Raw genomic sequence first — 55,463 nt, 5'->3', positions numbered from 1 at the left:
AACCAGCATCGCCACCACGACCCGCTTACGGGCAAACGCCACACATCTGACCGAGGCTCGCTATCAGGCTCCACGTTAGTGCGGATTTGCCGGGGCCAAGGCCGATGCAGTGCGCAACCAGCATCGCCACCACGACCCGTTTTCGGGCAAACGCCACACATCTGACCGAAGCCCGCTATCAGGCTCCACGCTAACGCGGATTCGCCGGGGCCGGCGCGGTGAATAACTGCCGTAGCCACGCGGCCAGCCGCGTGAAGATGTCGTAAGGCTCTTCGATAAAAATTTCGGGCTTGAGCAGCCGCAGATATTCCATCACCTGCTGCGCTTCCTGCTTCTGGAACAAGCCGTGCGCCACCCCCAGACGTAGCAGGCCGCGCAATTCCCCGAGTTTTTCGCGGGCGGTGCTGCCTACGCTGGTTTCGCATCCCACGCGGGCTTCATACACGCGCTGGCGCAGCGCTTCCGAGAGCCGCCAGGCGGGGGTTTGCATGCTTTCCTCCAGCGCCTGGATGTCTTGTACGGAATGCTTGATCTGGGCCGCCAGCGGTTCGATCAGCGTGGCTTCCGCCTGCGCCTCATTGACAATCGCCGCGGCCCACTCCTGACAGTGCTGGCTGAGCATCTCAGGGGTCCACTCCGAGCGCGCGGCAAAGCCAAAGCCAAACTCGCCTGCCTGGCGCATCAGGATCGTGACGATATCCGGGAATTCTTTGTCGAGCGTCCGCTTGGCCCACGCATAGTGGCCCCCTTGCAGCATGCGCTGCACCGCATGCTCGGTGAGCGGCACCATGTTATCCAGCAGTTTGGCGCGCAGAAAATCTTCGAACGACGGTGTGGCGAATTGCGCATCGAGCTTGAGCGAGACGCGCACAAAAGCCTCGAAGTCCTTGCGGAGCGACGTAATGATTTCGTCTTTGAGTGACAGGGTGATCTGGCCCATGAACTTGTTCCCGGTGGTCGTTGCACGCGGCATGTCTGCCCCGCCCCCTAGTTCGGGCCTTGCGGGCCCGAAGCGCTGACTTCAATGGGATATCGGCCAGATCAGAAAAAACTTGAGCCTGCCAGATGCCAGCCTTGCAGCAGACATCCGGTTATGTCGCAGCTATCAACTGAGTACCGGCAGCACCAGGCCTTGCCACGCGAAAAACACCGCGAGCCCAACTGCAATCGTGACTAACGGACGGCGGGTGAGGGCGCTCACCAGCATCGCGGCCAGCGCACCGACCAGTTGCGGATTGCGCCAGTTCAGCTCAGCTCCCGCACCATGCGGCGACACCACCATCGGCACGATGATCGCTGTCAGCACGGTGACCGGAACAAAGCTGAGCGCCGTGCGCACCAGAGGGGGAAACGCCAGCCGCTCGCCCAGCACGAACACGGCTGCACGAATTAGCCAGGTGATGAGCGCCATGCCAGCAATCAACAGGACGTAATTCATGAGGGGATCTCCGGCGTGACGGGACGAGTAGCGCGTGGCCAGGACAGCACAACGCCGACGATCACACCTGCCAGCACGGCAGCCAGCAGCCCGAGCTTGTACGGCCACGCCTGCCAGAAGAACGCCAGCGCACCTGCCGTGCTGGCGGCAGCGATATAGCGCAAGGCGACGAGTTGCGGCACCACAATGGCGATGAAGGTGGCCACCATGGCAAAATCCAGCCCGAGTGACTGCAGCCCCGGGAACGCTGCCCCGAACAGCAGGCCAGCGAGCGTCCAGATTTGCCAGTTGAGATACATCGAGATGCCCGAGCCCAGGAAATAGTACGGGCTGACCGGGCCAGGCGGATGCCGCCGGTAGTGAGCCCAGGCGACGGCGAATACCTCATCGGTGAGCAGCCCGCCGAGGGCCCAGCGCCAGCGCATCGGCAAATGTGCGACATAAGGCGAGAGCGTTGCGCTGTACAGCACATGGCGCAGGTTAATCACCAGCGTGGTGGCGAGGATCACGGCGAAGCTGGCATGACTGGCGATCAGACCGAGCGCGATGAACTGAGCCGAGCCCGCGAATACCGCGAGCGACATCAACTGCCCTTGCCATAGATGCAGCGGCCCCGAGGCGACGAGGGTGCCGAAGATCATGCCAAACGGTGCGGCACCAACGAGCATCGGGATCGTATCGCGTGCGCCTGCGGTGAATTCGCGCCAGCGATCGGGGGAAGTGGACGGCACGGGGTATTCCTGAACAAAAAATGAGTGAATGCGCTGCGTGAGCGGCGATGCAGGTGCTACGTCAGGCGTGAACGGTGCGCGGTGAACGGTGAGTACTGCGGTGCTCAGCGCTATTTCAGCGGAATGGGCGTTTCAGCAGGAACGGGTACGGCGGTGACACTATTTTTCGCGCTGCCGGTGACGACACGGTCGCTATAAGTCAGATATACGAGCGTATTGCGTTTGGCATCGACGATGCGCACCACATGGAGCGCCTTGAAGATCAACGACATGCGCTCGGAGAACACCACTGCTTGCTGCTTGAGCGGGCTGCTAAAGCGCAGCGTGCCGACCTGGCGGCAGGCAATCGAGGCTTCAGTTGGATCTTCTGCCAGTCCGAGCGTGCCCTTGATGCCACCGGTGCGAGCGCGCGAGACATAACAGGTCACACCTGCGACCAGCGGATCATCGTAAGCCTCGACCACGACGCGGTCTGAGCCGGTGACGCGGAAATTCGTATTGACGCTGGCGATCTCTTCACTGTGTGCGAGCGGCAGCATCAGGGCCGTGACGGCGATGGCCAGCGGTAGTTGCAGCAGGGTGGTTTTCATCGGAGGTCCCGGAGAAAAAGCGCCATCGTATACCAGCGCTGATGTTTTTCAGGATGCATTGCGCGTGCAGCGAAGCGGCGCTGGCACTGCGGCTGAACAAGATCGGCCGATGCAGCAGGGCGGCAAAAATGGCAAAGGCGGTGACAAAAACGGAGACAAAAACAACAAAAGCACAGCGAAAGTGCTCGCGCAAAACAGAAAGGCCCGCATGAAAATGCGGGCCTTCGAATTTTTGGCTCCCCGACCTGGGCTCGAACCAGGGACCTACGGATTAACAGTCCGGCGCTCTACCAACTGAGCTATCGGGGAACAACAATGAAACTGGTGCAGCGGCTCTCTACATAAAAAAGCCCGTTACGTTGAATACGTTTAGCGGGCTATTGCAATTTTGGCTCCCCGACCTGGGCTCGAACCAGGGACCTACGGATTAACAGTCCGGCGCTCTACCAACTGAGCTATCGGGGAACGGAAACAGCAGAGAGACGCGATTGTAGGGGGATGCGATCGGAGCTGTCAAGGCCCCGGGCGCTGCGGCTGCATTTATTGCAACCTGGGGTTTAACGTTCGAGCAGTGCGAGCTTGGCGGTGACGTCCTTGAACTCTTCGGCTTCCGGCAGCGGGGCTTTGGTCTTGGTGATGCTTGGCCAGCCTTTGGCCAGATCGGCGTTTAGCACAATGAAATCCTGCTGGTCGCCTGGCACGTCTTCTTCGGCGTAAATCGCGTTCACCGGGCATTCGGCGACGCACACGGCGCAGTCGATGCATTCGTCGGGGTCGATGGCAAGGAAGTTCGGGCCTTCGCGGAAGCAATCCACCGGGCAAACATCAACGCAGTCGGTATAGCGGCACTTGATGCAGCTTTCGGTCACAACGTGAGTCATTCAGGCAGCTCCTGCATGCGGTGTCGGGGGGAAGGGGCAAAACGTCGAGAGGCGCTATTGTAGCGTAACGCCCAGCCCCCGGCAGCCCCCCGCCCAGACCGGTTTAGATCGTTTTGTGATTAGTTAATGAGAGACATTGCTTCAGTGCGTCTGGTTGCGTTGGGCTGAGTTATGGCTGTGTTTTGGCCATGTTTTGGCTAATAAGGTGGCCATGACGGTAGCTGTGGCCGGCATCGGCATTCGGGTAACATGCGCCAGCATCAGGTGCGCCCGGCATTGCCTGGGCGACGCGCCTTCTCTTCTACGCTGTCAGCTTGCACGTTAATAATGATTACTTCGCTGCTCGATACCGACTTGTACAAGTTCACGATGATGCAAGTTGTCCTGCATCATTTTCCCGCGGCGAATGTTGAATATCGCTTCCGTTGCCGTACTCCCAACGTTGATCTGGTGCCCTATATCGGCGAAATCCGCGACGAAGTGCGCAAGCTATGCCAGTTGCGCTTCAGCGCCGCAGAACTCGATTACCTCAGGGCCATGCGCTTTATCAAAAGCGATTTCATTGATTTTCTGGCCTTGTTTCACCTGAATGAAGCCGCAGTGTCGATTACGCCATCGGCGAAAGGCAATGGCGAAATCGAGATTGATATCAAAGGGCCGTGGCTGCATACGATCCTGTTTGAAATTCCGCTGCTGGCGATCGTCAATGAGGTGTATTTCCGGCATACGCAGCAACAGCCGGATTACAGCGAAGGGCGTGAGCGTCTCGTGGAAAAAATTGCGCTGCTGGGCGCGCGTCCTGAGTTCGCTGACTGCAAGATTGCCGATTACGGCACCCGCCGGCGTTTTTCGCGGCGCTGGCACGATGAAGTGGTTCGCACGCTCAAGGCTGGGCTGGGCGAGCAGTTTGCCGGCACCAGCAATGTTTTTTATGCGATGCAGCATGGCCTTACGCCACTGGGCACGATGGCACACGAATATCTCCAGGCGTGCCAGGCATTAGGCCCCCGGCTGCGCGATTCGCAGATTTTCGGCTTCGAGGTGTGGGCCAAGGAATATCGCGGCGACCTTGGCATCGCGTTATCGGATGTCTACGGTATGCAGGCGTTTTTGCGCGATTTCGACATGTACTTTTGCAAGCTGTTTGATGGCGCGCGGCACGATTCCGGCGATCCTTTCGATTGGGGCGAGCGGCTTTTGAGCCACTACGAAGCGAACCGCTGCGATCCGCGCACCAAAGTGCTGGTGTTTTCTGATGCGCTGGATATTCCGAAGGTGATTCAGCTCTATGAGCGTTTTCGCGGGCGTTGCAAGCTCGCATTCGGCGTGGGCACGAACCTGACGAACGACCTCGGCTATCAGCCGTTGCAGATCGTCATCAAGATGGTGCGCTGCAACGGCCAGCCGGTGGCGAAACTGTCCGATTCGCCGGGCAAAAACATGTGCGATGACCAGGCGTATCTGGCTTATCTGCGCCAGGTTTTTGGCATCACCACGCCAGCGGAGCCCGTCGCATAAAGGCTTGGCAGCGTTCCTCATCCTGCTGCTCGTCAGATGGCGGCGGTAAGTCATTGTGATAGGTATCTTTCGTTTCGCGCCCTCCGGGCAGGTTTTGGCACGATTTGGCACGAGGTTTTGGCTTATGAATTCATCCACCGCGCGGCGCAATATTCTGGCGCGCATTCGCGCCGCCCAGGGGCGTGCGGCGCAACCCTCTGACGCTGAGCGTGAACAGGTTGCCGACTATCTGGCACGCCATCCCGCTGGTCCGCGCCCCACATTGCCGGACGATCTGCTGGAACGTTTTTGCGACGAAGCGCAAAAGATGTCCACTACGATTGCCGCCGTCGATACCCTGGGCGAAGCACCGGCGGCCATCCAGCACTACCTGGTGCAAGCGGGCCTGCCGACGCGGGCCATCGCATGGCAAACCCTGATGGATTTGCCATGGCATGAAGCGGGTCTCAGCGTCGAATTCCGTCCGCCTGAAGATGGCGATCTGGTTGGCATCACCGGGTGCTTCTGCGCGACGGCCGAAACCGGCACGCTAGTGCTACTCTCTGGACCCCAAACTTGGGCTTCGGCGGCCTTGCTGCCAGAAACTCACCTGGCGCTCGTGCCTGCTTCGCGGATTGTCGCGGGGCACGAAGAAGCGTTCAGCCTGATCCGCGCCGAGCAAGGTGATTTGCCGCGTGCTGTCAATTTTGTCTCGGGCCCGTCACGCACGGGCGATATCGAACAGACCATCGTGCTGGGAGCCCATGGGCCTTACCGGGTTCATGTGATTGTGGTGCGCGGCGCGTGAGTGCGGCGCGGCTGTCTGACTGTCTGGCGGGAGACCGCCGAAAAACAACAGGATGTGAAGATGAAACGACCTGACGCGTGGGCGGGCATCGCGCTCGCCGTGGCACTCGTGTGCTGGCCTCAACTGGCGAGCGCTGCGGCGCTTGATGGCGCGATGTTATCGGCATGGTGGGGTGTGCCATTTGCCGGGATTTTGCTCTCGATCGCGGTGTTTCCGCTGATTGCTCCGGCGCTGTGGCATCACCATTACGGCAAGATCGCAGCGGCATGGGGCGTGGCGTTTTTGCTGCCATTCGCGCTGGTGTATGGTGCGGGCCCGGCACTAGGCACGCTGATCCACGCGATGCTCGAAGAGTACCTGCCATTCATCATCTTGCTGACCGCGCTGTATACGGTCGCCGGCGGCATCTGCGTGCGCGGCAATCTGCATGGCACGCCACGCGTCAACACGGCGCTGCTCGCGCTGGGCACGGTGCTCGCCAGCATCATGGGCACGACGGGCGCGGCGATGCTGTTGATCCGCCCGCTGCTGCGCGCCAACGACAACCGCAAACACGTCGTGCACGTGGTGGTGTTCTTTATCTTCCTGGTGGCCAATGTGGGGGGCTCGCTGTCACCGATTGGCGACCCGCCGCTATTCCTCGGGTTTCTGAATGGCATCAGTTTTTTCTGGACCACGGTTCATCTCGCGCTGCCGATGCTGTTCGTCAGCGGTGTGCTGCTGGTGCTGTTTTATGCGCTTGATTCGTATTATTTCCACCGGCGCGAAGAAGAGGGCTCGCGTTTTCTGGACCCGACACCCGATACCCCTGCGCTTGGCATCGACGGCAAGATCAATTTCGTGCTGCTGGGGGCCGCGATCGCGCTGGTGCTGATGAGCGGGTTCTGGAAACCCGGGGTTTCGTTCGAGGTCTACGGCACCTCCGTCGCGCTGCAAAACGTGGTGCGCGATGTGGGGCTGATCGGCGTGACGCTGTTGTCGCTGGTTCTGACGCAGCGTTCCGCGCGTGAGGGCAACGCGTTCACATGGGGCCCGATTGAGGAAGTGGCCAAGCTGTTCGCCGGTATTTTCATCACGATTGCGCCGGTCATCATGATCTTGCGCGCGGGCGAAGCCGGTGCGTTCGCACTCATCACGCGTCTGGTGACGGACCCCTCTGGCAACCCCAGCAATCCTGCGTATTTCTGGGCGACGGGTCTGCTGTCATCGTTTCTCGACAACGCGCCAACCTATCTGGTGTTTTTCCATCTGGCGGGCGGAAACGCGCAAGCGCTGATGACCACGGGGGCTAGCACCCTGGTGGCGATTTCGGCGGGCGCGGTGTTTATGGGCGCGAACACTTATATCGGCAACGCCCCTAATTTCATGGTGAAAGCGATTGCTGAGTCACGTGGCATTCGCATGCCGAGCTTCTTTGGCTATATGGCCTGGTCGGGCGCGGTGTTGATTCCGCTGTTTCTGGCCACACACTGGCTGTTCATTTAAAGCGGTCTAACCTGTTTGAGCGGGGCGCGTGATGCGCCCCGCTGCGTTTTGGGAGCGAAGCGATGCAAAAAGTCCTGATAGCCCGGCCGATCTTTCCTGATGTGGTTGAGCGTCTGCGGCAGTACTTCGAGGTGGACTGGAATACCGGCGAGGTGCTTGGCGCAGAGGCGCTGACCCAGCGTCTGGCAGACAAGGACGGCGCGCTGACCGCTGGCGACACCGTGAGCGCCGCGATGCTGGCTGCCGCACCACGCTTGCGCGTGGTGGCGAATATGGCCGTGGGCTACAACAATTTCGACATGGACGGATTCAATGCCGCTCATGTGCTGGCCACCAATACCCCCGATGTGCTGAACGAATCAACCGCCGATTTTGGCTGGGCGCTGATGATGGCGGCCGCGCGGCGCATGGCCGAAGCCGAACACTGGCTGCGCGGCGGCCACTGGCAAAAATGGGCCTACGACGGTTTTCTGGGCGCGGATATTCATGGCTCGACGCTGGGGGTCATCGGCATGGGCCGGATTGGTCAAGCGCTGGCCCGGCGCGCGCGCGGCTTCAACATGCAGGTGCTGTATCACAACCGCACGCGCGTCGCGCCTGCGATCGAAGCCGAACTGAACGCGCATTACGTGAGCAAGGAAGCGCTGCTGCAGCGCGCCGATCACGTTGTGCTGGTGCTGCCGTATACCCCGCAAAACCATCACGCGATTGGCGCGGCGGAACTGGCGCTGATGAAGCCCAACGCGACTTTGACCAACCTCGCCCGGGGCGGCATTGTCGACGACGCGGCGCTGGCCGACGCGTTGCGCCACAAGCGGATTGCCGCTGCGGGACTGGATGTGTTCGAAGGCGAGCCGCAGCTCAACCCGGCGTTGCTGAGTGTGCCGAATATCGTGCTGACGCCGCATATTGCCAGCGCTACCGAGGCGACCCGGCGCGCGATGGCCAATCTGGCCGCAGACAACCTGATTGCCGCGCTGGGCGAAGGCCCGAACGCCGGACGGCCACCGAACCCGGTGAATCCGCAGGTGAGCGGGAGGGCGCGAGCATGATGATGGGCTTGCTGGTAGTGGTGGCGTTGCTGGCACTGGGCGTGCTGTTCGCCGTGCTGGCATTGTGGCGCGGCGCGCGTCATACGCAGAGCGAGGCGCGTCTGGGCGAACTGGGCGAGCAGCTTGGTGCCACGGCTGAAGCGCAGGCCCGCGCAGGCGAGCGGCTTGAGCGGGAATTACGCCACGAGATCACGGAAACCGCGCGCCTCTCACGCACGGAGCTTAGCGGCAGCGTGGCCCAGTTTCAGCAGACTTTGGCGGCGCAGTTCGGCAGCATGAGTAGCGTCCAGGCGAACAAGATCGACAGCTTTGGCCAGCAACTGGTGCGGTTGACCGAATCCAATGCACAACAGCTTGAAGCGGTGCGCCAGAGTCTGCAGCAGCAGGCCCAGCAAGCGCGCGACGAACAGGGGGCGACACTCAAACGGTTTGGCGACACGCTGACATTGCAGTTCGTGCAACTGGGTGAAGCGAACGACCGGCGTTTTGCCGAAGTGCGCGCCACCATCGAGCAGCGGCTGAAAGACATCGAAGCGAACAATTCATCGAAGCTCGAAGAAATGCGCCGCACGGTCGATGAGAAGCTGCATGCCACGCTTGAGCAGCGCCTGGGCGAGTCGTTCAAGCAAGTGTCGGAGCGGCTGGAGCAGGTGCATCGAGGGTTGGGAGAGATGCAGACGCTGGCGGCTGGCGTGGGTGATCTGAAGAAGGTGCTGAGCAACGTCAAGACCCGTGGAACGTGGGGCGAGGTGCAGCTAGAAGCGTTGCTGGAGCAAGTGCTGACGGTCGAGCAATACGCGAAGAATGTGGCGACCGTGCCAAAGAGTAACGAGCGCGTCGAGTTTGCGATCAAGCTGCCCGGGCGGCATGAGCAAGATGGCGTGGCGCAGCCGGTGTGGCTGCCAATCGACGCGAAGTTTCCACGCGAAGACTACGAGCGGCTGATTGACGCCCAGGAGCGGGCTGATCCTGCGGCGGTTGAAGAGGCATCCCGCGCGCTTGAAACGCGGATTCGCGCGGAGGCACGCACGATTGCGGAAAAGTACATCGCACCGCCGCACACGACCGATTTCGCGCTGCTCTTTTTGCCCACGGAAGGTCTCTACGCGGAGATCCTGCGCCGCCCAGGGTTGACCGACATGCTGCAGCGGGACTATCGCGTGACCATCGCCGGGCCGACTACGCTGACCGCGTTGCTCAATAGTTTGCAAATGGGTTTCCGCACGCTGGCGATCGAACAGCGTTCAAGCGAGGTCTGGCAAGTGCTGGGGGCGGTGAAAACCGAGTTCGGCAAGTTTGGTGATGTGCTGGCGCGGACCCGCTCGCAACTGGAAACCGTGACGCGCTCCATTGAACAAGCCGAGGTGCGAACCCGCGTGATGAACCGCAAGCTGCGGGATGTCGAAGCATTACCAGGGGAGCAGGCGGCAGGCCTGCTAGGCGAAATGCCAGCGGAGGCTGACGAGACCTGAAGTGCTGCGCTGGTGTTGTGCTGGCTCACGGGCAGCGGCTGTATCACAGCTGAAAATCGCGCGGGCGGGAGCAGGAGGCCCTGCGGCTACCCGTGAGCCAGTTGGGCTAGCGCGTCATCACTGATACGCACGACACGCCAGTCAGGCAACACGGTCGCGCCCATTTTTTCGTAGAAGCGAATCGCGGGCTCATTCCAGTCGAGCACAGTCCATTCGAAACGGCTGCATTGACGCTCAAGCGCGAGCGCGGCCAGATGGCGCAACATCTGCGCGCCGAGACCACCGCCGCGATGAGCCGGTTGCACGTAGAGATCTTCCAGATACAGACCGCGCCGGCCTGCGAAGGTCGAGTAATTATGAAAAAACAGCGCGTAGCCGACCACCTCCTGAGCCGTTTGCGCGACCAGCACTTCGGCGGCGGGCCGAGGGCCGAAGAGCGCGTCATGCAGGTCCGATTCGGTTGCAACGAAGAGGTGCAGCAGATTTTCAAATGCGGCCAGTTCGGCCATTAATGAAAAAATCGCGCTGATATCGGCAGGCGTGGCCGGGCGCAGGGTGCTGGTCATCAGGCTTCTCAGGCTTCTCAGGCTTCTTCGGGTACGTCAGACAGATGAATTTCGATGCCGCCTACGCGCGCCGCAACCCAGTTATAGATATGGCAGGCGATCCACAGCAGCACGAAAGCCACAATCGCGTTTAGTAGCAACGCGCTGATCAGCTTGCCGAACGGCACTGAGCCGTATTCGATGAAAATCGCCGCAGCGGCGATCAGGAGCATCGGAACGCTGAAGGTCATGTAGAACACGATGAGTATTTTGGCCGTTTGCCCAGGTGCAATGAACGTGATTTGTTTTTTCATCTCAGTCAAACCTGTCGGTTGAATTAAAGCGGATGGGGTCAAAGGAACAACGTCAGTCAGACGAGACCGTCGAACAGCAGGATTTCGACGGCTTCGTCTGGTTGAATGCTGGTTTGCTCAGGGGCGAGCACGATAAAACAGTTGGCCTCGGTGAGGCTGCCAAGCGCCCCTGAACTTTGTGAACGGGTGGGGGTCACTTGCCACTGGCCATCGCTGTCGCATCTGGCCACGCCACGCAGATATTCGGTGCGGCCAGCGCGCTTGTGCAGTGGTTCACGGCTTTGGGCGCGCAGCCGGTTGAGTGGTTGAGGTTGCGCACCCGCGCGCGCCAGCAGCGCCTCACGCACGAATAAATAGAACGTCACCATCATCGCAGCCGGGTTGCCTGGCAGGCCAAAGAACAGTGCCGCCTGAGCATTGCCGGAGGGCTCCCCCGGCCAGATCCGGCCAAATGTCAGTGGCCGCCCCGGACGGATTGCCACGCCCCAGAACGCCATGTCACCGAGCGTTTGCAGCAGCCGCTGGGTGAAATCGGCTTCGCCCGCCGAAACGCCGCCTGAGCTCAGCACGATATCGGCCTGGCTCGCGGCATTACGCAACGCGGCTTCAAGTGTGGCGGGTTCATCACGCACGATTCCTAGATCGAGTGCGGTGCAATTCAGACGGCGCAGCATCGCCAAAAGCATCGGACGATTGCTGTCGTAGACGCAGCCCGGATCCAGCGGCTCACCAGGCTGGCGCAGTTCGTCGCCGGTCGAAAAAAAAGCGACGCGCAAGCGCCGCCGCACCGTGACTTCGACAAGCCCTAGCGAGGCTAGCAAGCCAACGTCCGCGGCTTGTATGATTCGGCCCGCGCGCAGCGCGACCTGGCCTGCGGCCAGGTCTTCGCCTGCACGGCGGCAATTTGCGCCACGCCGCACGGCGTCGGCGGCAAAACGGATGGTGTGATTAGCCTCTTCAACCCGTTCATGGGGAATCACGGTGTCGCAGTGCTCGGGCAGCCATGCACCGGTGGTAATCCGCACGCATTGGTTCGCGGGAACGGCAGCACGGAACGGATGGCCCGCCAGTGCCTTGCCGGCGATGCCGAGCTCCAGCAGCGTGGCGGTGGCCGTAGCCGTAGCTGGCGTGAGCAGCGCCGCACTGGCGAACGCGAAGCCATCCATCGCCGAATTGTCATGCACCGGGAGATTGAGCGGCGAGATCAGATCGTGGGCGAGGACACGGCCAGGCGCATCGTGCAGGGCCACTGATTCGGTTTCCAGTGCCGCTGGCTGCATCGCCCATTCACGCACGAGTGCTTGCGCGGCGTTGACAGACAGCGCATGCGGGTCGTGCTGGGTAACGCAACGGGGGAGGTCGTTGGGCGTGGTCATCAAGGCAGACAGGTCATGACCGGGCAGGAGCCGGTGGTGGCGGGGCGGTGGCAGACAGCATAAACACGCCAGTGGCCCGTGGCTTAGGAGCGCTCGATCAGCGCGAGATCCTGCAAAGAGTTGGCATTGTAGAACGCTGCCTCATCGGCAAAGACGGCTTGCGCAAGCGTGTGGCGCGCGTACCACGCGCGGACCTGACGCTGATCCGTAGCGAGAAACGCCGCCAGATCATCAGCCAGCGAGGTGCGCACAAGTGCCACGACAGGATGCAGTGAGGCTCTTCCGTCGAGGTCGTGCGTCACGGCAGTAGCGATATCGGCGTGAGCAGTTTCGAGCGCATGGCTTAGATAACTGACGAGCGTGGCGGGCAAAAACGGCGTGTCGCAGGGCGCGCACAGGACAAACGGAGTTGTCGCCGCCCGCATGCCTGCCAGCAGCCCGGCTAACGGGCCAGGAAAACCGGTCAGCGTATCGCTGACGACACTGGCACCGTACGTTGTGCCAAGGGCCTGGTAAAGCTCGAGATGACGGTTGGCGTTGATGATCAGGGCGTGGGCCTGCGGCTTGAGCCGTTGGAGCACGTGGGCCGCGAGCGGCTCGCCATGGAGCTGTTGCAGGCCTTTATCCACTCCTCCCATCCGGGTGCCACGCCCGCCTGCGAGAACGAGCCCGGTGATGGTGCTGATGCTGGGCGTAACGGCATGCGTCACATTAGCCGCCGATGTAGGACATCTCGATACGCCGCTCGCCGGGCGGCGCGCCGTCCACTGCATGCCCCGATGGGCTGCCGCGCAACTGCGAATACTGATCGGCACGGGCCTGCCAGATTTGCGCGATGGCGCTCGTCAGTTCGGCGTCGCTGTCTCGCCGCCGTACCAGGGCGCGCAAGTCGTGCCCTGACGAGGCGAACAGACACAAATACAGCTTGCCTTCGGTTGACAGCCGGGCACGGGTGCAACCGCCGCAAAACGCGCGCGTGACACTTGAGATCACGCCGATCTCGCCCGCCCCATCGGCATAACCCCAGCGTTGGGCTGTTTCAGCGAGGCTATGCGCTTCGAGCGGCACGAGCGGATAGTGCGCTGCAATCTGTGCGAGGACTTCAGCAGAGGGCAGCACCTCCGTCATGTTCCAGCCGTTGGAGCTGCCGACATCCATGTATTCGATAAAACGCAGCACCACTGGGGAATCACGGAAATAGCGGGCCATGGGCAGGATCTGGCTGTCGTTCGTGCCGCGCTTGACGACCATATTGACCTTGAGCGGCCCAAGCCCGGCCGACTGGGCGGCAGCGATGCCTGTGAGCACATCGTCCAGCGCGAAATCAGCGTCGTTCATCTGGCGAAAGAGCGGGTCATCCAGGGCATCGAGGCTGACCGTGATCCGGGTCAAGCCTGCATCTTTCAGGCTGCGTGCCTTGCGTGCCAGTAACGAGCCATTGGTGGTCAGTGTCAGGTCAAGTGGCCGGCCAGTTGGGGTCGTCAGGCGCGCAAGGCGCTCGACCAGGAATTCGAGATTTTTGCGTAATAGCGGCTCGCCGCCTGTCAGGCGGATTTTTTCGACGCCATGGCTGACGAACGCGCGCGCGAGGCGTTCGATTTCTTCGAAACTCAGCAGCGCGCTATGGGGCAGGAAAGGGTAGTTTTTGTCGAATACCGCACGTGGCATGCAGTAGACGCAGCGGAAATTGCAGCGATCGGTGATAGAGATGCGCAGGTCCCGGAGAGGCCGTGCCAAGCTGTCATGCAGCGTGCCGCTAGGGATGTGCGCTGGCCCGGAGATAAGCGGGACAGCGCTGACGTCGGCAACCGGGATGATGCGTCGGGGCATGGTGATTTTTGGAGAAATTAGCTTTGTATTCTAGCGGAAGGGCAGCAGCAACAACGGCCCGTAGCCGCTTGCTGTAGATGGCAAAAGGCAAAAGGCAAAAGGCAAAAGGCAAAAGGCAAAAGGCAAAAGGCAAAAGGCAAAAGGCAAAAGGCAAAAGGCAAAAGGCAAAAGGCAAAAGGCAAAAGGCAAAAGGCAAAAGGCAAAAGGCAAAAGGCAAAAGGCAAAAGGCAAAAGGCAAAAGGCAAAAGGCAAAAGGCAAAAGGCAAAAGGCAAAAGGCAAAAGGCAAAAGGCAAAAGGCAAAAGGCAAAAGGCAAAAGGCAAAAGGCAAAAGGCAAAAGGCCCACCGCAGAGCTGGGTGGGCCTTTCACTAACTGAAACAGAAAACCGGCGGCTGACTAGGAATTCTTGCCGGTTTCGACCTGTTGCATCGGTGCGTTTTCAGCAGGTGCTGCACGCTTGCGCTCACGTGGGGCGCGGCTTGGCCTGACGATTTGCGCGGAGGCTTCCTGAGCTGCACGCAGCTTGCTGGCATCCGTGTTGACCCAGACCAGACCAGCGCTTTCCAGCACGGGTTGCAATGCTTCCGCTGATAAGCCAGCCGGGGCTGATGCGGGTGCGGCGGCCGGAGCTGGAGGGGGCACGGGTGATGCTACCGCTGCGACTGGGACGGGTGCTGGCGCTGGTGCGGTAGTTTGCACTTGCACAGGCGCGACAGGAGCCACGGACGCTGTTTCAACCGCGATCGGTGCCGGTGCGGGCACCGGTGCAGCAACCGTTTCGACCATGACCAATGCCGTAGGCTGAGGTTTGACGACTTCAGTCACTACCGGTTGAGGTATGGGCTGCGGCACTGGCGCTGCGCTTGTTTCGACAACAACAGGCACGACGGGAGCTGGTACGACAGCGGCAGGTACGAAAGGAGCCGGTGCTGGTGCGGTCGAGACTTGCTGCAGTGTTGGCGCTGGTGCAGCTTGCGTCACGCTGGCACGGGCCACTTCAACGGCTGGTTCAGGTGCAGCAGGACTGGCTTTTTCATAGCTTTGCTGCGGTTGCAGTTCCTGGGCGCGCGGGGTGCTGTCTTCGGCGTCGCTGAAATGCGCCGTTTGTTCGCCGCCTTCCTCGTCACGCTCACGACGTCCACCACGACGTCCCCGGCGACGGCGACGACGCTCGTCACCGTCCCGTGCAATCGCTTCCTGATCGGCCAGAATGGCGTTTTCAGCCATTTCAGCGGGCGTTTGCTGCAACGAATTTTCTTCGTTCAGCGCTTCGGTTGTTTCTGGCTGACGGCGGCGATCATTGCGTTCGCCGCGCTCACCACGTTCCCGGCGTTCACCGCGCGGTGCGGTTTCGTTTGCATCGGTACGATCTTGGCCACGTTCGCCGCGATTCTCACGTGGTTCACGGCCAGCGCGTGGCTCGCGGCCCTCGCGTGGTTCACGGCCTTCGCGTGGTTCACGGCCCTCGCGTGGCTCGCGGCCTTCGCGTGGTTCACGGCCTTCGCGTGGTTCACGGCCCTCGCGTGGTTCACGGCCTTCGCGCGTCTCGCGTTCTTCACGGCGCGGTGCAGTTGCCTGGCCCTGGCGTGTGCCTGACGGCGTGCCTTCGGCGCGACCTGCCGCTTCACGTCCCCCAGTGCCACGGCGGTTGCGACCGCGCTCGCCGCCGCGCTCCGTGCGCTCGCGCGCCGGGCGGCTGGGTTTGCCAGTCGTGGCCGGAGTGGCTGGTGCAGGTGCTTCGGATGGAATTCCGAACAGATTCTTGAGCCAGCCGATGAAACCGCCTCCTGCTGGCGTGGTAGCGCGCGCAGCAACCGGTGCCGGGCGAACTGGCGCGCCTGGTGCGGGCTTTTCTGGCGTAATGCCTTTCACGACGGCTTCCTGCTTCGGCTTAACTTCTTCGATGCGCTTGCTGTAGCCGGTTTCGGATTCGAGTTCGCGGGCGGCTTCTTCCGCCATTTTCCAGGAAGCACGCGGGTCGTCGAGGCGGGCGTCATCGTGACGCAGACGCTCGAGTTTGTAATGCGGCGTATCGAGGTGCTTGTTCGGGATCAGAACGACATTGACCTTGAAGCGCGACTCGATCTTGTTGATTTCTGCACGTTTTTCGTTGAGCAGGAACGCGGTGACTTCAACCGGCACCTGGCAATGAATCGCCGCCGTGTTTTCCTTCATTGCTTCTTCTTGAATGATCCGTAGCACTTGCAGCGCGGATGATTCGGTGTCGCGGATGTGGCCCGTGCCGTTGCAACGAGGGCAAGTGACGTGGCTACCTTCAGACAGGGCGGGACGCAGGCGCTGACGTGACAGTTCCATCAGCCCGAAGCGCGAAATCTTGCCCATCTGGACCCGGGCCCGGTCATGCCGGAGGGCGTCTTTCAGGCGTTGCTCGACTTCGCGCTGGCTTTTGGGCGACTCCATGTCGATGAAGTCAATCACGATCAGCCCACCCAGATCGCGCAGGCGCAACTGGCGGGCGACTTCGTCGGCTGCTTCAAGGTTGGTGCGCGCCGCCGTTTCTTCGATGTCGGCACCTTTGGTGGAGCGGGCCGAGTTCACATCGACTGCGACCAGTGCTTCCGTGTGGTCGATCACGATAGCGCCGCCAGACGGCAGGGGCACGGTGCGCGAGTAGGCGGTTTCGATCTGGTGTTCGATCTGGAACCGGGAGAAAAGCGGCACGTCGTCGTGATAGCGCTTCACTTTGCCGACGTTGTCCGGCATGACGATATCCATGAAGGCGCGAGCCTGGTCGTGGATTTCGGTGGTGTCGATCAGGATTTCGCCGATATCCGGCTGGAAATAGTCACGAATCGCTCGGATCACGAGGCTGGATTCGAGATAAATCAGCATCGGCTGGCCGGACTGGCCGCTTTGTGACGCGCCTTCGATCGCACGCCACAATTGCATCAGGTAGTTCAGGTCCCACTGCAGTTCTTCGGCGCTGCGGCCAATGCCCGCGGTGCGCGCGATGATGCTCATGCCTTCGGGCAATTGCAGCTGGCCCATGGTTTCGCGCAATTCCTGGCGGTCGTCGCCCTCGATACGACGTGAAACACCACCACCACGTGGGTTGTTCGGCATCAGGACCAGATAACGGCCAGCGAGCGAAATGAACGTGGTGAGGGCCGCGCCCTTGTTGCCGCGCTCTTCTTTTTCGACCTGAACGATGAGTTCCTGCCCTTCGCGCAATGCGTCCTGAATGCGCGCCGAGCGCATGTCAACGCCATCACGGAAATACTGGCGGGCTACTTCCTTGAAGGGGAGAAAACCATGACGATCTTCGCCGTAGTTGACGAAACAGGCTTCGAGCGAAGGCTCGATGCGCGTCACGATTCCTTTGTAGATATTGCCTTTGCGCTGTTCGCGCCCGGCGGTTTCGATATCAATGTCGATAAGCTTCTGGCCATCAACAATTGCGACGCGCAATTCTTCTTGCTGCGTCGCATTAAACAGCATGCGTTTCATTGAGCGGCTCCAGAGCGGCGCTGCCTGCGTTCAGCCCATGGCTATCAGCCGTGGGGCCATGGCAGTGGCACGCCGCACTTTGATGTTTTCACAAGTACGCTGGAGCGGGAAACATGGCGGGAGAATTGCCTGAGAGGGCCTTGTCCCGATAGAAGGACTGGGGCCGTAGGGCACACGCGAACACGGCTTCAAATAATCGCGGGACACGCCGTAGCGTGAGGCAGCCTGACGTTTTCTGCATTTTTGCCTCTCTCGCCGGTGCGTCAGGGTGACGCGTGACCGGAGGTGCAAAAGCTGCCGTCATGCTGGAGCGGGTTTGCCAGAAAGGCTCGGCTTGCCGCCCGGGGTGTCCTGTTTCATTCTGATGTCGCCTGGAGCCCCGCACTTTCTGCAGGACGCGTTGGGCGCACGCCGTATTTTCGCAACTGCCAAGCCTCATGCTACGGGGGCAAACCGCACCGCACCGGGGCTTGTCAGTGAAATTCTTTTGAACCAGGATTCCGTTACCACTGATCCGACCTTGACCGAACGGGCCTGTGGGCACCATCCCTGCCGGGTACTGGATCGGTTGCGTACAACTTGTTGCATCTCATTTTTCGGGTGAGCAACCAGACCCGGGCACAAGTAACACAAGTAAAATAATCGTTTATTGCTTGCGCCTGAGCAATCCGCCAGACTCCCGGACAATGCGTCGACCGTCGCAGACTGCTGGGCAAATTATATTCAGAATGAAAGAGCTAGGCAAAATATCCCGGAAATCGGTCGCAAGCGACCAGGTATCAATCATCGAAATCGACGAAAGTGCGGCTGGACAGCGCATTGATAATTTTCTTTTACGCGTTTGTAAAGGTGTTCCCAAAAGCCATATTTATCGTATTTTACGCAGCGGCGAAGTGCGCGTGAACAAGGGCCGGATCGACGCGCAGTACCGTTTGTCGCTGGGCGACATGGTGCGCGTTCCGCCGATTCGCATTGCCGCCAGTGACGCCCCGCCGGCTGCGCCTCACGTGCCTGCCGCAGTGTTTACGATTCTGTATGAAGACGACTGCCTGCTGGTGCTGGATAAACCTGCTGGAGTAGCGGTGCACGGTGGCAGCGGCGTCGCGTTTGGTGTCATCGAGCAGATGCGGGCGGCACGGCCCCAGGCCAAGTTTCTCGAGCTGGTGCATCGGCTGGACCGCGAAACCTCCGGCATTCTGATGCTGGCAAAAAAGCGCGTGGCGCTGGTGGGGCTGCATGAGCAGATTCGCGCGAACCAGATGGACAAGCGCTATTACGCGTGTGTCCACGGGGTTTGGGACAGCGGCTGGGGCCGCCGCCGTGCGGTCAAAGAGCCATTGCACAAGTACCTCACCGCTGATGGCGAGCGGCGTGTACGGGTGCAGCCGGATGGCCAGGCGTCGCATACGGTGTTCAATCTGGTGCAGCGCTGGCCTGATTACGCGTTGCTCGAAGCCGAACTGAAAACTGGCCGTACACACCAGATTCGTGTTCACCTTGCCCATTTGGGGTTGCCGATTGCCGGTGACGTCAAATATGGCGATTTCACGCTGAACAAGGCGCTGGTTCGGGCCAATGCCCGTCCGGGCCTGAAACGGATGTTTTTGCATGCGCATCGTTTGAAGCTGACGCATCCGGTTAGCGGGGCAGCATTGCAGTTTGATGCACCGTTGCCGGCAGAATGCCGCCGCTTTCTTGAGCAGCTCAATGAACTGAACCCTCTCGACAACCCACCTGATCCGGAGACGCATACGCATGGCCCGCGAGCAATTTGACCTGATCGTCTTCGACTGGGACGGGACGTTGATGGATTCGACCGCGCATATCACGCGCAGCATTCAGGCAGCATGTCAGGATCTCGGCTTGCCCGTGCCAGCTGACGAGGCAGCCAGTTACGTGATTGGCCTGGGTCTGCGTGAGGCGTTGCAGATTGCCGCACCGACACTTGATCCGGCTGATTACTCGCGGTTAACGGAGCGTTACCGTTTTCATTACCTGCTGAAAGATCAGACCATCGAGTTATTTCCCGGTGTGCGCGAGATGTTGCAGGAATTGCGTGACGACGGTTATTTGCTGGCGATTGCGACGGGCAAAAGCCGGGTGGGCCTGAACCGCGCGCTGGATCAAGTGCACCTGACCAGTCTTTTCGATGGCACCCGCTGTGCCGACGAGACATTTTCCAAGCCACATCCCGCCATGCTCCATGAGCTCACCCGTGAGCTGGGTCAGGATTTGACCCGCACCGTGATGGTTGGTGACACCACGCATGATTTGCAAATGGCGCTCAACGCTGGCGTGGCAGGCATTGGCGTGGCTTATGGTGCACACCCAGCCAGCTCGCTGGATGCACTCCAGCCGCAATTTGTGGCGAGCAGCATCGCCGCGTTATCGGGCTGGCTACGCGAGTACGCATGAGTGACGTGAAATTTGACGCGGTCCGCATTTGTGCTTCCAGCGAACTGACCGATGGTGGCCCGGGTGTGCGTCGTGCAGCTTCTTTTGCCGGTGGTGCGGCCGTGGTGTTTTTTGTTCGCTATGGCGGCCAGGCATACGGCTATCTCAATCGCTGTGCGCATGTGCCCATGGAGCTTGACTGGGTAGAAGGTCAGTTCTTCGAATCGTCTGGTTTATACTTGATGTGCGCTACGCATGGCGCAATTTATGCGCCTGAAACCGGTAAATGTGAGGGCGGCCCGTGTCGGGGCGGCCGGTTGCGCCCGGTCCACGTTGATGAGCGCGACACGCCTGAGGGCCGGGCGGTGTTCTGGCTACCAGACGCTGAGCTGCATCCATCCTCCCCTTGATCTTCCTCCCTTCCTCTTTGTAAGCATGGCTGACAATCACACTCCAGATCCTTTTGCATCATCCGCAGCATCTCCTGCTAGCCGGCCTGCCGATGAGCCAGGCTGGGAGCGCGCGGCGCTTGAACGCATCGCGCTGGCCGCGATCAGCGAACAAAAAGCAGCGCGCCGCTGGAAGATTTTTTTCCGCTTCGTCTTTCTGTTTATTGTGCTGGGCATTATCTGGCGCATCTCTGACGTGTCGAGCGAGAAAGCCGTGTCGACGGGCCGTCATACGGCGTTGGTGACGCTCGACGGCGAAATCTCCGCTGATTCTGGCGCGAATGCCCGGGATATCGGAGCTTCGCTACGCGATGCGTTTAGCGATGCGGGTACGGCGGGCGTTATTTTGCGCGTTGATAGCCCGGGCGGCAGTCCGGTGCAGGCGGGCATTATCAATAACGAGATTCGCCGGTTGCGTGGCAAGTACCCATCCATCCCGCTGTATGTCGTGGTGGGGGAGATGTGCGCGTCGGGGGGCTATTACGTCGCCGCTGCCGCGGACAAGATTTATGTGGATAAAGCCAGCATCGTTGGATCAATTGGCGTGCGCATGGATGGCTTTGGCTTTACCGGATTGATGGACAAGCTAGGTGTCCAGCGCCGGATGCGCACCTCGGGCGAGAACAAGGGGTTTTTCGATCCGTTTTCGCCTGATACGCCGCAAATGGACGCCCATGCCCAGTCCATGCTGGACCAGATCCATCAGCAGTTCATTGATGCCGTGCGTAAGGGGCGTGGCAAACGTCTGCATGAAACGCCGGAGATTTTCTCGGGGCTGTTCTGGACGGGTGAAACTAGCGTTGGGCTTGGTCTGGCCGATGGCTTTGGCGATATTGACTATGTCGCCAGGGACATTATCAAGGCCCCCGATCTGGTTGATTTCACCGTGAAAGAAAGTCTTTCCGATCGCGTGGCCCGTAAATTTGGCGCAGCAGCAGGAAGCGCGGCGATACACGCGCTGGTCTTTGGCGACAAACTTAGCTTGCGTTGAATTCCATCGCCGTCGCCGCTGGGGCGGCGATGTTTGACGTGCGGGGTTAAACCGCGAGTAGCAGAAAAATGGCGGGCCGCTTGTGCAAATCAGGCACCGCCTTTTTTTTCCAGTCTGCCGTGGCGTGGCTCATGATCGTTTCGCTCCCCAGTGTGAGATCCACTGCGACGCAAACCAGCGTTGATGGCGCGCACGTAGCCAGAAGCGTGTCGAATAAGGCGCGATTGCGATACGGCGTTTCGATAAAAATTTGCGTTTGCCGGCCCTTGCGCGATTGTTGTTCCAGATCGCGCAGACGCTTTGCCCGTTCGACGGCATCGACTGGCAAATACCCATGAAACGCGAAGCTCTGGCCATTTAGCCCCGAAGCCATCAGGGCCAGCAAAATCGAACTAGGCCCGACGAAGGGCACTACTTTGACACCTCGTTCGTGCGCGCGCCTGACTAGCAGCGCGCCTGGGTCGGCGACAGCAGGGCAGCCAGCCTCCGAAACCAGCCCGGCATCGGTGCCTGCGAGGATTGGCGCTAGCAGCCGGTCAATTTCGCCCGCTGGCGTATTGACGTTCAATTCCTTGATTTCGATTTCCTGGATGGGCCGTTCGGTGCCGATTTTCTTCAAAAAGACGCGCGTGGTTTTTGCGTTTTCGCCGATGTAATAGCAGAGGCTTGCGGCTTTGGCCTGAACGGAGGCCGGTAGCACAGTGGCAAGCGCGTCGGCATCCCCTTCGCCGAGGGTGTTGGGGATCAAATACAGAACGCCGCTGCTCAAGATGCTTTCTCCAGTTCCAATAATGGGTAAGCCGCGACAAGCAGCATGTGTGTGAGTGCGATCAGTGGCAGGCCGACGAGTGCTGTTGGGTCGTCGGAGTGAATGGCTTCGAGCAGCACGATCCCGAGTCCTTCTGATTTGGCGCTGCCAGCGACATCGTAGGGTTGTTCTGTGTGTAAATAAGCCTCGAGCGCGGCATCGGACAGATTCCTGAAGTGAACCCGGGTGATGACATCTTGCGTTTGCGCCGTGCCAGAGCGGCTGTCAAACAGACATAGCGCGCTATGAAACAGTACTTCCCGGCCGCGCATGGCCTGGAGCTGCGCTAATGCGTTGTCGTGTGTGCCAGGCTTGCCGATTTGACGGTTATCGAAGGTTGCAACCTGGTCTGAGCCAATCACTAGCACGTCGCCATTGCCGCTGAACTGCTCTGCGACTGTCCGCGCTTTGGCTTCAGCTAGCCGCAATGCAGTGGCGGCGGGTGTTTCGCCAGTGAACGGTGTTTCATCGAGCGCCGGAACCGCCACGTCAAAAGGAATACGCAAACGCTCGAGTAGTTGCTGGCGATAGCGTGAGCTTGACGCAAGAATCAGACGGGGAAGGCGAGTCGCAGAGTCGGACATGTTGAACCAGCGGTTAGGAGGAGCGGGCGAGGTAAAAAAGGTGGCGGCGCAACGCGCGCGACGCCAATCTTAATTGTTTGACTCAAAAAGACAAAGTAGTTATGATTTTGGGCTTTTGGGCGTAGCGCAAATATTAAGCGGTGGGTAAGTCTTGGTTCTTGACCAAGCAAGCCTTGGCAAAACGCTGGCTCAGATCTGCCGATTATTTGATGGTTGCGCTAGTCGCTGCAGGTGCTGGGTGTTTTTGCGCTGTGGTGTGTGCCCAGCAACGATATTTTTGCCAAGCATGCTGCGAAAGCCTTTCTGATAAAGGAGCAAGCATGACTCAACATCAGGGGCTGCCGGTTGATCCCCGCGAACTCGATTTGTTCGAATTTGCGCGGAGTGGTTGCCAGGCGGCTGGCGCGGTAAGGGCTTCGCAACTGCCGCGCATGCTAAATGAAATTCCGGCCGAAGCGCCAGACCGTGATACCACGTTCACGTGGCAAGCCGAGGGCGCGACTCAGCCTGAGCTGCAAGATAATGGTGCCGAAGAGCCTCAGCCTTATTTACGGCTTGCGTTGCATGGTGCCGCATGGCTTGAGTGCCAGCGATGTCTCGCTCCCTATCTGCAAACCTTTGCTGCTGATGCGACGTACCGGATTGTCAACACCGAGGCTGAAGCAGAGGCGTTTCCGCTGGATGAAAGCGAAATTGATGTGATTGTTGGTTCGCGCCAGTTTGATCTGTGCGATCTGATCGAAGAAGAGTTGTTGCTTGCGTTACCGCTCGTGCCCAAGCATGAAATTTGTCCGGCGGTGCATGAAAGCCTTGTTTCTGGCATGGGCGCAGCACAAGGCGATATGCCGGACGAGGCGCAGGATGCCATTGAAAGCAAGCCAGAACGGCCAAATCCGTTTGCGGTGCTTGAGGCATTAAAGCGCAAGAAGCATTGAGTGGTTGAGTTGGTCGGTCGGGCAGGCATGCGGTCTGGCTGGCCATTGGGTTAATGGCGGCAGCGTCGCCGGGCTGTGTTAGAATCTGAAAAATTTTTAGGAGTTGTCATGGCAGTTCAGCAAAACAAGAAGTCGCCGTCAAAGCGCGGTATGCACCGCTCGCATGATGGTCTTACCGTTGCGCCTCTGGGTGTTGAACCATCGACAGGTGAAATTCACCGGCGCCACCACATTAGCCCGAATGGCTTTTATCGTGGTCGCAAAGTCGTTAAGACGAAAAACGATTAATCCCTGATTAATCGTTTTTCGTTAGTTGTTTTAACGCACGTGCCGTTAGCGTTTCGCTGAGTGATCGGCTCGCTTGACATTTCCCGGCTCAGCAAAAAGGCGGCATTCAATTGCCGCTTTTTTGTGCCTGAAATTCGTCGCATTCCATGACTGTAAAGCTCACGATAGATTGCATGGGAGGCGACCACGGTCCATCCGTGACCGTTCCCGCTGCGCTTAGCTTTGTCCGCTCGCACCCCGACGCACGCTTGATGCTCGTTGGTATTGAAAGTGCGATTCTTGCCCAGTTAAAAAAATCGAAAGCGCTGAATAATCCAGCGTTAACGGTTGTTGCTGCCTCCGAGATAGTCGCAATGGACGATCCGGTTGAAGTTGCGCTGCGCAAGAAAAAAGATTCCTCAATGCGGGTTGCGCTGAACCTCGTCAAGGAAGGTGCGGCACAAGCTTGTATTTCTGCCGGCAATACCGGGGCGCTGATGGCGGTTTCCCGTTACGTGCTGAAAACGCTGCCGGGCATCGAGCGTCCGGCGATTGCGTTTGCCATGCCCACTCCTACGGGCTACACCATGATGCTGGACTTGGGTGCCAACGTCGATTGCGAACCGCAGCATCTGTTGCAGTTCGCTGAGATGGGGCATGCGCTGGTATCCGCGCTGGAAGGCAAGGAGCATCCCACGATTGGGCTGCTCAATATCGGCGAAGAAGTGATCAAAGGCAACGAAACCATCAAGCGTGCGGGCGAGTTGCTCCGTGCCAGCGCGCTGAATTTTCGCGGCAATGTTGAGGGCGACGATATTTACAAGGGCACGACCGACGTGATTGTTTGCGATGGTTTTGTCGGTAATGTCGCGCTGAAAACCTCGGAAGGTTTGGCGCAGATGCTCTCCAGCATCATCAAGGAAGAGTTTGGCCGTTCGTGGTTGACCCGCATCATGGCTGTGCTTGCGCTGCCAGTGCTGCTGCGCTTCAAAAAGCGGGTAGATCCGCGTCAATACAATGGCGCAGCCTTGCTAGGGCTGCGCGGCCTTGTGATTAAAAGCCATGGTTCGGCGGATGCCTACGCATTTGAGTGGGCGATCAAACGCGGCTATGATGCCGCCAAAAATGGCGTGCTGGAGCGTCTTGCTCGCGCTATGGAGGACGACAATGCGCGTTCCCTGCAGCAGACGGCGCTTGATGCTGGTGGCGTGGCCGGGGTAGATTCCGCAATTGGCCTCCCCGCTGAGCCTTGCGCTGCATCGCTACCCTCGAAGGCATAAATGGTTCAATCGACAACTTATTCTCGTGTGCTCGGCACCGGCAGTTATTTGCCGCCCGGGCGTATCACTAATCAGGAACTTGCTGACCGTCTGGCGCAACAGGGGGTTGAGACCAGCGATGAGTGGATCGTTGCCCGCACGGGCATCCACGCACGCCACTTTGCTGAGCCGGATGTCACAACCAGTGATCTCGCCCTGATCGCTGCACAACGTGCAATCGAAGCCGCCGCTATTGACGCCCAGTCAATCGACTTGATTATTGTCGCCACGTCCACACCAGACTTCGTTTTCCCGAGCACCGCTTGTCTGCTGCAAAACAAGCTGGGTATCCGGAATGGTGGGGCGGCATTTGATATTCAGGCGGTTTGCTCCGGTTTTGCCTATGCAGTGGCGACTGCTGACAGCTTTATTCGCAGTGGCCAGCATCGCACCGCGCTAGTGATTGGTGCTGAAACTTTTTCCCGTATTCTCGATTTCAACGATCGCACTACTTGTGTGTTGTTTGGCGACGGCGCGGGTGCTGTCATCCTGTCGGCATCGGATGAACCTGGCGTGCTAGCCAGCGCATTGCACGCGGATGGCAGCCACGCACATATTCTCTGCACACCCGGTAATGTGAACCGCGGCGTGGTGGCTGGCAGTGCGTTTTTGCATATGGACGGGCAGGCGGTGTTCAAGCTGGCGGTCAATGTGCTCGAAAAAGTCGCGCTCGAAGCCCTTGCAAAGGCGAGTCTGACACCCGGCCAGATCGACTGGCTCATTCCCCATCAGGCCAATATTCGCATTATGCAAAGCACGTGCCGCAAGCTGGGTTTGCCGCAGGAGCGGATGGTTGTCACGGTGGGCGAACATGGCAATACCTCAGCCGCCTCTATTCCGCTGGCCTTCGACGTTGCCGTGCGCGATGGCCGGATTCAGCGTGGCCAGAATGTATTGATCGAAGGCGTCGGCGGTGGTTTTACCTGGGGCGCTTCAGTTATTCGTTATTAAGAAAATCGCACAGTAGCGCAGGCGCTCATTTTCTGGGCGCGCTATGTGCGCATGCACAGCTGCGTCTGTGCATATCAAATGGGGGCGACATGAAATTTGCGTTTGTTTTTCCCGGGCAAGGCTCGCAGTCGGTTGGAATGCTCAATGCGTTTGCCGATCACGCTGTCGTGCGCGAAACCCTTCAGGAGGCGTCAGAGGCACTCGACCAGGATCTGGGTCGACTGATTGCTGAAGGCCCTGTCGATGATTTGAATCTCACCACTAACACTCAGCCAGTGATGCTGGTTGCGGCCTGCGCGATTTATCGCGTGTGGCAGGCCGTAACAGGGGCTACGCCTGCGTTCGTTGCGGGGCACAGTCTCGGCGAATACACCGCGCTGGTTGCCGCTGGCGCGCTGGCTTTTCGTGATGCAGTGCCGCTGGTTCGCTTTCGCGCTCAAGCGATGCAATCGGCAGTTCCAGTGGGTGCAGGCGGTATGGCTGCCATTTTGGGTCTGGACGACGACACCGTGCGGGCAGTGTGCGCGGAGGCTTCAGGCGTGGCGGGTGCGGGCATCGTCGAGGCAGTTAATTTCAATGCGCCCGCTCAGGTGGTGATAGCGGGCCATAAGGCCGCGGTTGAACAGGCCTGCGAACTTGCCAAGGCAAAGGGTGCCAAACGCGCATTGCCGTTGCCGGTTTCCGCGCCGTTTCATTCGTCACTGTTGAAGCCTGCGTCAGACCAGTTGCGCGAGTACCTGACGAAGATCGAGATTCGCACGCCTCTTATCCCATTGGTGAATAACGTTGATGTTGCCGTGGTGAGTGACCCGGCTGAGATCAAGGACGCGCTGGTGCGCCAGGCCGCAGGTCCGGTGCGCTGGGTCGAAAGTATCCAGCTGCTGGCGCAGCAAGGTGTGACGCATGTGATTGAATCGGGCCCTGGAAAAGTGCTGTCAGGGCTAACGAAACGCATTGATGGCAATCTGGCTGGCGTGTCGATTACTGACCCTGCCTCGCTTGATGAGGCACTTCGGCTCGTCAACGCTTGAACGGGCAATCCGGATATTTATGACAGTTAATATTTTCGATAAACAGATCGCGCTAGTAACGGGTGCGTCACGCGGTATTGGCCGGGCGATCGCGCTGGAATTGGCGCGGCAGGGCGCAACAGTGATCGGCACGGCGACTAGCAGCCGCGGCGCTGAAGCGATTACGGGTTTGTTCGTTGAGGCGGGTTTGAGTGGACGTGGTGCCGTGCTGGATGTCAACGACGCTGCAGCGGCCGAAATTCTGATCGAAGGCATCGTTAAGGAGTTTGGCGCGCTTCATGTGCTGGTGAATAACGCGGGCATTACGAAGGATCAACTGACATTGCGGATGAAGGATGAAGACTGGGATGCGGTGATTGATACCAATCTCAAATCAGTCTTTCGCTTGTCGCGTGCAGTGCTGCGGCCGATGATGAAGGCCCGGAATGGCCGCATCATCAATATCACTTCGGTGGTGGGCTCATCGGGTAACCCGGGGCAGATTAATTACGCGGCAGCCAAGGCGGGTGTGGCAGGTATGACACGCTCGCTGGCGCGCGAAATTGGCAGCCGTGGCATCACGGTGAACTGCGTAGCGCCAGGTTTTATTGATACCGACATGACAAAAACATTGCCGGACGATCAGCAAGTGGCGCTCAAGAGCCAAATTCCGCTTGGCCGTCTAGGTAGCCCGGAAGACATTGCCCATGCGGTAGCCTTTCTTGCTGCACCGCACGCGGGCTATATTACTGGCACGACGCTTCACGTTAACGGCGGCATGTACATGTCGTAATTCAATCCAGTTACTTATCCGTTTTTGGGTGCGTTTGCAATGTGCCTGGGCGGTGTCTGGACAGGAACTGTGTGGGGCATTTTTACCGGGGCAAACCTGATAAAATGCCCGCACTTGTATTTATGAACTTTTTTCCCTTGGAGGGGTAATGGACAACATCGAACAGCGCGTCAAGAAAATCGTTGCAGAACAACTGGGCGTAGCCGAGGCAGAGATCAAGAACGAGGCTTCGTTCGTGAACGATCTGGGCGCTGATTCGCTCGATACCGTCGAACTCGTAATGGCGCTCGAAGACGAATTCGGCATGGAAATTCCTGACGAAGAAGCTGAGAAAATTACCACGGTGCAACAGGCTATCGACTACGCTCGCGCTAACGTCAAGGCCTAAGGTCATTGGCTATTTACGTTTGCGTGCTAGTGCTGCGTGCGTCCCTGTGATGCCCGGTTTCGGTGCAAGCAGGAATGGCGCGATGCTCAGGGCGAATGCAAGCGTATTGGCCAATGCATCTATCGGCGGATTTGTTGGCGTATTCGTCGACGCATTTATAGAGTTAACTAGCCACACGGTATGCAGGACTGTTTCTTGCTGCCGTTGTGGCTTTTGCTTTTGTCATCCTATGAAAAAGGGGTTACCGTGAGTCGTCGCCGAGTTGTTGTTACAGGCCTGGGGCTGATTTCGCCTGTTGGCAATAATGTTGCCGATGGGTGGGCCAATCTGGTCGCTGGCAAGTCTGGCATTGCCGACATCACGAAGTTCGATGCATCGGACTTCTCGACTCGCTTCGCTGGCGAGGTGAAGGGTTTCAATATCGAGGATTACATTTCCGGCAAGGAAGCACGCCACATGGATACGTTTATCCATTACGGCGTGGCAGCGGGCATGCAGGCGATGAAGGACAGCGGGCTTGAGGTTACTGACGAAAACGCTGAACGGATGGGGGTTGTGGTCGGTTCAGGCATCGGTGGGCTGCCGATGATTGAGGTGACCCAGACAGAACTTCTGAATCGTGGGCCGCGTCGCATTTCGCCGTTTTTTGTACCCGCGTCGATCATCAATATGATTTCCGGTCATTTGTCGATCAAGTTTGGCTTCAAGGGGCCGAATCTGGCGATTGTGACCGCCTGTACCACAGGGTTGCATTGCATTGGCGAAGCGTCACGTCTGATCGAATACGGCGATGCCGATGTAATGATCGCTGGCGGGGCCGAATCAACAGTGTCGCCGCTCGGAGTAGGTGGTTTCGCTGCTGCGCGTGCGCTATCGCAGCGTAATGATGATCCGGCAACAGCCAGCCGCCCATGGGATAAAGACCGGGACGGTTTTGTGCTGGGAGAGGGCGCGGGCGTGATGGTGCTTGAAGAATACGAGCATGCGAAAGCGCGTGGCGCGAAGATTTATGCGGAAGTTGGTGGTTACGGGATGAGCGGCGATGCTTATCACATGACTGCGCCGCTTGAGGATGGTGATGGTGCCCGCCGTTGCATGCTGGCTGCGATGAAAAATGCCGGAGTCAACGTCGATCAGGTGAATTACCTGAATGCCCACGGCACTTCCACGCCGCTAGGTGATCTCGCCGAAACCACCGGTATCAAACGGGCGTTTGGCGATCATGCAAAGCATATGGTCGTCAATTCAACCAAGTCGATGACGGGCCATTTGCTGGGTGGCGCAGGAGGGCTGGAGTCGGTATTCACGGTGCTGGCGCTGCATCACCAGATCTCGCCGCCGACCATCAATATCTTTAATCAAGATCCAGCATGTGACCTTGATTACTGCGCGAATACGGCGCGAGAAATGAAAATTGATGTCGCGCTGAAAAATTCGTTCGGTTTTGGTGGGACGAACGGCACGCTGGTTTTCAAGCGTGTTTGAGCGGGTGTCCGTTTGCTGGGTCATTTAATGCACCTATCACCCCCGGCTGCTTCAGTTGCTGCGCTTGATGCTGGAGCAGTTCTGGTTGGTGATGGCGCGCAGGCAATTCCGCTGCGGCCTTCGCTGCTGCTAGATGGCGCGGCCGCGTTGTTTATCGTGGTTGCAACGGCCGCGCTCTACCAGACAGTGGTGCCACGCTTTGGCTTCTGGCAGGTGCTTTTGGCCGTGCTGGCTACGCTGGCTGTGCTGCTAGCCAGCGCGTTGCGCCTCCGTCGGGCACAACCCGCTGTGCTTAAAATGGGGCCGGACTGGCTGGCAGCCTGGAGCGGTGCCGGCGTCAGGGTCGCTTATGGGCGGATTGTTGCCTGTTCGCAATGGAGTGGCTGGTTGCTCATGATCGTGCTGGTGGGGGAAAACGGCCGTTCCCGAATGTTGTTGATTCCCGCTGATACGCTGGGTCCACTCGCTTTTCGAGAGCTCGCCGTGCTTGCCCGGCGTCGTTCGAACGCTTGACTGTAAAGACTGTAACTGCTGTTACTACTACGACGTGATGTGTTCAGGCGGAACGCTACAATGAGCCCGCGATGTGCACCCTATAGTTAAGTTAACGGATTTATCAGGTGAGCGAAAAAGAAATAGACCAGATCCTGGTCGAGCGTGTCCAGAATGGCGACAAGGCGGCGTTCGAGCTTCTGGTCAGCAAATATCATCGCAAGATCCTTCGATTGATCTCGCGTCTTGTGCGGGATCCGGCTGAGGTCGAAGACGTGGCGCAGGACGCGTTTATCAAGGCGTACCGGGCGTTGCCCCAGTTTCGTGGCGAGTCGGCGTTTTACACATGGTTGTACCGGATTGCAGTCAATACGGCGAAGAATTACCTTGCGACCCAAGGGCGGCGGGCACCCACTTCGACGGAAGCGGATGCAGAAGAAGCTGAAACTTTCTCCGATGCCGACCAACTAAGGGATATCAACACGCCTGAGTCGATGTTGATGAGCAAGCAAATCGCCGAAACGGTGAATGCTGCTATGGCGGTTTTGCCGGAAGAGCTGCGCACCGCCATTACTCTTCGTGAAATTGAAGGATTGAGCTACGAAGAGATCGCTGAAATGATGGGGTGCCCAATCGGCACCGTCAGATCAAGAATTTTCCGTGCTCGTGAAGCCATTGCGGCAAAATTGCGTCCGTTGCTTGACACCCCTGAGGGCAAGCGCTGGTAATGCCAGCCAGCTTGAGGGGGCTGCGCCGCGATATCTGGGTTTAGTGTGTCACTTATGGTTGTTAGCAAGATGGAGAGCATCATGGGGTCGGTCTCGATGCAGTCAGAGATACAGTCACAAGCAGGAACACAGGCGAATGCGTCACGTGAGCGCCTGTCCGCGATTGTCGATGGTGAGCTGTCTGGCGAAGCGGATTTGAAGCAATTTCTTGCTAGCCTGAATTTCGCGGATCGCGCAGCCTGGTCGCAATATCACTTGATTGGCGACGCGTTGCGTTCTGATGATCTGGCATTGAGCCCGGCTGTCAGCAGCGCTTTTTTTAGCCGTTTTGCTGAGCGTTTCGAGCATGAGCCGCACGTTCTTGCACCCGCCGCGCCGCGCATGGCGGCATTGCGGCGTCGCATGGTGCCTGCTTTTGCTGTTGCCGCAGCTGCCGCGGCTTTGACGTGGATCGTCGTACCGCAATTGCAACGTCCTGGAGCCACTCAAATCGCGTCAGCCACAGCATTGAATGATTCAGCGTCTGTTCAGCGCGTGGCGCTTGTTTCGGCTGCTCCCGCGCAGCCGGTTACGCTGGATGCGGGCAATATTATCCGCGATGCCGGGCTGGACCAGTATCTGGAAGCGCACCAGCAATTTGCCCAGCAGCCGGTTATGGCGGGTTCAATGCCCCTCATCCGGACTGCTGCTGTGACTACGCAAGGCCAATAATCTGATGCAAACCTCGCGGTTGAACAACGCAACGTTTTCGGGGCGGCTATCTGCATTTCTGTTTTGTGCCGCACTTCTGCTGCCTGCCGCGCCCTCTGTGGTTCTGGCCCAACCTGCGGAAGCGCCCGCTTCCCGTCTGAGCGCCACTGACTGGCTCAACCGCATTCATCTGGCGGCACAGCAACAGAACTACGAGGGCGTCTTCCTCTATCAGCGTGGCACGGCTGTCCAGTCCTCAAAAATCTCCCATTACGCGACTCGCACCGAAGGCGAATTCGAACAAATCGAAAGCCTGGATGGCAAGCCACGCAAAATGCTGCGTCATAACGATGATCTCTACACGTTTGTGTCAGAGCGTCATTTGTGTGTGGTCGAAAAACGCCAGAACAAAGATGTCTTTCCGGCATTACTGGCAAGCGGCAGCGAGTTGATGCTGCCAGTTTATGAGCCGAAATTGCTTGGCCGTGACCGCGTCGCCGGGGTTGACAGCCAGATCATCGAACTCAAGCCGAAAGATGCTTATCGGTATGCCTACAAGCTGTGGGTCGATACCCAGACCGGTTTGCTGTTGCGGATTCAGACGCTCGATTCAGATGGCCAGGTGCTGGAGCAGTTGTCGTTTTCCCAGATTCGCATTGGCGTACCTGCCGACAAGGCACCGATTGTTAGCGGCATGCGCAATCTGACTGGCTGGACGATTGTGCGTCCGCCGGTTCAGCCGGTCGATATGGAGGCGCAAGGCTGGCAGGTGAGCCCGGTTGTGGCCGGGTTTCGTAAAATTCGGGAGCTGCGCCGGCCAATGGCCGCTCGTGATGCCGGCGATCCGACGATTCCAGTCGACCAAATGGTTTTCTCCGACGGTCTTGCCGCCGTTTCAATTTTTATCGAGCCAGCAGAAAAAAATACGCGCAAGGAAGGCGCGGGCAATAGCGGTGCGACACATGTACTAGTCAAGCGCAAGGGTGATTACTGGGTCACATTGCTTGGCGAGGTGCCGCAAACGACATTGCAGCAGTTTGCTTCTGCCATAGAATACAAGGCTCCCCGGTAATCAATCCTTCGGCTGACCACAACATGATGACTTTTTTGGTGCGCAAATTTTTTGCGACCGCAGTAGTAGCGTGTTTGCCGTTTGTGTCTCATCTGGCTTCAGCTGCGCCTGCTGTCAATCTTCCTGATTTCACTAATCTTGTCGATAAAGTTGGTCCGTCCGTGGTCAATATCCGGACCACGGAGCGTGGGGCGAGCAGCATTCGTGGTTTGCCACCAGGCCTTGATGAAAGCGATATGTCGGAGTTTTTCCGGCGTTTTTTTGGGATACCGGTGCCGCAGATGCAGCAGCCAGGTGTTCCGCGCGGCAAGGGCGATAGCAGCCCAGATAGCGCTGACAGTCCCGCTCCGGAACAGAATAGCGGCGTTGGCTCAGGTTTTATCCTGTCCGCTGACGGCTATGTGATGACCAATGCGCACGTGATCGACTCCGCCGACACCATCTACGTCACGCTGACAGACAAACGCGAATTCAAGGCCAAGCTGATTGGTGTTGATGAGCGCACTGATGTCGCGGTGGTGAAGATTAGCGCGACGAACTTGCCTGCCATTACGGTTGGCGATTCAAACAAAGTGCGCGTTGGTGAATGGGTGCTGGCGATTGGCTCGCCGTTTGGTCTTGAAAATACCGTGACGGCTGGCATTGTCAGTGCAAAAGGGCGCGATACGGGTGATTACCTGCCATTCATCCAGACAGATGTAGCGGTTAATCCGGGTAATTCAGGCGGGCCGCTCATTAATATGCAAGGCGAGGTGATTGGCATTAACTCGCAAATCTACAGCCGTACCGGTGGTTTCATGGGCATTTCGTTTGCGATTCCGATCGACGAGGCGATGCGCGTGGCAGACCAGCTTAAGAGTGCGGGCCGGGTGGTGCGCGGCAGGATTGCTGTGGCGGTGGGTGAGGTCACAAAAGATGTCGCTGACTCGCTGGGGTTGCCGAAGGCGCAGGGTGCGCTGATTAGCAGCGTCGAGCCGGGTGGCCCTGCTGACAAGGCAGGCGTGCAGCCTGGCGACATTATTCTGAAATTTAATGGCCGCCCGGTTGAGGCGGTGACTGACTTGCCGCGTATCGTCGGTGAGACCCGGCCAGGGACGACGGTGACGTTAAGCCTGTGGCGTAAAGGCAAGATGCGCGATTTCCCGATAACCGTTGTAGAGGCACGGGCAGACAACGCAACCGCCGCCGGACAAAAGAAAGAGCAGACGCCGAAGCGTCGCGCAACCAACGCACTTGGTATTTCGGTCAGAGATATTCCAGAGGATCAACTGAAAACGTTGAAGCTGCGCGGTGGTGTCCGGATTGAGGCGGTCGATGGGCCTGCTGCGCGTATCGGGCTGCAAAAGGGCGACATTATCTTGCGTGTGGGCGATGTTGATATCGCTAGCGCACGTCAGTTTGACGAAATTGTCGCTCGGCTGGATGCGCAGAAGATGGTGGCATTACTTGTGCGCCGGGGCGAAAACACTCAGTTTGTGCCGGTTCGTCCCCGCCCGGCTGCCGCGCCCAGATAACAATGGCTGCGCGGCTGACCTTGTATGGGCGGGAGTGGTGCCATCTGTGTGATGACATGGTGGCTGCGCTGGCACCATTGCTGGCGGAGTTCGGCGCGCGGCTTGAGGTCGTCGATGTTGATGCCGATCCGGCGCTGGAGCAGCGTTATAACGAACGGGTTCCGGTTCTGGTGTGCGACGGCGTGGAGCTTTGCCAGCACCGGCTCGATGTGGCGCATGTGCGTGCTGCACTGGCGCTGGGGCACGTGCAACACCACACAGAAAACCGGTAAAAAGTAGCGCATCCGGGCTGGAATTTTTACCGTTCGCTTCTTGGGCCAGTAAGGTCTGCCGGGCGGAGGCCTTTTCGGCTAAAATAGCCCGGTTTTTCCACCTATCTACAAGGCGTGCTCCGTAACCGTCCGAGCGCGCCTTTTTTGCTTGATCGGTACTGAATGGATCATATTCGCAATTTTTCGATCATCGCCCACATCGACCATGGCAAGTCCACACTCGCTGATCGCATTATTCAGCTGTGCGGCGGCCTGTCCGACCGTGAGATGGAATCGCAGGTGCTGGACTCGATGGACATTGAGCGTGAGCGTGGCATCACGATCAAGGCTCAAACTGCGGCGCTCTCTTATCGAGCCCGCGACGGTCAGCGTTACAACCTCAACATGATTGATACGCCGGGGCACGTCGATTTCTCCTATGAGGTGAGTCGTTCGCTTTCGGCCTGTGAAGGGGCGTTGCTGGTGGTTGACGCGAGCCAGGGGGTTGAAGCCCAAACCGTCGCCAATTGCTACACGGCTATCGAGCTTGGCGTCGAAGTCGTGCCTGTCCTGAACAAGATTGATCTGCCCGCAGCTGATCCAGACAACGCGATTGCTGAGATTGAGGACGTCATTGGCATCAATGCCACTGATGCCGTGCATTGCAGTGCGAAAACCGGGCTGGGCGTTGAGGATGTGCTTGAAGCGCTGATCGCTCAGGTACCGCCGCCGAAGGGCGACCCCGAAGCGCCGTTGCAAGCGCTAATTATCGACTCCTGGTTCGACAATTACGTGGGTGTCGTGATGCTGGTGCGTCTGGTCAATGGCACGCTGCGGCCCAAGGACAAAATCCGCATGATGGCAACCGGGGCTGAATATCCGGTCGAGCACGTTGGCGTTTTTACCCCGAAATCAAAAAATCTTGAGATGTTGTCTGCCGGGCAGGTGGGTTTCATCATCGCCGGGATCAAGGAGTTGACCGCGGCCAAAGTTGGCGACACCGTGACATCGCTGAAGCGGCCAGCGGAGCAAGCGCTGCCGGGTTTCAAGGAAGTTAAGCCACAGGTGTTTGCCGGCTTGTATCCGATTGAGGCGAACCAGTACGATGCGCTGCGTGAGTCGCTCGAAAAGCTGAAGCTGAACGATGCTTCGTTGCAATACGAGCCAGAAGTGTCGCAGGCGCTGGGCTTTGGTTTCCGTTGCGGCTTCCTTGGCTTGCTGCACATGGAGATCGTGCAGGAGCGGCTTGAGCGCGAGTTCGACATGGATCTCATCACCACGGCCCCGACGGTGGTGTATGAAGTGGTGCAGCGTGATGGTTCGTTATTGACGGTGGAAAATCCAGCCAAAATGCCGGACCCATCGAAAATCGAAGAAGTGCGTGAGCCTATCGTCACCGTGAATCTGTATATGCCGCAAGACTATGTCGGCTCCGTTATCACGCTGTGTACACAAAAACGCGGCAGCCAGATCGACATGCAGTATCGCGGCCGTCAGGTTCAACTGACTTACGAAATTCCGATGGGCGAAATCGTCCTCGACTTTTTTGACCGGCTGAAATCTGTCTCGCGTGGCTACGCGTCGATGGATTACGAATTCAAAGAGTATCGTGCGTCGGATGTGGTCAAGGTCGATATGCTGATTAATGGCGAAAAGGTTGATGCGTTGTCTGTCATCGTGCATCGGTCGCAGAGCCAGTATCGTGGCCGTGAAGTTGCTGCAAAAATGCGCGAACTCATTCCGCGCCAGATGTATGACGTGGCGATCCAGGCCACGATTGGTGCGCACATCATCGCTCGGGAAAACATCAAGGCATTGCGCAAGAACGTGCTGGCCAAGTGTTATGGCGGTGATATTTCGCGTAAGAAAAAACTGCTGGAAAAACAGAAAGAAGGCAAAAAGCGCATGAAGCAGGTGGGATCGGTTGAAATCCCGCAGGAAGCTTTCCTCGCTATTTTGCGTGTCGAAGACAAATAATACGAAACGACGGAATCCTATGAATTTTGCACTGGCTCTTTTTGTCCTTGTCATTTTGACGGGCGTCGCATGGGTAGCAGACAAACTGGTGTTTGCACCTCGCCGCCGCCGGGCCGCCGATGAAGCGGTTGCTGAGTTCGACCGGCAGCAGGAGCGGATCGGCGAGCGCTTTGCTGATGAAGATGCGCTACGTACCCGTTCTGAGCTGCACGACCAGAAATTACGCCAGCCTTGGTGGCTGGAGTATTCGGCGAGTCTCTTCCCGGTCATTCTGGTGGTGTTTCTGGTTCGCTCGTTTGTGATTGAACCGTTCAAGATTCCATCAGGTTCGATGATCCCGACGCTGGTCGTCGGCGATTTCATCTTGGTGAATAAATACGATTACGGTCTGCGGCTGCCGATCATCAACACCAAAGTTACCGAAGGACGTGCGCTTGAGCGTGGTGATGTGGTGGTGTTTCGTTTTCCCAAAGACACATCGGTCGATTTCATCAAACGTGTGATTGGCCTGCCAGGCGATGTCGTCGCGTACCAGGACAAAAAGCTCACGATCAATGGCAAGTCTGTCCCGGAAACGGTGCTGCCAGACTATTTCGACGAAGAGCGGGTGGGGTACGCGAAGCAGTTCGAGGAAGATCTGGATGGGCGTAAAAATGCCATTCTGAATAACCCGTCCGTACCGCCGTTTATTGTCGGCGCAGAGAATTTCCCGTATCGGGATAACTGCACCTATAACGAACGGGGCGTGATTTGCAAGGTGCCGCCAGGCCATTACTTCATGATGGGCGACAACCGGGATAACAGTCTCGACAGTCGCTACTGGGGCTTTGTCCCAGATAAAAATATCGTCGGACGGGCATTTTTCATCTGGATGAATTTCGGTCAGATGAAACGCATTGGCTCGTTCCACTGAGCTAGTTCACAGCGCTCATCTGGCAAGCCGTCCGCTGGGTAGAATCATCACGGGGCATCGCTCATCATGGCGATGCCTCGCTGTTTTGGATTCTGCGCTCCGGTGTTTCCGCCTCTGGTTTTCCCGGCCACCCGCCAGTAAGGCGGGGGTTGCGCCCGCGTTATACTCTGCCCCATGCCCCTATCTCCGTTGGAAAGCCGGTTGCGCTATGAGTTTCGCAATGCGGAATTGCTGCACCAGGCTTTAACTCACCGCAGTCATAGCGCCACCCATAATGAGCGGCTGGAGTTTCTTGGCGACTCCGTTCTGAATTGCGCGGTCGCAGCACTTTTATTCCAGCGTTTTGGCAAGCTGGACGAAGGTGATCTGTCGCGGGTTCGCGCCAATCTGGTCAAACAACAATCCCTGTATGAAATTGCTCAGGCCCTGAATATTGCAGACGGGCTGCGGCTGGGCGAAGGCGAATTGCGCAGCGGCGGCGTGCGCCGTCCGTCGATTCTGGCGGATACGCTTGAAGCTATCCTGGGTGCGGTTTTTCTCGATGGTGGCTTTGATGCGGCGCAAACCGTCATCAAGCGTCTTTATGTGCCGATTCTCGATCATATTGATCCGAGAACGCTGGGCAAAGACGCCAAAACACTGCTTCAGGAATACCTGCAAGGCCACAAAATTGCGCTTCCGGCTTATACCGTCGTGGCGACGCATGGTGCGGCGCACAATCAGCAGTTTGAGGTTGAATGCGCGGTGCCCAAGCTGGACGTGAAGGTGTCCGGTTCAGGTGCTAGCCGTCGGGCGGCCGAACAGGCTGCCGCGAAAAAGGCGCTTGATGAAGTGCTTGCTGCTGCACCGGCCGTGGTTACCCGGCCGCGCCGCTCAAAGGCGGGCCGGGCGGCCAGGCAAACTGAGCCGGAGATTGTGCCTGGCGTGACCGGGGTCCAGGCCGCGCTTGATCTGAGAGCGCCTGATCGCAAATCTGAACGCACGGCACGCGGGGAGGGCAAGGTTGGCACGGTGCTGGAGGCGATGGGGCGGCCAGATGCTCATTTACCGTTAGCCGTGATTCGTGCGGCGCACGCTGAGCTCCACCCAGGCGCGGAATCCGGCAAAGAAAAAACGCTGCGTGCCGACAAGCCCACAACACTGACGCTCCCGGTTGCCCAGTTAGCCAGTCAGTCCACCGCTACCGCTACCGTTGCCGCGAAGGCCGATGCCTCCCTGATGGCCGCCGCTCCCGCCTCCCAGGACGCCTCCCGAACCGTTGACAAGCCCGACGCTGCGGCTCCGCGCAGTGCTGACAAAGCGGCACATCATCCGTCAGTCTTACCGTCTTCCGGCTTGCCCGCGGCGGACACTTAACTCGAATCCGGTATGGCTGATGCGATGCAGACCCGTCTTCAGCGATACAGGCCATTGATGCCATCAGTGCCCGCTAGCTTATTCGCTGGCGAGCGCTCATAACTGCCGTAGCCGACTATGAATACCCCCACCCCTACTGGTTTTCGTTGCGGCATGGTCGCAATTGTTGGCCGTCCGAACGTCGGTAAATCGACGCTTATGAACGCGCTAGTCGGCCAGAAAGTCAGTATTACTTCGCGTAAAGCGCAGACCACGCGCCACCGTATTACGGGCATCCATACGTTCGAAGATGCCCAGTACATTTTTGTTGATACACCGGGTTTCCAGACCCGCCACAGCGGCGCGCTGAACCGTTCGCTGAACCGGGCGGTGACGTCCACGCTGACAGCAGTGGATGCGATTTTGTTTGTGATCGAGGCTGGGCGCTTTGGCCCGGATGACCAGAAGGTGCTGGATCTGATTCCGCCCGAGGTGCCGACATTGCTGATTGCGAACAAGATCGACCGTATTTCGGACAAGAGCGAGCTGTATCCCTTCATGCAGAAAATGGGCGCACTGCGCGATTTCAGCGAAATCGTGCCGCTGTCTGCCAGACACCCAGACGACATCAAGCGGTTGATGACTACCGTCAAACCGTATCTACCGGAAGGTGTGCCGATCTATGCCGAAGACGATCTGACAGATCGTAGCGAGCGCTTTCTGGTGGCTGAAATTTTGCGTGAAAAAGTCTTTCGCTGGACCGGTGATGAGCTGCCCTATACCAGCACGGTATTGATCGACAAGTTCGAAACCGAAGGGCGTTTGCATCGCGTGTTTGCCACGATCCTGGTGGAGCGCGATACGCACAAGGCGATGATCATTGGTCAAAAAGGCGCGAAGCTGAAACAGATCAGCACTGAAGCGCGTCTTGACATGGAAAAGCTGTTTGGTGGTCCGGTCTATCTCGAAACTTTTATCAAAGTGAGGAGTGGCTGGGCTGACAACGAAGCCGGGCTCCGCGCGTATGGGTACGAATGAGTCCGGTGTGACGCTGGCGCTCGCGCCAGCTCCCATCGCTTCAGAGCCTGCTTCAGAGCCCGCTTCGCCCATGACGGGCTCGGGCTCGCCGTCTGCCTCATCTCCGCCTGAGCTCGCAGGTAGCAAGCCAGACCTCATCGATGGCAAGCGCAGCGATTCACGTCAGAGCACTGCGCGCCGTCCGCCCCGGGCTCCCGCATCGGGTTCACGGATCGCGGAGCAGCCCGCGTTTGTGCTGCACAGCTATCCCTATCGGGAAACCAGCCTGATTATCGACGTGCTGACTTGCGACCACGGCCGGCTGGCATTGGTGGCGAAAGGGGCCAAACGGCCCCATTCGGCATTGCGTGGTGTTTTGCAAACATTCCAGCCATTGGCGCTGTCGTGGTCCGGTAAAGCGGAAGTGCGCACGCTGACCGGCGCGGAATGGGTGGGTGGCATGTTGCCGTTAGCGGGCGATGCACTGCTGTGCGGCTTCTATGTGAACGAACTGCTGGTCAAATTTTGCGCCCGCGAAGACCCTCATCCGCAGTTATTCCAGCATTACGTCGTGACCTTGACCCGGCTGGCACACGATGAGCCTCCGGTTCAGGTCCTGCGTTCATTCGAGCGCGTGCTGTTGCGCACGACCGGCTACGCGCTGGCACTGGACCGTACTGTGACGCGTCAGGCCGTGCAGGCTGAGCGGCGCTACGTGTTCGATCCCGAGCGCGGAGTGTGCGAAGCCTCCAGTGCGCTGCCCGCGCACTGGCCGGTAGTCGCGGGGCAGACCCTGCTCGATATGGAGCAAGACGATTACCAGCGGCCACAGACCGTTACCCAAAGCAAAACGCTGATGCGTTTCCTGCTCAACATCTATCTTGGTGGCACGCCATTGGCCACCCGCCAGATTCTGATTGATTTGCAAAACTTATGAGCTTTTTCCTGACCTCCCCGGCGGTGATCGACCTCGGTGTCAATATTGACCACGTGGCCACGCTGCGTAATGCGCGCGGCACGACTTATCCCGATCCATTGCGCGCGGCGCTCGAGGCGGAGGAGGCCGGGGCTGATGCGATCACGCTGCATCTGCGCGAGGATCGCCGCCATATTGTTGATGCCGATGTGCGGGCGTTGCGCCCGCTGCTTAAAACCCGCATGAATCTGGAATGCGCGCTGACACAGGAAATGCTCGATATCGCGTGTGAAGTGCGGCCGCACGATGTTTGCCTGGTGCCGGAAAAGCGCGCAGAACTGACGACTGAGGGTGGGCTTGAGGTTGCTGGTCAGCTCGAGATCGTGCGAGCTGCATGTGCGCAGCTCGCACGCGTGGGCTCACGCGTGTCGCTTTTCATTGATGCGGACGAAGCGCAGATTCGCGCGGCGCACGAGGCTGGGGCTCAAGTGATTGAGTTGCATACCGGCCGTTACGCCGATGCGCCTGACGCCAGCGCGCAGGCGCACGAATATGCTCGCATCGTGCGTGGGGTTGATCTGGGCGTGAAGCTCGGCCTCAAGGTGAATGCTGGCCATGGCTTGCATTACACGAATGTCCAGCCGATCGCGGCAATTGACGGCATCACCGAGCTGAATATTGGCCACGCCATCGTGGCGCACGCGATTTTCGCGGGCTGGGAGAACGCGGTGCGTGAAATGAAGGCGATCATGGTTGCCGCGCGTGTCGCGGCACGTGCCTGATACGACGGACGACACATGGCGATCTATGGCATAGGCACCGATATCGTTCAGGTCAGCCGCGTGGCTGCCGTGATGACTCGCACTAACGGACGGTTCGCAGAAAAAGTGTTGGGGCCGGACGAACTGCGGGTCTATCACGCGCGCCACGCACGATCGGCGGCGCGTGGGCTGGCGTTTCTGGCAACGCGTTTTTCCGCCAAGGAAGCATTTTCGAAAGCAATTGGCCTCGGCATGCATTGGCCGATGACCTGGCGCGCGTTGCAAACGCTCAACGAGGCCAGCGGCAAGCCGGTTGTCGTGGCGTCGGGGGAATTGGCTGCATGGCTCGATGCTCGTGGCATTAGTGCTCGTGTGACGATCAGCGATGAGCGTGATTACGCGGTGTCGTTTGTGATTGCTGAGGTTGGCGCTGAACCCGGCGAATGACCTGTAATCGGCGCGGCTCCCGCGCCCTGATGTATTTAACGTGGCTTGACGCCGCACTTTGTCTTGTACCGAATACGATGAAAAATCTTCCAGGACCGGTGATGCTCGATGTTTCAGGGCAAACACTGAATGAGGACGACGTGCTGCGCCTGTCTCATCCGATGACGGGCGGCGTGATTTTATTCGCGCGCCACTTTAGCAGCCGTGCTCAGCTTGTCGCTCTGACGGACGCGATTCGCGCTGTGCGAGCTGATTTGCTGATTGCGGTCGATCACGAGGGCGGGCGGGTGCAGCGTTTTCGCACAGATGGTTTTACGGTCTTGCCGGCGATGGGCAAGCTTGGTGCGTTATGGGACAAAGACGTGCTGCAGGCGACGAAGGTCGCCACGGCGGTGGGCTACATCCTGGCGGCTGAATTGCGCGCTTGCGGCATCGACATGAGTTTTACGCCGGTCCTTGATCTGAATTACGGCCATTCGGACGTGATTGGTGATCGTGCGTTCCATCGTGACCCGCGCGTGGTGACGCTGCTGGCGAAGAGTCTGAACCATGGCCTGGCGCTTGCCGGGATGGCGAATTGCAGCAAGCATTTTCCCGGGCACGGGTTTGCTCATGCTGATTCGCATGTGGCGATGCCGGTCGATGAGCGTCCACTTGAGGCGATCCTGCGCGACGATGCCGCGCCTTACGACTGGCTGGGGTTGTCGCTCGCGGCGGTTATGCCCGCTCACGTGATTTATCCGCAGGTAGATTCAGTGCCGGCTGGCTTCTCGCGCATATGGGTGCAGGACATCCTGCGCCAGCGGCTGCATTTTCGTGGTGCGGTGTTTAGCGATGATCTGTCAATGGAGGCCGCGCGTCAGGGCGGCACGCTGGCTCAAGCGGCTCATGCCGCGCTCAGCGCGGGCTGCGACATGGTGTTGATCTGCAACCAGCCGCAAGCCGCGGGCGAGGTGCTCGATACGTTGCGCTTCACGCCGTCGTCAGACTCGCAACGCAGACTCGAACAGATGCGGCCGCGTGGCAATGCGCTTAAGTGGCAGCAGTTGCTTGCCGAGCCGGCGTACCAGTCGGCTCAGACGCTACTGCGTGGCGCGTTTGCCTGAGTCTGGTCCTGGTCCGCTAACGCGGGGCTGTTTGAGCGGACCCCAAACTGCATTCGTTGCAGTTTGTTGTAGAGCGTTTTCGGACTGATTCCGAGTAACGACGCGGCTCGGTGGCGAGTGCCGCCGACTGCTTCCAGCGTGGCCCGAATCAATAAATCTTCTACCTCGGCGAGTGCGGTGCCCACCGTCACCTGAACGCTACTGCTGCCCATTTGGTGCGTCTCGTTTGCATGCAGCGATTCCAGCACGTCATCTGCGGCCAGATAGGCTGCGCGGACCCGTTGCTGCAATTCGCGCACATTGCCGGGCCATTCATAGGTCATGCATTCCTGAATCAAGCGTGCGCTAGCTACCTTGGCGCTGAATGCGCTGTCGCGTGCAAGCGCCGCGTGGTTCAGCTCATCGAGTACCGCATACGCCAGCAAGACGGCATCGCCATCGCGTTCGCGCAATGGCGCGAGAGTCATCGTGCTGGCTTCGACGAGCGCGGCTAGCTCAGGGTCAAGTAAGCCGTCGGTGATTGCCGTGCGTGGGGCCTGGTCGATCGTCAGGACGAGACGGAAATCGGTTGGTGCCGGTTGTGTACCGCTGGTCCGCAGGCAGTTCTGCCGCTCTAGCGCTTGCAGCAGCATTTTTTGCTGCGTGAGAGGCACGGCGGTGATGCCGTCGACGACCAGCGTGCCGCCATGAGCTTGCTCGAGAAGACTGAGCTCTCGGGCATCGTGCAGGCCGGTCATGCGTTGTGGCTCGTCGAACCAGTTGAGGGCATTAGCCGGATGGCCCGCTTGCGCGTAACGCGTGGCATGCATGGCTGTCAGGTGATGGCCGTCCACGACGATCAAGGGCCCTTTACGCCGTCGGCTGAGCTGGTGCAGTGTGCTCGCGGTTAGCTTTTTGCCGGTTCCGGTTTCACCGGCAATCATTACGGCGATCTCTGTTGGGGCTAGCGTTTCGAGTGCGTCGTAGACCGGTTGAAGCGCCCGGCTTTTGCCTGTCAGTGGTCCGAAATGACCAAGCTGCCGGAGCGTTTTGCGCAAGCCGTGGATTTCTTCGGCTAGTTCATGAGGGCGTGGAACGCGGGCCAGCAAGCTACGCAAGCTCGGGATGTCGACCGGTTTGACCAGGTAATCCCAGATCCCATGGCGTAAGCCTTCAATGGCGCTTTCGACGGTGGCATTGCCGGTCATCACGATTACTGGCACCAGCGCGCCTGGTCGTTGCAAGGGCAGGCTATGCAATAACTCAAGGCCGCTGCCATCCGGCAGATTCAGATCGACCAGAATCACATCCGGAATAAAACGGGCGAGCGCAGCACGGGCTTCGGCCAGGGTCGAGGCGCTAGCGACGGAAAAATCGTCGGCGCTGAGCAGCGCTGAGAGTCCAGACAGGCTGTTGGGATCATCTTCGATGATCAGGGCGTGTGGCATGGTGGACATAGGCATGACCATTCAGGAAGTGCCCCGCAGCAGGGGGCTGGCGGTTTAGCCGGTGGTAACGAGCCTGCGCGGCGGCGTGAGTGCCTAACGACGCGCAGGCTGGCGGGTTAATCCCGGTTGGAGTCAAAGAAGCGCCGCACTTCAAGTTCCGCTTCTTCACGGGTTTTGCCATAGCGCTCCTGGATCAGCCCCGCGATTTTGTCGGCGCGCCCTTGGGCCTTGGTCAATTCATCGTCGGTTAGTTCACCCCAGGCCGTTTTGGCCTTGCCGAGCAACTGCTTCCATTTGCCTTCAGCAATATCGTTGTTCATCGTATTTCTCCAGTAGTGGTTAGCGAGCATAGAAGCCGTGTGGCTTGCTGCATTCCATGCAGAAAGCGTGCCAGACCCACTGAAGCCGGCTGGAGCGGTGATGAAGCAAAACGGGAGGAGCGTATAGGCGGCAAATTTGGGTGCGGCGGCGGCAAATTTTGCCGGAGGGTGCCAGGGTGAAAAGCCGCTGAAGGGCTGGGCGTTCAATGCCGACGCACGTTTAGCGTGCCGTGGTGGTTCGTTGTGATTTTTTGGGAGATGGCCTTTTGAACCATCCTCCTTTTGACTCATCCTCTTTAAGGCAGGCACGCGATGGACTGGCATGGCCAATTGCGCCGCGCCATGAAAAACACCCCAAAGGCTGGATCTGTTTCCAGTCTTTGGGGTGTTTTGATGGCGATGCCTGGTTTAAATCTGCCCGTGCCCTGTTACACCAACCCGGGCAGATGAATCAGGCCAATCAGGCACTTACGCGCGGCTGCGGTATTCGTTCGTGCGGGTGTCGATTTCGATTTTGTCGCCGATGTTGCAAAAGAGCGGTACCTGCAATTCAAAACCTGTGTGCAGCTTGGCGGTTTTGAGGACCTTGCCTGACGACGTATCGCCTTTGACAGCAGGTTCCGTATAGATGATTTCCCGAACCAGTGTGGTAGGCAGTTCAACCGAGATGGCTTTTTCGTTATAGAAAACAACTTCGCAAGCCATGCCGTCTTCCAGGTAATGAAGCGCGTCGCCCATCATTTCGGCTTCGACTTCAAACTGGTTGTAATCGGCGTCCATGAAGACATACATCGGGTCGGCGAAATACGAGTAAGTCACTTCCTTGCGTTCCAGCATGACCACGTCGAACTTGTCGTCAGCCTTGTAGACCGATTCCATGCCAGCGCCGGTCAGCAGGTTCTTGAACTTCATTTTGACGACGGCGGAATTGCGGCCCGATTTGTTGTATTCGGCTTTTTGCACGACCATCGCGTCGCTGCCGATCATCACGACGTTGCCAGTGCGGAGTTCTTGAGCGATCTTCATAAAACTGTCCTGTACGAAATAAGTAGCTATAACTGTGCGCAACGGCATACGGAGCGAAACGTGCGCGGTAATGGGGGCGGCGAATAACGGGTATTGCCATGACCCGCGGTTACCGGAGAGCTCGCCCGGCAAGGGCCTGGCAATGACGGCGGGAGCCTGTTGTTGCCCCGCTGGTTGCCCGGGTTTTTGCCCCGTTTGTTGCCGGATTTATTAGCTTGTCAGCCCAGCTTAGCCGTTGGGTAACCGCTTATTTTAACTGAGTTTTTATAAAATCGGCCAAATTTCCGGCGAGGTCGCCGACTTCGGCCAGCGTCTCAGCCCAACGGCCCGCTTGCGTATGGAAGGCGGGGAGATGGTGTCTAAAGTGAGCCCAGTCGGGCGTACCGGCTCCATTCCACGCATGCCAGAAAGCTACCAGTGCCGCGTGAGCGGCCGGTTCCATGTGAGCCGCGTAGCGCGTTAGCGCGGCGTCGAGCTTGGGTAGGTGGGCCGCGTCCGCTTGAGGGTAGATGTGCCAGATAAAGGGTTTCTGTGCCCATTGCGCGCGGGCGAATGAATCTTCACCCCGGACGAAGTTGACATCGCTGATCCAGAGCAGGGCGTCGTAATCTTGCTGGCTGGAAAACACCAGCGCATGAGCGTGCAGATTGCCCTGGCGAGCCTGGGTGCCAGCAGCAAACGAAGCCAGCCCGAAAAAATCGGCGAGCGCGCCGGAAATCCGGCCCTCAGGGACCAGCAGAATGATCGCTTCGTGGCCATCGCGCCATTGTTCGAGCAGGCTGCCAATCGCAGGGTTTTCGTAGGCAAAGAGCGAGATGACGGTGGCTTCGGGCGCAGGCGGCGGCTCGCCGGTGGCTTTCAGCCACCATGCCGCGCGTGCTGCGACGGAGGTGCTAAAGGCATGACGCCTCGCATCCAGGTCATGTTCTTTCAGCACGCCTCCCGTTCCGGCGCTTAGCCCCGGGAAAAAGAAGGTTTTGACGAGCGGGTAGCGTGGATGGGGCGATGGCCGCAGGTGAAATTCGGCGACCCAGTCTTCGGCGCTGAGATATTCCAGGTTCAGCCACACCGGCTGGCGGATACGCCGCGCCATGGCGGCGAGATAAACCGGTGGCAAGTCGCAGCCGAACGCTTCAAGCACCACATCGGCGATCTTCAGCACTGCGCCTGCGTGGGTGGGCTCATGCCAGTGTTCGATAACGATCCCGTCGATCGTTTGCCGCGCTACAGAAGGAACGAGCGCAGGGCAGAGCGCCTGAAAGGCGTGCAGGTCATCAACTAGCACGCGCACCTGCCAGCCGTGCTCGGTGCTGAGCTGCCGCGCGAGCCGCCAGCAAACCCCGATATCGCCAAAATTGTCGATTACGACGCAGAAAATATCGCACGCAAGCGAAGCGCTAGCGTGTTTCGCTGAATGATGCGGGGCTAAAGCTGGCTGAGATGATGGGGGTGAGGCGGCAGGCATGGGGCATCAATAAAATTGAGAAGCAGGGTGGACTCACCCGGGTGCCAGCGGAAGTGATGGCCTCATGCGCTCTTCGGCAGCGCAGGGAATGCTCTAAACTGCCAGATTCTAAAGCACACTCCCCCTCCTACTTATTGCGCTGCGGCATTCGCTCAGCCTGATCCTGCATGACAGATTCCGCTGCCCACGATACCCCTGCCAGCCCTGAGCCACCGGCTGTTTTCGAGCCTAAAAAGCTGCTGGCACAACTGCCGCACCTGCCGGGCGTCTACCGCTACTACGACGCGCGGGATACGGTGCTGTACGTGGGGAAGGCGCGAGACTTGAAAAAACGTGTCTCGAGTTATTTCACCCGGACTCTGCCTTCGCCGCGGATTGCGATGATGGTGGCGCGCATTGCCCGGATCGAGACCACGGTGACGCGCTCCGAAGCGGAAGCGCTGCTACTCGAAAACAACCTGATCAAGGCGCTGGCACCGCGCTTTAACATCCTGTTCCGGGACGACAAGTCCTATCCCTATCTAATGCTGACGGGGCATGCTTATCCGCGCATGGTGTATTACCGGGGCGCGGTCGACCGGAAAAATCAGTACTTCGGGCCGTTTCCGGGTGGGTGGGCGGTGCGCGAAAGCATCCAGATCCTGCAGCGGGTGTTTCAACTGCGCACTTGCGAAGATTCTGTTTTTAACAACCGCACCCGGCCATGCCTGCTTAATCAGATCGGACGCTGCACGGCTCCTTGCGTGGGTGCGATCAGCGCCGAAGATTACGCCCGTGACGTGAGTAACGCATCGCGCTTTTTGCTCGGCAGGCAAAGCGAAGTGATGGATGAGCTTGAGCAGAAGATGCAGGCGCTGGCGGCCGAGCTGAAGTTTGAACAGGCCGCCGTGGTGCGCAACCAGATGAGTTCGTTATCGACCGTGTTGCATCAGCAGGCGATTGAAGTGGGCGGGGATAACGATGCCGATATTCTCGCGGTGGTGGCGCTGGGCGGACGTGTCTGCGTGAATCTGGCGATGGTGCGTGGCGGCCGTCACCTGGGCGACAAGGCGCATTTCCCGTTGCATGTCGAGCGTGCGCTGACCGTGGCTGAAGGTGGGCTGACGCCTGCCATGCCATCGGCTGCGGCGCTGAATACCCTGGCGGATGCAGCACCAGTGGTGGTCGATGGCGATGCGGGTGCTGAAGCACCAGACCCGCTAGCGTTTCTGTCTGTGCGGCAGCCGGACGCTGAGCTGGACGCGCCGGCTGCGGCATCGGTTGCGCCAGTTGACCTCGACGAGCCCCCCCTGCTGCAGGTGACGAACATTGAAACCGAAGTGCTGGAAGCATTTATTGCGCAGCATTACCTCGGGCATCGCATTCCCCCCGTGCTGGTTGTTAGTCACGCACCTTCGAACCGGCATCTGGTGGATTTGCTGATTGAACAGGCTGGCCACAAGGTAACGATCTTGCGCCAGCCCCAGGGGCAAAAACGAGTGTGGCTGGCGATGGCTGAGCACAATGCCCGTCTTGCGTTGACGCGGCTGCTATCCGAGCAGGGTTCGCAACAGGCGCGCACGCGTGCGCTGGCGGACACGCTGAGTCTCGAATGCGATGACTTGGCTGGCCTGCGCATCGAGTGTTTCGATATCAGCCATACGATGGGCGAGGCCACCCAAGCCTCGTGCGTGGTGTACCACCATCACAAGATGCAGTCAGGCGAATACCGGCGTTACAACATCACCGGCATTACACCCGGCGATGACTATGCCGCGATGCGCCAGGTTCTGACCCGCCGTTATGAAAAGCGTGTGGCGCAAGCCGCGGCGGTGGCCGCCGTTAGCGAAGCGGAGGCCCCCGAGACTGCCGCCGTGAACGCTGTGTTACCGAACATCGTGTTGATTGATGGCGGCAAAGGGCAGGTCGAAATTGCACGCCAGGTGTTCGCCGAACTTGGGCTGGACAGCGGGATGCTGGTTGGCGTCGCAAAAGGCGAAGGACGCAAGGTCGGGCTTGAAACGCTGATCTTCGCTGATGGCCGTGCGGCGTTGGAGCTGGGCAAGGAAAGTGCGGCACTGATGCTGGTGGCGCAGATCCGCGATGAGGCTCATCGCTTTGCGATTACCGGCATGCGCGCGCAACGCGGCAAGTCTCGCCAGACATCACGGCTTGAGGAACTGGAAGGCGTGGGGGCGAAGCGCCGGCAGCGTTTGCTGGCGCGCTTTGGTGGTCTGCGCGGTGTGCTGGCCGCGAGTATCGAAGATCTGGCCAGTGTCGAAGGCATTTCACTCGGGCTTGCGGAGCAGATTTACCGCCAGTTGCATTGATCCACGCGCGGGCCATCGGCAGTGTGACGAGCGGGTTTGCGCGGGTTTGCTTGTGGCGCTCTTTGTGACACGGCACAATTGCACCTCTCTTGTCCGATGCGACGCCTGCTCATGCCGTTCAATTTCCCGATTTTCCTGACGTGGCTGCGGATCGTCCTGATTCCGCTAATAGTTGGCGTGTTTTATCTGCCTGACATGATGCTTGGTGAGGCACACCGTAACTGGGCGGCCGCGACGATCTTCATACTTGCGGCGCTGACAGACTGGTTCGATGGTTTTCTGGCGCGTAAATGGAACCAGACTTCAGCGTTTGGTGCGTTTCTTGATCCGGTCGCTGACAAGCTGATGGTGACGGCTGCGCTCCTGGTGCTGGTGCAGCTATCCCGGCTTGATGCTGCGATTGCACTGGTGATCGTCGGCCGTGAAATTACGATTTCGGCGTTGCGTGAATGGATGGCGCAGATCGGCGCATCGAAGAGCGTGGCGGTGAATTCGCTGGGTAAATTCAAGACGGCCTGCCAGATGGTTGCGATTCCGATGCTGCTGTTTTACGGGCCATTGCCCGTGGGCGGAGGCCATGTGATCGACACGCGGGTGTATGGGTTGTGGCTGATCTATCTGGCGGCGTTTTTGACCATCTGGTCGATGCTGTACTACATGAAGCTGGCGTGGCCGCAAATCCGCGAACGAGGCGGCATGACGTAATGTCATTCGATTTTGGTGCTCAAAGGGGTTGACACGTTTCAGCGGTTTATACATAATTTCGTTTCTCCGGCGTTTGCGGGCTTTAGTTTTTAGGCCCTTGGCACTGGTAGAAAATGCGGGAGTAGCTCAGTTGGTAGAGCGCAACCTTGCCAAGGTTGAGGTCGCGAGTTCGAGCCTCGTCTCCCGCTCCAGATTCAAAGCCAGTCGCTAGTTGTTCGGCTGGTTGGCAAGTAGGTAAATCAAGCAGCAAAGTTGTCTGGTAAGGCCATGCGGGAGTAGCTCAGTTGGTAGAGCGCAACCTTGCCAAGGTTGAGGTCGCGAGTTCGAGCCTCGTCTCCCGCTCCAGTAAAAAGGGAAGCAAAGCTTCCCTTTTTGTTTGCTGGGCCTGCTGTCATGTCAGGCAATATTCAAATTTGTATCGGTTGCAATCATTGTGGTTCGCAACAGTTTCATCTCCGTTTTTGGCGCGATAGCAAAGCGGTTATGCAGCGGCCTGCAAAGCCGTTTAGGCCGGTTCGACTCCGGCTCGCGCCTCCAGATAAAGCCCTGATTCGTCAGGGCTTTTCTTTTTTCTGCACATTTTCATGTATGGAAATGTGTTGTCTAAAGCGCTACAAAGCCCTCTCTACTCACTCAAAAAACGCGAAACCACTCGCATATCGGCTCATTGGCCGTTTGCGTGCGTTTTGCGGCGGATTTTGCTACTCAAAACGGGGCCGTCGCCGGCGCTTCCCCGCGCGCCACGGCCATTTGCGGGGAAGCCTCGCGCACTATTTATTACTGCTTCAACGCTGCTTGTTCCGCATTGGCCGTGGCGCCATACGGATGGTCAATCAGATATACCCAGCGTCCATCTGGCTGGCGCTTAAGCACCTCATTACTTTCACCCTCGGCTAACACTTTCTGCCGCTCCTTGCGATCCAGAATGCGCCAGTGCGCGCGAAGCAGCGCGATGTCATCGTGTTGCAGCACATATAGATCACGGCTTTCCAGTACCCCACCCAGCGACTTGAACTGCACCAGGTTCTCCCGAATTTTCTCGGTCCCGTGGAGCGGGATGCCATCGGTGACGACCAGCGCATCGTTGGCATACAGCGAAAGCAAACCATCAAGATTGCCGCTGTTCATCGCTGCGACAAATGTGCTGGTGAACTGCTGCGGTGCCGTCACGATAATCGGCTTGGCCATTGCAACCTGGGCACCCGCTAGCATCGCGCTAGCCACCAGGCATTGAGTAATAAAACGATTTTTCATAGTCCTCCCGAAGAGATCAGCGTTGGCAAAAAACCAGGCAAGACTGGCCGGAAGCGGCAGCAACATCTTGTCCCGCGCAGCAGACTACCGCATACGGTTCTCGTGCCTTACCAAATTTGGGCACGCCAGAAAGCGGCTTCACGGAGCAAAAAAGAGGCTGACTGAATAGGTAGATGAAGGCGAAAGCGCTGATGCGCTATCCAGGATTTTTGAGAGCGCGAGACAGTGAGGCGAGTGAGGAGTGAGCGCATACGAGGGCACATCAGCCCGCGCGCCAGGTTACGCTAGCGGCGGCGCACCGCGTCGGCCGTACGCCGAGCGTATCTCCCTCTCTTCCTTGAGCTGCTCATGACCCAGTCCACCCATTTCGATCGGCCCTCGCAGCCGGCCCTCACCCTGACATGGCGCTGGAGCGCTTTCGACGAGTTCACTCCGGGCGAAATCTACGATGTACTCGCGGCGCGAAGCGCGGTGTTTGTCGTCGAGCAGAATTGCGTTTATGGCGATATTGATGGCCAGGACAAGCACGCATGGCACTTGCGTGCGCATGCTGCGATGCCCGATGGCCTTCAGCTTGCCGCCTGCCTGCGGGTTCTGGTTCCCGATAGCGCTGATCCCGATGTGCGTATCGGCCGCGTGCTGACCTGCATTGATTTTCGTGGCTTCGGTCTGGGGCGGGCGCTGATGGAGCAGGCGCTGGCGCATATCGGCGTGCAGTGGCCCGGAGTCGCCATGCGTTTGCATGCTCAGGCGCATTTGCAGCCGTTTTACGCTGCGTTCGGTTTTACGCCTGTTTCAGAGATTCACGATGAAGATGGCATCGCGCATGTCTGGATGCGTTCCTCATGTAACCGGGAGCGGGCTGACAGCCGCATCCAGTGACGCAACGCGAGTACCGCGCCAATCACACTCATCATTGAGCCAGGTATCCAGAGCAGCAGGCCGCCAATCTGCTGATCGCGCATCGGGCTGAGCCAGGTGAATGCGCGTCCGCAGATTGAATAGATTGGATAGAGTTCGCGCGACGAAAAAAAGATGAACGCGCCCAGGATGATCTGTGGCGGAATCGCCGCGACGATCACCAGCACACGGCGGCCGGGGGCGAGCCGAGCCGGTGGTGCGGGGCGTGGGTCCAGCACGAGCCACCAGAACATCAGGCCGTCGAGCGCCATGCTCCAGTTCATTACCCGGTAAAGCCGCCAGTCGAGCATGGCGACAAAATGAATCGGTGCAAGCAGCCAGAAATAAATGAGCCCGACGAACAAACCCACCGCGACGACCGGATGCAGCAGCACGTTGAGCACGGCTCGTATCGGGCGCATTTGTAGCGCTGGCCGCACGAAACGCTGCCGCCAGGCAAAGGGAATGCCAGCGCGCAATGCCGCGCCGGGATACGCCAGCACAATGAAGAACGGCCCAAGATGATGCAGGACGAGATGCTGCGCCCGGTGCATGAAAAATTCATGCTCAAAGAAATAATCGAGACGGGTATGCAGTGCCACGTAGAGCGCCCCGAGGCCAAACCAGAACGAAATTTGCCGTGCTACAGAAAGCTTTGCCCGCCTGACGCCGCGTAAGAACAGAACGGCTGTGACAAGCATGACGATGACTACGGTGGGTGAAGGTTCCCACGGTTCGAGCCAGTAGAGCAGGTTCATCGGGTAGTGTGATTTCGTCTGAAAAAAGAAGCGGGCGGGCTGATGGCCATTGCCATTGCGGTGACAAGCAGCTCAGGCGCGGCTGCCGGTCAGGCGGCGTAAATCGTGCGCGATGGTTTCGGCCGAATCCTGATCGGTGGCAAGCAGCCGTGCGTGGCCCTCGGCGTCGAAGATATAAACAGCGGAGCTATGCGTAACTTCGTAGTCGCCGTTCGGATCGCGCTGCTCCATCTGATAAGCGACCCGGTAGCGTTTGGCCAGGTCTTCGATTTGACGCTCGGTGCCGGTTAGGCCACGAGCGTGCTGGGCATCGAATGCGCGGACATATTCGTGCAGTGCTTGAGGCGTATCGCGGGCGGGATCGACGGTGACAAATGCAATCCGCACTTGCTGAGCATCGTTACCCAGCAAGGCCATGACTTGCATGAGCCGGGCCATGGTTTCAGGGCAGACATCCGGGCAATGTGTGTAGCCGAAATACACCAGCGTCGTGTGGCCCTTGAAGGTGTCGCCGGTTGCGCTCTGGCCATCATCGCTGGTTAGCTCGAAGTCGAGATTGGGCAGATGCCCTGAGACATTGGTCAATTGCCACGGCGTGGCATCACGTGAGCAGCTTGCAAGCGGCGCGACGATGAATGCGAGGCAAAGCCATGTCAGTAAAACAACGGGTTTGAGACGTCTGGCTGAAAACATAAAAGACGTTGGAGTGAGAACGGGTGCGGAGTGGATTGCAGAACGAAGGGGAATAGCCAGGCTGGCATCAGCCAGCAGGCCCTGGCCAGAGGCGTTGCGTGGCAACTCCAGCCCCAGCGCCAGCGCCCGCTCCAGCGAGCGAGCAGGGCAAGAGGCTGCGACTGTAGCGCAAATGAATGGGCGTTGTCGCGCGAGATCGGCGCGAAATGAGTGTGAAGCCGGCACTAGGCGGCGAACGGGGCAATTTGCCGCACTGCCTGAAAGCTTATTGAAGCCTGATCGTGTGCTGTTTGAATGATGTTGCTCCGGCGCGGGCGAAATATTGGGATGTGACCTTGGCGCACCTACGTCCTTTTGCGGAAATTGCGATGAGGCACGGTAAGATGCCCGCTCCTTTGCGTAAGCGAAATGGAACGACAAGACGAGCCGATGCAAGCACTTCCGGAAGTATTGTCTCCACTGGAGACTGCGTTTTTCCTTGACTTCGATGGCACGCTGGTTGAACTGGCATCAACGCCGGATGGCGTCCGGGTTCCGCCCGAAGTCATTCGTCTGCTAACGGCGCTGCGTCATCTGACGCATGGTGCCGTGGCGCTTGTATCAGGGCGAAGTATTGCCAGCATCGACGCCTTTCTCTGCTTGCCTGATTTGCCGGTCGCGGGCTTGCATGGCGCTGAGCGGCGTGATGCCAATGGCGACATCCAGCGCACAGGTTTCAACGATGAGCGGCTGCTGGCCATGGAGCGGGTGCTGGCCAGTGTGGTGAACACGCATCCCGGCATGCTGCTCGAAATCAAGGGGGCCGCGCTGGCGTTGCATTACCGCAATGCGCCGGATAGCGAACCCGCCGCTCGCGCCGTGACGCAGCGGCTGGTGGCGGATTATCCCGAGGCCTATATGGTGCAGCCAGGCAAGATGGTCTACGAAATCAAACCTAAAAATGTGGACAAGGGCCGCGCACTGCAAGCGTTTCTGAACGAGCCGCCATTTGCGGGACGTCTGCCGGTATTTGCGGGCGACGATCTGACTGACGAAAAAGGTTTCGCGGTAGTGAATGCCTGTGACGGGTGGTCGATCAAGGTGGGGGAGGGCGCAACGGTGGCGCGGGCCCGGGTTGAATCGGTGGAGGCGTTGCTCACGTGGCTGGCGCAGATGGTCGCAGGGGCCTCGCGCTCATGATGACCGTGCCGGCCCGCTTGATTCTTGCGTTGCTTTACCCCTGTCACACCTGTCTTTCACACGGAAATTTCGCACTATGAGCCGACTCATCATCGTATCGAACCGGGTCGCCCCGATTTCTGAAGGGGGGCCGGCTGCGGGTGGTCTGGCCGTTGGCGTTTATGACGCGTTGAAGGAAACCGGAGGGATGTGGTTCGGCTGGAGTGGCGAGGTGCAGTCATCGGGGCAGCCACAGATCAAACTCGAAGAACGTGGTGCCGTCACCTTCGCCACGATCGGCTTGTCACGGCGCGATTACGATCAGTACTACCGGGGGTTTTCGAATGCCACGCTGTGGCCAGCGTTTC

The 55,463-nt window shown here is 58.8% G+C and carries 57 protein-coding genes and 5 tRNA genes (1 of these 62 only partly in view); 40 read left to right on the top strand and 22 right to left on the bottom strand.

The window, feature by feature from the left end:
* Positions 1-190 precede the first annotated feature (190 nt).
* The 7 genes from GH656_RS10660 to fdxA all read right to left on the bottom strand — a co-directional run bounded on the left by GH656_RS10660 (position 191) and on the right by fdxA (position 3,640).
* Positions 191-940 carry a DUF4088 family protein gene (locus GH656_RS10660; RefSeq protein WP_153076641.1) on the bottom strand — a complete coding sequence of 250 codons (750 nt, stop codon included), beginning with the start codon at positions 938-940 and terminating at the stop codon, positions 191-193.
* 165 nt (positions 941-1,105) lie between these two features.
* Positions 1,106-1,438, bottom strand: coding sequence for an AzlD domain-containing protein (locus GH656_RS10655; protein ID WP_153075855.1), 333 nt, complete (start codon positions 1,436-1,438; stop codon positions 1,106-1,108).
* Positions 1,435-2,106, bottom strand: a complete 672-nt coding sequence (locus GH656_RS10650; RefSeq protein ID WP_153076640.1) for an AzlC family ABC transporter permease — start codon at positions 2,104-2,106, stop codon at positions 1,435-1,437. The genes GH656_RS10655 and GH656_RS10650 overlap by 4 nt, the downstream gene beginning before the upstream one ends.
* 173 nt (positions 2,107-2,279) lie before the next feature.
* On the bottom strand, positions 2,280-2,708 hold the full coding sequence (locus GH656_RS10645; RefSeq protein ID WP_425495877.1) for a CreA family protein: 429 nt from the start codon (positions 2,706-2,708) through the stop codon (positions 2,280-2,282).
* 284 nt (positions 2,709-2,992) lie between these two features.
* A tRNA-Asn gene (locus GH656_RS10640) sits at positions 2,993-3,068 on the bottom strand.
* Positions 3,069-3,148: 80 nt separating this feature from the next.
* Positions 3,149-3,224 (bottom strand) — tRNA-Asn (locus GH656_RS10635).
* A 92-nt stretch (positions 3,225-3,316) separates the two neighbouring features.
* Positions 3,317-3,640 carry a ferredoxin FdxA gene (gene fdxA / locus GH656_RS10630; protein ID WP_153075853.1) on the bottom strand — a complete coding sequence of 108 codons (324 nt, stop codon included), beginning with the start codon at positions 3,638-3,640 and terminating at the stop codon, positions 3,317-3,319.
* 324 nt (positions 3,641-3,964) lie between these two features.
* Here fdxA and pncB point away from each other — a divergent pair, with 324 nt between their 5' ends.
* The 5 genes from pncB to GH656_RS10605 all read left to right on the top strand — a co-directional run bounded on the left by pncB (position 3,965) and on the right by GH656_RS10605 (position 9,954).
* Positions 3,965-5,158, top strand: coding sequence for a nicotinate phosphoribosyltransferase (gene pncB / locus GH656_RS10625; protein WP_153076639.1), 1,194 nt, complete (start codon positions 3,965-3,967; stop codon positions 5,156-5,158).
* A gap of 124 nt (positions 5,159-5,282) precedes the next feature.
* Positions 5,283-5,945, top strand: a complete 663-nt coding sequence (locus GH656_RS10620; RefSeq protein ID WP_153075852.1) for a LutC/YkgG family protein — start codon at positions 5,283-5,285, stop codon at positions 5,943-5,945.
* 60 nt (positions 5,946-6,005) lie between these two features.
* Entirely contained in the window at positions 6,006-7,430 is a 1,425-nt protein-coding gene (locus GH656_RS10615; protein ID WP_153075851.1) for a sodium:proton antiporter, read from the top strand.
* A gap of 62 nt (positions 7,431-7,492) precedes the next feature.
* Positions 7,493-8,482 (top strand): 2-hydroxyacid dehydrogenase, encoded by a 990-nt coding sequence (locus tag GH656_RS10610; protein WP_153075850.1) that lies wholly within the window; start codon positions 7,493-7,495, stop codon positions 8,480-8,482.
* Complete coding sequence (locus tag GH656_RS10605) at positions 8,479-9,954, top strand: DNA recombination protein RmuC (RefSeq protein ID WP_153075849.1); 1,476 nt, start codon at positions 8,479-8,481, stop codon at positions 9,952-9,954. The genes GH656_RS10610 and GH656_RS10605 overlap by 4 nt, the downstream gene beginning before the upstream one ends.
* Before the next feature lie 86 nt (positions 9,955-10,040).
* Here the strand turns inward: GH656_RS10605 and GH656_RS10600 are convergent, their stop codons facing one another.
* From GH656_RS10600 to moaA, 5 genes are all read right to left on the bottom strand, one after another.
* The gene (locus tag GH656_RS10600) at positions 10,041-10,520 is read right to left on the bottom strand and encodes a GNAT family N-acetyltransferase (RefSeq protein ID WP_153075848.1); all 480 of its coding nucleotides are present in this window, start codon (positions 10,518-10,520) and stop codon (positions 10,041-10,043) included.
* Positions 10,521-10,537: 17 nt separating this feature from the next.
* The gene (locus GH656_RS10595) at positions 10,538-10,813 is read right to left on the bottom strand and encodes a DUF3566 domain-containing protein (protein WP_153075847.1); all 276 of its coding nucleotides are present in this window, start codon (positions 10,811-10,813) and stop codon (positions 10,538-10,540) included.
* 56 nt (positions 10,814-10,869) lie between these two features.
* Positions 10,870-12,189 carry a molybdopterin molybdotransferase MoeA gene (moeA, locus tag GH656_RS10590; RefSeq protein ID WP_153075846.1) on the bottom strand — a complete coding sequence of 440 codons (1,320 nt, stop codon included), beginning with the start codon at positions 12,187-12,189 and terminating at the stop codon, positions 10,870-10,872.
* 83 nt (positions 12,190-12,272) lie between these two features.
* Positions 12,273-12,827, bottom strand: coding sequence for a molybdenum cofactor guanylyltransferase MobA (mobA, locus tag GH656_RS10585; RefSeq protein ID WP_246184302.1), 555 nt, complete (start codon positions 12,825-12,827; stop codon positions 12,273-12,275).
* Positions 12,828-12,900: 73 nt separating this feature from the next.
* A complete protein-coding gene (gene moaA, locus GH656_RS10580) occupies positions 12,901-14,019 on the bottom strand; it encodes a GTP 3',8-cyclase MoaA (RefSeq protein WP_153075844.1) in 1,119 nt (372 codons plus the stop codon).
* A 77-nt stretch (positions 14,020-14,096) separates the two neighbouring features.
* On the opposite strand from moaA, the gene GH656_RS10575 reads away from it, so the two are divergent.
* On the top strand, positions 14,097-14,507 hold the full coding sequence (locus GH656_RS10575) for a hypothetical protein (RefSeq protein WP_153075843.1): 411 nt from the start codon (positions 14,097-14,099) through the stop codon (positions 14,505-14,507).
* On the opposite strand, the gene GH656_RS10570 is transcribed toward GH656_RS10575, so the two are convergent.
* Positions 14,416-17,487 carry an Rne/Rng family ribonuclease gene (locus tag GH656_RS10570; protein ID WP_153075842.1) on the bottom strand — a complete coding sequence of 1,024 codons (3,072 nt, stop codon included), beginning with the start codon at positions 17,485-17,487 and terminating at the stop codon, positions 14,416-14,418. The two genes, GH656_RS10575 and GH656_RS10570, sit on opposite strands and share 92 nt — an antisense overlap.
* Before the next feature lie 728 nt (positions 17,488-18,215).
* Between GH656_RS10570 and GH656_RS10565 the strand changes: the two genes are divergently transcribed.
* From GH656_RS10565 to GH656_RS10550, 4 genes are read left to right on the top strand one after another with little or no spacing between them, the layout of a single operon-like run.
* Complete coding sequence (locus GH656_RS10565; RefSeq protein WP_153075841.1) at positions 18,216-19,262, top strand: RluA family pseudouridine synthase; 1,047 nt, start codon at positions 18,216-18,218, stop codon at positions 19,260-19,262.
* Positions 19,243-19,902, top strand: a complete 660-nt coding sequence (locus GH656_RS10560) for an HAD-IIIA family hydrolase (protein ID WP_153075840.1) — start codon at positions 19,243-19,245, stop codon at positions 19,900-19,902. Before GH656_RS10565 ends, GH656_RS10560 begins: the two co-directional genes overlap by 20 nt.
* Entirely contained in the window at positions 19,899-20,291 is a 393-nt protein-coding gene (locus GH656_RS10555; protein ID WP_153075839.1) for a Rieske (2Fe-2S) protein, read from the top strand. The genes GH656_RS10560 and GH656_RS10555 overlap by 4 nt, the downstream gene beginning before the upstream one ends.
* Positions 20,292-20,316: 25 nt before the next feature.
* A complete protein-coding gene (locus GH656_RS10550) occupies positions 20,317-21,321 on the top strand; it encodes a S49 family peptidase (RefSeq protein ID WP_153075838.1) in 1,005 nt (334 codons plus the stop codon).
* A gap of 46 nt (positions 21,322-21,367) precedes the next feature.
* Here GH656_RS10550 and GH656_RS10545 read toward each other — a convergent pair whose 3' ends face one another.
* Together GH656_RS10545 and GH656_RS10540 are read right to left on the bottom strand one after the other, a co-directional pair.
* Entirely contained in the window at positions 21,368-22,090 is a 723-nt protein-coding gene (locus GH656_RS10545; RefSeq protein WP_153075837.1) for an SAM-dependent methyltransferase, read from the bottom strand.
* Entirely contained in the window at positions 22,087-22,713 is a 627-nt protein-coding gene (locus GH656_RS10540; RefSeq protein WP_153075836.1) for a Maf-like protein, read from the bottom strand. Before GH656_RS10540 ends, GH656_RS10545 begins: the two co-directional genes overlap by 4 nt.
* 320 nt (positions 22,714-23,033) lie before the next feature.
* Here GH656_RS10540 and GH656_RS10535 point away from each other — a divergent pair, with 320 nt between their 5' ends.
* The 22 genes from GH656_RS10535 (at position 23,034) to nagZ (ending at position 43,080) form a co-directional block, all read left to right on the top strand.
* A complete protein-coding gene (locus tag GH656_RS10535) occupies positions 23,034-23,648 on the top strand; it encodes a DUF177 domain-containing protein (RefSeq protein ID WP_153075835.1) in 615 nt (204 codons plus the stop codon).
* 108 nt (positions 23,649-23,756) lie between these two features.
* Positions 23,757-23,936 carry a 50S ribosomal protein L32 gene (gene rpmF, locus GH656_RS10530; protein ID WP_153075834.1) on the top strand — a complete coding sequence of 60 codons (180 nt, stop codon included), beginning with the start codon at positions 23,757-23,759 and terminating at the stop codon, positions 23,934-23,936.
* A gap of 146 nt (positions 23,937-24,082) precedes the next feature.
* Positions 24,083-25,195 carry a phosphate acyltransferase PlsX gene (gene plsX, locus GH656_RS10525; RefSeq protein WP_153075833.1) on the top strand — a complete coding sequence of 371 codons (1,113 nt, stop codon included), beginning with the start codon at positions 24,083-24,085 and terminating at the stop codon, positions 25,193-25,195.
* The gene (locus GH656_RS10520; protein ID WP_153075832.1) at positions 25,196-26,185 is read left to right on the top strand and encodes a beta-ketoacyl-ACP synthase III; all 990 of its coding nucleotides are present in this window, start codon (positions 25,196-25,198) and stop codon (positions 26,183-26,185) included.
* An 89-nt stretch (positions 26,186-26,274) separates the two neighbouring features.
* Entirely contained in the window at positions 26,275-27,216 is a 942-nt protein-coding gene (fabD, locus tag GH656_RS10515; protein ID WP_153075831.1) for an ACP S-malonyltransferase, read from the top strand.
* 19 nt (positions 27,217-27,235) lie between these two features.
* On the top strand, positions 27,236-27,988 hold the full coding sequence (fabG, locus tag GH656_RS10510; protein WP_153075830.1) for a 3-oxoacyl-ACP reductase FabG: 753 nt from the start codon (positions 27,236-27,238) through the stop codon (positions 27,986-27,988).
* A 148-nt stretch (positions 27,989-28,136) separates the two neighbouring features.
* On the top strand, positions 28,137-28,376 hold the full coding sequence (gene acpP, locus GH656_RS10505; RefSeq protein ID WP_004197638.1) for an acyl carrier protein: 240 nt from the start codon (positions 28,137-28,139) through the stop codon (positions 28,374-28,376).
* Between the two features lie 246 nt (positions 28,377-28,622).
* Entirely contained in the window at positions 28,623-29,861 is a 1,239-nt protein-coding gene (gene fabF, locus GH656_RS10500) for a beta-ketoacyl-ACP synthase II (protein ID WP_153075829.1), read from the top strand.
* Positions 29,862-29,888: 27 nt separating this feature from the next.
* On the top strand, positions 29,889-30,374 hold the full coding sequence (locus GH656_RS10495) for a protein YgfX (RefSeq protein ID WP_153075828.1): 486 nt from the start codon (positions 29,889-29,891) through the stop codon (positions 30,372-30,374).
* A 107-nt stretch (positions 30,375-30,481) separates the two neighbouring features.
* Complete coding sequence (gene rpoE, locus GH656_RS10490) at positions 30,482-31,081, top strand: RNA polymerase sigma factor RpoE (protein ID WP_153075827.1); 600 nt, start codon at positions 30,482-30,484, stop codon at positions 31,079-31,081.
* A gap of 81 nt (positions 31,082-31,162) precedes the next feature.
* The gene (locus GH656_RS10485; protein ID WP_153075826.1) at positions 31,163-31,792 is read left to right on the top strand and encodes a sigma-E factor negative regulatory protein; all 630 of its coding nucleotides are present in this window, start codon (positions 31,163-31,165) and stop codon (positions 31,790-31,792) included.
* 4 nt (positions 31,793-31,796) lie between these two features.
* The gene (locus GH656_RS10480; protein ID WP_153075825.1) at positions 31,797-32,843 is read left to right on the top strand and encodes a MucB/RseB C-terminal domain-containing protein; all 1,047 of its coding nucleotides are present in this window, start codon (positions 31,797-31,799) and stop codon (positions 32,841-32,843) included.
* Between the two features lie 23 nt (positions 32,844-32,866).
* Positions 32,867-34,357 carry a DegQ family serine endoprotease gene (locus tag GH656_RS10475; RefSeq protein WP_153075824.1) on the top strand — a complete coding sequence of 497 codons (1,491 nt, stop codon included), beginning with the start codon at positions 32,867-32,869 and terminating at the stop codon, positions 34,355-34,357.
* A complete protein-coding gene (locus GH656_RS10470; protein WP_153075823.1) occupies positions 34,354-34,629 on the top strand; it encodes a glutaredoxin family protein in 276 nt (91 codons plus the stop codon). Before GH656_RS10475 ends, GH656_RS10470 begins: the two co-directional genes overlap by 4 nt.
* 162 nt (positions 34,630-34,791) lie before the next feature.
* Positions 34,792-36,585 (top strand): translation elongation factor 4, encoded by a 1,794-nt coding sequence (lepA, locus tag GH656_RS10465; RefSeq protein WP_153075822.1) that lies wholly within the window; start codon positions 34,792-34,794, stop codon positions 36,583-36,585.
* 19 nt (positions 36,586-36,604) lie between these two features.
* Positions 36,605-37,498, top strand: coding sequence for a signal peptidase I (gene lepB / locus GH656_RS10460; RefSeq protein WP_153075821.1), 894 nt, complete (start codon positions 36,605-36,607; stop codon positions 37,496-37,498).
* Between the two features lie 174 nt (positions 37,499-37,672).
* Positions 37,673-38,854, top strand: coding sequence for a ribonuclease III (gene rnc / locus GH656_RS10455; protein WP_153075820.1), 1,182 nt, complete (start codon positions 37,673-37,675; stop codon positions 38,852-38,854).
* A gap of 117 nt (positions 38,855-38,971) precedes the next feature.
* On the top strand, positions 38,972-39,871 hold the full coding sequence (era, locus tag GH656_RS10450; RefSeq protein WP_153075819.1) for a GTPase Era: 900 nt from the start codon (positions 38,972-38,974) through the stop codon (positions 39,869-39,871).
* The gene (gene recO / locus GH656_RS10445) at positions 39,858-40,787 is read left to right on the top strand and encodes a DNA repair protein RecO (protein WP_153075818.1); all 930 of its coding nucleotides are present in this window, start codon (positions 39,858-39,860) and stop codon (positions 40,785-40,787) included. The genes era and recO overlap by 14 nt, the downstream gene beginning before the upstream one ends.
* Positions 40,784-41,548 (top strand): pyridoxine 5'-phosphate synthase, encoded by a 765-nt coding sequence (gene pdxJ / locus GH656_RS10440; protein WP_153075817.1) that lies wholly within the window; start codon positions 40,784-40,786, stop codon positions 41,546-41,548. Before recO ends, pdxJ begins: the two co-directional genes overlap by 4 nt.
* A 15-nt stretch (positions 41,549-41,563) precedes the next feature.
* The gene (gene acpS, locus GH656_RS10435; RefSeq protein WP_153075816.1) at positions 41,564-41,974 is read left to right on the top strand and encodes a holo-ACP synthase; all 411 of its coding nucleotides are present in this window, start codon (positions 41,564-41,566) and stop codon (positions 41,972-41,974) included.
* A gap of 77 nt (positions 41,975-42,051) precedes the next feature.
* Positions 42,052-43,080 (top strand): beta-N-acetylhexosaminidase, encoded by a 1,029-nt coding sequence (gene nagZ, locus GH656_RS10430; RefSeq protein WP_153075815.1) that lies wholly within the window; start codon positions 42,052-42,054, stop codon positions 43,078-43,080.
* Here the strand turns inward: nagZ and GH656_RS10425 are convergent.
* The 4 genes from GH656_RS10425 to earP form a co-directional block, all read right to left on the bottom strand.
* On the bottom strand, positions 43,050-44,507 hold the full coding sequence (locus GH656_RS10425) for a sigma-54-dependent transcriptional regulator (protein WP_153076638.1): 1,458 nt from the start codon (positions 44,505-44,507) through the stop codon (positions 43,050-43,052). The genes nagZ and GH656_RS10425 overlap by 31 nt on opposite strands.
* A gap of 116 nt (positions 44,508-44,623) precedes the next feature.
* On the bottom strand, positions 44,624-44,827 hold the full coding sequence (locus tag GH656_RS10420; protein ID WP_153076637.1) for a CsbD family protein: 204 nt from the start codon (positions 44,825-44,827) through the stop codon (positions 44,624-44,626).
* A gap of 468 nt (positions 44,828-45,295) precedes the next feature.
* Entirely contained in the window at positions 45,296-45,853 is a 558-nt protein-coding gene (efp, locus tag GH656_RS10415) for an elongation factor P (RefSeq protein ID WP_153075814.1), read from the bottom strand.
* A gap of 247 nt (positions 45,854-46,100) precedes the next feature.
* Positions 46,101-47,318 (bottom strand): elongation factor P maturation arginine rhamnosyltransferase EarP, encoded by a 1,218-nt coding sequence (gene earP, locus GH656_RS10410; RefSeq protein WP_153075813.1) that lies wholly within the window; start codon positions 47,316-47,318, stop codon positions 46,101-46,103.
* Between the two features lie 167 nt (positions 47,319-47,485).
* On the opposite strand from earP, the gene uvrC reads away from it, so the two are divergent.
* The 5 genes from uvrC to GH656_RS10385 all read left to right on the top strand — a co-directional run bounded on the left by uvrC (position 47,486) and on the right by GH656_RS10385 (position 50,869).
* A complete protein-coding gene (uvrC, locus tag GH656_RS10405) occupies positions 47,486-49,627 on the top strand; it encodes an excinuclease ABC subunit UvrC (RefSeq protein WP_153075812.1) in 2,142 nt (713 codons plus the stop codon).
* 111 nt (positions 49,628-49,738) lie between these two features.
* A complete protein-coding gene (pgsA, locus tag GH656_RS10400; RefSeq protein WP_153075811.1) occupies positions 49,739-50,332 on the top strand; it encodes a CDP-diacylglycerol--glycerol-3-phosphate 3-phosphatidyltransferase in 594 nt (197 codons plus the stop codon).
* Positions 50,333-50,447: 115 nt separating this feature from the next.
* A tRNA-Gly gene (locus GH656_RS10395) sits at positions 50,448-50,523 on the top strand.
* Positions 50,524-50,601: 78 nt separating this feature from the next.
* Positions 50,602-50,677: transfer RNA gene (locus tag GH656_RS10390), tRNA-Gly, on the top strand.
* Positions 50,678-50,795: 118 nt separating this feature from the next.
* A tRNA-Cys gene (locus GH656_RS10385) sits at positions 50,796-50,869 on the top strand.
* A gap of 240 nt (positions 50,870-51,109) precedes the next feature.
* Here the strand turns inward: GH656_RS10385 and GH656_RS10380 are convergent.
* Positions 51,110-51,586 carry a YybH family protein gene (locus GH656_RS10380; protein WP_174769739.1) on the bottom strand — a complete coding sequence of 159 codons (477 nt, stop codon included), beginning with the start codon at positions 51,584-51,586 and terminating at the stop codon, positions 51,110-51,112.
* A 348-nt stretch (positions 51,587-51,934) separates the two neighbouring features.
* Between GH656_RS10380 and GH656_RS10375 the strand changes: the two genes are divergently transcribed.
* On the top strand, positions 51,935-52,468 hold the full coding sequence (locus GH656_RS10375) for a GNAT family N-acetyltransferase (protein WP_153075809.1): 534 nt from the start codon (positions 51,935-51,937) through the stop codon (positions 52,466-52,468).
* Here GH656_RS10375 and GH656_RS10370 read toward each other — a convergent pair.
* Together GH656_RS10370 and GH656_RS10365 are read right to left on the bottom strand one after the other, a co-directional pair.
* The gene (locus GH656_RS10370; RefSeq protein WP_153075808.1) at positions 52,390-53,244 is read right to left on the bottom strand and encodes a cytochrome c oxidase assembly protein; all 855 of its coding nucleotides are present in this window, start codon (positions 53,242-53,244) and stop codon (positions 52,390-52,392) included. The two genes, GH656_RS10375 and GH656_RS10370, sit on opposite strands and share 79 nt — an antisense overlap.
* A 72-nt stretch (positions 53,245-53,316) precedes the next feature.
* The gene (locus GH656_RS10365) at positions 53,317-53,937 is read right to left on the bottom strand and encodes an SCO family protein (RefSeq protein WP_153075807.1); all 621 of its coding nucleotides are present in this window, start codon (positions 53,935-53,937) and stop codon (positions 53,317-53,319) included.
* Positions 53,938-54,366: 429 nt separating this feature from the next.
* Between GH656_RS10365 and otsB the strand changes: the two genes are divergently transcribed.
* On the top strand, positions 54,367-55,116 hold the full coding sequence (gene otsB / locus GH656_RS10360; protein ID WP_153075806.1) for a trehalose-phosphatase: 750 nt from the start codon (positions 54,367-54,369) through the stop codon (positions 55,114-55,116).
* A gap of 76 nt (positions 55,117-55,192) precedes the next feature.
* A protein-coding gene (gene otsA / locus GH656_RS10355) for an alpha,alpha-trehalose-phosphate synthase (UDP-forming) (RefSeq protein ID WP_153075805.1) crosses the window boundary here: on the top strand, positions 55,193-55,463 show its beginning. The gene runs 1,124 nt beyond the window's last position; only the first 271 of its 1,395 coding nucleotides appear in the window; it begins with the start codon at positions 55,193-55,195; its stop codon lies off the right edge, out of view.

It is taken from the genome of Paraburkholderia bonniea, assembly GCF_009455625.1.
Lineage (GTDB): Bacteria > Pseudomonadota > Gammaproteobacteria > Burkholderiales > Burkholderiaceae > Paraburkholderia > Paraburkholderia bonniea.
This window is presented reverse-complemented; position numbering and strand designations above follow the sequence as displayed.

What these genes read in the sequence shown, in the direction of transcription:
- GH656_RS10565 (WP_153075841.1), top strand. Translation starts at nt 18,216, where the DNA reads ATGAAAGAGCTAGGCAAAATATCCCGGAAATCGGTCGCAAGCGACCAG.
- GH656_RS10645 (WP_425495877.1), bottom strand. Translation starts at nt 2,708, where the DNA reads ATGCTGCCGCTCGCACACAGTGAAGAGATCGCCAGCGTCAATACGAAT.
- GH656_RS10660 (WP_153076641.1), bottom strand. Translation starts at nt 940, where the DNA reads ATGGGCCAGATCACCCTGTCACTCAAAGACGAAATCATTACGTCGCTC.
- GH656_RS10370 (WP_153075808.1), bottom strand. Translation starts at nt 53,244, where the DNA reads ATGAACCTGCTCTACTGGCTCGAACCGTGGGAACCTTCACCCACCGTA.
- GH656_RS10480 (WP_153075825.1), top strand. Translation starts at nt 31,797, where the DNA reads ATGCAAACCTCGCGGTTGAACAACGCAACGTTTTCGGGGCGGCTATCT.
- GH656_RS10420 (WP_153076637.1), bottom strand. Translation starts at nt 44,827, where the DNA reads ATGAACAACGATATTGCTGAAGGCAAATGGAAGCAGTTGCTCGGCAAG.
- acpS (WP_153075816.1), top strand. Translation starts at nt 41,564, where the DNA reads ATGGCGATCTATGGCATAGGCACCGATATCGTTCAGGTCAGCCGCGTG.
- GH656_RS10555 (WP_153075839.1), top strand. Translation starts at nt 19,899, where the DNA reads ATGAGTGACGTGAAATTTGACGCGGTCCGCATTTGTGCTTCCAGCGAA.
- rnc (WP_153075820.1), top strand. Translation starts at nt 37,673, where the DNA reads ATGCCCCTATCTCCGTTGGAAAGCCGGTTGCGCTATGAGTTTCGCAAT.
- GH656_RS10575 (WP_153075843.1), top strand. Translation starts at nt 14,097, where the DNA reads ATGGCAAAAGGCAAAAGGCAAAAGGCAAAAGGCAAAAGGCAAAAGGCA.
- GH656_RS10605 (WP_153075849.1), top strand. Translation starts at nt 8,479, where the DNA reads ATGATGATGGGCTTGCTGGTAGTGGTGGCGTTGCTGGCACTGGGCGTG.
- GH656_RS10655 (WP_153075855.1), bottom strand. Translation starts at nt 1,438, where the DNA reads ATGAATTACGTCCTGTTGATTGCTGGCATGGCGCTCATCACCTGGCTA.
- rpmF (WP_153075834.1), top strand. Translation starts at nt 23,757, where the DNA reads ATGGCAGTTCAGCAAAACAAGAAGTCGCCGTCAAAGCGCGGTATGCAC.
- GH656_RS10540 (WP_153075836.1), bottom strand. Translation starts at nt 22,713, where the DNA reads ATGTCCGACTCTGCGACTCGCCTTCCCCGTCTGATTCTTGCGTCAAGC.
- earP (WP_153075813.1), bottom strand. Translation starts at nt 47,318, where the DNA reads ATGCCTGCCGCCTCACCCCCATCATCTCAGCCAGCTTTAGCCCCGCAT.
- lepB (WP_153075821.1), top strand. Translation starts at nt 36,605, where the DNA reads ATGAATTTTGCACTGGCTCTTTTTGTCCTTGTCATTTTGACGGGCGTC.
- GH656_RS10595 (WP_153075847.1), bottom strand. Translation starts at nt 10,813, where the DNA reads ATGAAAAAACAAATCACGTTCATTGCACCTGGGCAAACGGCCAAAATA.
- fabD (WP_153075831.1), top strand. Translation starts at nt 26,275, where the DNA reads ATGAAATTTGCGTTTGTTTTTCCCGGGCAAGGCTCGCAGTCGGTTGGA.
- GH656_RS10380 (WP_174769739.1), bottom strand. Translation starts at nt 51,586, where the DNA reads ATGAAAAATCGTTTTATTACTCAATGCCTGGTGGCTAGCGCGATGCTA.
- GH656_RS10560 (WP_153075840.1), top strand. Translation starts at nt 19,243, where the DNA reads ATGGCCCGCGAGCAATTTGACCTGATCGTCTTCGACTGGGACGGGACG.
- GH656_RS10365 (WP_153075807.1), bottom strand. Translation starts at nt 53,937, where the DNA reads ATGTTTTCAGCCAGACGTCTCAAACCCGTTGTTTTACTGACATGGCTT.
- efp (WP_153075814.1), bottom strand. Translation starts at nt 45,853, where the DNA reads ATGAAGATCGCTCAAGAACTCCGCACTGGCAACGTCGTGATGATCGGC.
- mobA (WP_246184302.1), bottom strand. Translation starts at nt 12,827, where the DNA reads ATGGGAGGAGTGGATAAAGGCCTGCAACAGCTCCATGGCGAGCCGCTC.
- GH656_RS10375 (WP_153075809.1), top strand. Translation starts at nt 51,935, where the DNA reads ATGACCCAGTCCACCCATTTCGATCGGCCCTCGCAGCCGGCCCTCACC.
- recO (WP_153075818.1), top strand. Translation starts at nt 39,858, where the DNA reads ATGGGTACGAATGAGTCCGGTGTGACGCTGGCGCTCGCGCCAGCTCCC.
- GH656_RS10615 (WP_153075851.1), top strand. Translation starts at nt 6,006, where the DNA reads ATGAAACGACCTGACGCGTGGGCGGGCATCGCGCTCGCCGTGGCACTC.
- acpP (WP_004197638.1), top strand. Translation starts at nt 28,137, where the DNA reads ATGGACAACATCGAACAGCGCGTCAAGAAAATCGTTGCAGAACAACTG.
- GH656_RS10475 (WP_153075824.1), top strand. Translation starts at nt 32,867, where the DNA reads ATGATGACTTTTTTGGTGCGCAAATTTTTTGCGACCGCAGTAGTAGCG.
- uvrC (WP_153075812.1), top strand. Translation starts at nt 47,486, where the DNA reads ATGACAGATTCCGCTGCCCACGATACCCCTGCCAGCCCTGAGCCACCG.
- GH656_RS10550 (WP_153075838.1), top strand. Translation starts at nt 20,317, where the DNA reads ATGGCTGACAATCACACTCCAGATCCTTTTGCATCATCCGCAGCATCT.
- era (WP_153075819.1), top strand. Translation starts at nt 38,972, where the DNA reads ATGAATACCCCCACCCCTACTGGTTTTCGTTGCGGCATGGTCGCAATT.
- GH656_RS10600 (WP_153075848.1), bottom strand. Translation starts at nt 10,520, where the DNA reads ATGACCAGCACCCTGCGCCCGGCCACGCCTGCCGATATCAGCGCGATT.
- GH656_RS10650 (WP_153076640.1), bottom strand. Translation starts at nt 2,106, where the DNA reads ATGCTCGTTGGTGCCGCACCGTTTGGCATGATCTTCGGCACCCTCGTC.
- GH656_RS10425 (WP_153076638.1), bottom strand. Translation starts at nt 44,507, where the DNA reads ATGCCACACGCCCTGATCATCGAAGATGATCCCAACAGCCTGTCTGGA.
- moeA (WP_153075846.1), bottom strand. Translation starts at nt 12,189, where the DNA reads ATGACCACGCCCAACGACCTCCCCCGTTGCGTTACCCAGCACGACCCG.
- pgsA (WP_153075811.1), top strand. Translation starts at nt 49,739, where the DNA reads ATGCCGTTCAATTTCCCGATTTTCCTGACGTGGCTGCGGATCGTCCTG.
- plsX (WP_153075833.1), top strand. Translation starts at nt 24,083, where the DNA reads ATGACTGTAAAGCTCACGATAGATTGCATGGGAGGCGACCACGGTCCA.
- nagZ (WP_153075815.1), top strand. Translation starts at nt 42,052, where the DNA reads ATGAAAAATCTTCCAGGACCGGTGATGCTCGATGTTTCAGGGCAAACA.
- fabG (WP_153075830.1), top strand. Translation starts at nt 27,236, where the DNA reads ATGACAGTTAATATTTTCGATAAACAGATCGCGCTAGTAACGGGTGCG.
- GH656_RS10610 (WP_153075850.1), top strand. Translation starts at nt 7,493, where the DNA reads ATGCAAAAAGTCCTGATAGCCCGGCCGATCTTTCCTGATGTGGTTGAG.
- GH656_RS10535 (WP_153075835.1), top strand. Translation starts at nt 23,034, where the DNA reads ATGACTCAACATCAGGGGCTGCCGGTTGATCCCCGCGAACTCGATTTG.
- pdxJ (WP_153075817.1), top strand. Translation starts at nt 40,784, where the DNA reads ATGAGCTTTTTCCTGACCTCCCCGGCGGTGATCGACCTCGGTGTCAAT.
- GH656_RS10520 (WP_153075832.1), top strand. Translation starts at nt 25,196, where the DNA reads ATGGTTCAATCGACAACTTATTCTCGTGTGCTCGGCACCGGCAGTTAT.
- GH656_RS10495 (WP_153075828.1), top strand. Translation starts at nt 29,889, where the DNA reads ATGCACCTATCACCCCCGGCTGCTTCAGTTGCTGCGCTTGATGCTGGA.
- GH656_RS10620 (WP_153075852.1), top strand. Translation starts at nt 5,283, where the DNA reads ATGAATTCATCCACCGCGCGGCGCAATATTCTGGCGCGCATTCGCGCC.
- otsB (WP_153075806.1), top strand. Translation starts at nt 54,367, where the DNA reads ATGCAAGCACTTCCGGAAGTATTGTCTCCACTGGAGACTGCGTTTTTC.
- fdxA (WP_153075853.1), bottom strand. Translation starts at nt 3,640, where the DNA reads ATGACTCACGTTGTGACCGAAAGCTGCATCAAGTGCCGCTATACCGAC.
- GH656_RS10485 (WP_153075826.1), top strand. Translation starts at nt 31,163, where the DNA reads ATGGGGTCGGTCTCGATGCAGTCAGAGATACAGTCACAAGCAGGAACA.
- lepA (WP_153075822.1), top strand. Translation starts at nt 34,792, where the DNA reads ATGGATCATATTCGCAATTTTTCGATCATCGCCCACATCGACCATGGC.
- GH656_RS10570 (WP_153075842.1), bottom strand. Translation starts at nt 17,487, where the DNA reads ATGAAACGCATGCTGTTTAATGCGACGCAGCAAGAAGAATTGCGCGTC.
- moaA (WP_153075844.1), bottom strand. Translation starts at nt 14,019, where the DNA reads ATGCCCCGACGCATCATCCCGGTTGCCGACGTCAGCGCTGTCCCGCTT.